The organism is Streptomyces sp. NPDC017890, assembly GCF_044328675.1.
Classification (GTDB): domain Bacteria; phylum Actinomycetota; class Actinomycetes; order Streptomycetales; family Streptomycetaceae; genus Streptomyces.
In genome coordinates this window covers 604,921-654,972 of the sequence record NZ_JBIRHU010000001.1, presented here as the reverse complement: position 1 = coordinate 654,972, position 50,052 = coordinate 604,921, and the positions used below count along the sequence as shown (strand labels likewise).

Sequence of the window (50,052 nt, the reverse complement as noted above, 5' to 3'; positions counted from 1 at the left end):
ACGCTCTGCCTATCTGGGTCGTCTCGTGCGGGGGGGACGCGCCGGAGGCGGCGGGGGTGCGGGACCTGCGGCGCGACTGCGGCGTGGGACTGCCGGGACATACGCGCGGCCCGCGCGGTGGCCCCGGCGCGGGCCTCTCGTCTTCTCGTTTGAGCGGCACCGACCCGCCATGCTCGCCTCGCGGCAAGTGGTCGCTCGTAGCGACGAAGGTTGGGCCCGGGGGCTTGGATCGAGCCGGTGCCACGTCCAAGGTAACAAACGATCCCCGCAAGACAATTCCCGTCCCCCCGGCTTCCTTCCCGGGCGGGTTCCCCTCTTCCCTCGACCCGCGACTTCTCGTATGGTGGAAGTCGTTTTCCGAAAGTGCCCTCACTGATGGTGGACGGCGCGCGAACACAAAGTTCGCAATCCGGGGTGGCTACCACGTACCCAGTGGTAGGTGCGACGATCGGACGGCACAACGCAGTTACACGGTGAAAGCAGAGGAAGTCGGCCATGGCAACGGCGCCCAGCGTCTCCTACTCGATGACGGTCCGACTGGAGGTGCCCGCGGGCGGGACAGCGGTCTCGCAGCTCACCACCGCGGTGGAGTCCGCCGGCGGCTCGGTCACCGGCCTCGACGTCACGGCCTCCGGCCACGACAAGCTCCGTATCGACGTCACCATCGCGGCCGGCTCGACCTCCCACGCGGACGAGATCGTGGAGCAGCTGCGCGGCATCGAGGGCGTCAGCCTGGGCAAGGTCTCCGACCGTACCTTCCTCATGCACCTCGGCGGCAAGATCGAGATGGCGTCTAAGCACCCCATCCGCAACCGCGACGACCTCTCCATGATCTACACGCCGGGTGTGGCCCGCGTCTGCATGGCGATCGCCGAGAACCCCGAGGACGCCCGCCGCCTCACCATCAAGCGCAACTCCGTTGCGGTCGTGACGGACGGCTCGGCGGTGCTGGGCCTCGGCAACATCGGCCCGAAGGCCGCGCTGCCGGTCATGGAGGGCAAGGCGGCCCTGTTCAAGCGATTCGCCGGCATCGACGCGTGGCCGCTCTGCCTCGACACCCAGGACACCGACGCGATCGTCGAGATCGTGAAGGCCATCGCCCCGGGCTTCGCCGGCATCAACCTGGAGGACATCTCCGCGCCCCGCTGCTTCGAGATCGAGGCCCGGCTGCGCGAGGCCCTCGACATCCCCGTCTTCCACGACGACCAGCACGGCACCGCGATCGTCGTGCTCGCCGCCCTCACCAACGCCCTGCGCGTGGTCGACAAGCCCATCGAGAACGTACGGGTCGTCATGTCCGGCGCCGGCGCCGCCGGTACGGCCATCCTGAAGCTGCTGCTCGCCGCCGGTGTGAAGAACGCCGTCGTCGCCGACATCCACGGCGTGGTGCACTCCGGCCGCGCCGACCTCGTCGACGCCGCACCCGAGTCGGCGCTGCGCTGGATCGCCGACAACACCAACCCCGAGGGCCTCACCGGCACCCTGAAGGAGGCCGTGCACGGCGCGGACGTCTTCATCGGCGTCTCGGCCCCCAACGTCCTGGACGGCGACGACGTGGCCGCCATGGCGGACGGCGCGATCGTGTTCGCGCTCGCGAACCCCGACCCCGAGGTCGACCCGGCGATCGCCCGTCAGACCGCGGCGGTCGTCGCCACCGGCCGCTCCGACTTCCCGAACCAGATCAACAACGTGCTGGTCTTCCCGGGCGTCTTCCGCGGCCTGCTGGACGCCCAGTCCCGCACCGTCAACACCGAGATGATGCTGGCCGCCGCGCACGCCCTCGCGGACGTGGTGACGGAGGACGAGATCAACCCGAACTACATCATCCCCAGCGTCTTCAACGACAAGGTCGCCGGTGCCGTCGCGGGCGCCGTGCGGGACGCGGCGAAGGCCGCCGGAGTGGTGGCGTAGCACCCGGACGGAGTGTGTGCGGCCTGTGGTGTGGTGGTGAGGATCACCACGGCGGGCCGCCCCTCCGGCGCGTCGTGGGATGTCGGGCCTCGGATCGCCCTCTAGGGTTGCGCAAGGCTCAGGCCCTCTCCTCGTGGTGACTCCCAAGGGTGTTCCCACGACTCCTGGGGGTGCCGGATTGGCTTTACCGCCGCAGGTGGAGGCAGGATGCCTCCCTGGGCGCGAGGGTCTGACGACCGACCCGGGTCCGGGGATTGTCCGAGGGCCCTGGCAGCATCGGCATCGCTGTGCCCAGCATGCGGCTCCGCCGCGTGGCACGCCTCAACGGCAAGAAGAACACGGGAGTAACAACATGAACCGCAGTGAGCTGGTGGCCGCGCTGGCCGACCGCGCCGAGGTGACCCGCAAGGACGCCGACGCCGTGCTGGCCGCGTTCGCCGAGGTTGTCGGCGACATCGTCTCCAAGGGCGACGAGAAGGTCACCATCCCCGGCTTCCTGACCTTCGAGCGCACCCACCGTGCCGCTCGCACCGCCCGCAACCCGCAGACCGGCGAGCCGATCCAGATCCCGGCCGGCTACAGCGTCAAGGTCTCCGCGGGCTCCAAGCTGAAGGAAGCCGCGAAGGGCAAGTGAGCCTGACCTGAAAGGGGCGGCCACCTCCGGGTGGCCGCCCCTTTCATGTCCGCGCGCCGTCGGCGCGCATCCGCACCGTCAGCCGAGTGCCTTGCCCGGCAGCTCGACCTTCGCGCCCAGCTCCACGAGCTTCTCCATGAAGTTCTCGTAGCCCCGGTTGATCAGGTCGATGCCGTGGACCCGGGAGGTGCCCTGGGCCGCGAGGGCGGCGATGAGGTAGGAGAAGCCGCCGCGCAGGTCGGGGATGACCAGGTCGGCACCCTCCAGCTTGGTCGGTCCGGACACGACGGCCGAGTGCAGGAAGTTGCGCTGGCCGAAGCGGCAGTGGGAGCCGCCGAGGCACTCGCGGTAGAGCTGGATGTGCGCGCCCATCTGGTTGAGCGCGGACGTGAAGCCGAGACGGGACTCGTAGACCGTCTCGTGGACGATGGACAGGCCCGTGGCCTGCGTCAGGGCGACCACCAGGGGCTGCTGCCAGTCCGTCTGGAAGCCGGGGTGCACGTCCGTCTCCAGGGCGATGGACTTCAGCTGACCGCCCGGGTGCCAGAAGCGGATGCCCTCGTCGTCGATCTCGAAGGCGCCGCCCACCTTCCGGAAGGTGTTCAGGAACGTCATCATCGAGCGCTGCTGGGCGCCCCGGACGTAGACGTTCCCCTCGGTCGCCAGCGCCGCCGAGGCCCAGGAGGCGGCCTCCAGGCGGTCCGAGAGGGCACGGTGGGTGTAGCCGCCGAGCTCGTCCACACCGGTGATGCGGATCGTGCGGTCGGTGTCCATCGCGATGATCGCGCCCATTTTCTGCAGGACGCAGATCAGGTCCTCGATCTCCGGCTCCACGGCCGCGTTGGACAGCTCCGTGACGCCCTCGGCCAGCACGGCCGTCAGCAGCACCTGCTCGGTCGCGCCGACGGACGGGTACGGCAGGTTGATCTTCGTACCGCGCAGCCGCTGCGGGGCCTCCAGGTACTGGCCGTCCGCCCGCTTCTCGATCTTCGCGCCGAACTGCCGCAGCACCTCGAAGTGGAAGTCGATGGGCCGGCCGCCGATGTCGCAGCCGCCCAGGCCCGGGATGAAGGCGTGGCCGAGGCGGTGCAGCAGGGGACCGCAGAACAGGATCGGAATGCGCGACGAGCCCGCGTGGGCGTCGATGTCCGCGACGTTCGCGCTCTCCACGTGCGAGGGGTCGAGCACCAGCTCGCCGGGCTCCTCCCCCGGACGGACGGTCACCCCGTGCAGTTGCAGCAGTCCGCGTACGACCCGCACGTCGCGGATGTCCGGCACATTGCGCAGCCGACTCGGCGCACTGCCCAGCAGGGCGGCCACCATGGCCTTCGGCACGAGGTTCTTCGCACCGCGGACCCGGAGCTCGCCCTCCAGCGGGTTTCCGCCGTGGACAAGCAGTACGTCATCAGCGCCGTTGACGGTCATGAATCTCGCGTTCCGTGGGGGTTGGGCAGGGGCCAGAAGGGAAAGGGTAATCGTCTTGTACCCCCCTCGAGTAAGTCCGTGCACGGTCGGGCAACGTCATGGGTTTGTCACAACACGCGGTGTCCACCGGCGCGCACGGGGGGTCACTGCCGCGGGGCGCGCGAGGTGCTCGCGTTCACCCCCGTGCCCCCGATTGCCTCCCCACGGGAGGGGAACATGCGGGATCATGTCAGGCATGACCGAGGTGTCCTCGCTCACAGGGCGGCTGCTCGTGGCAACACCCGCCCTGGCGGACCCGAACTTCGAGCGCGCGGTGGTGCTCCTCCTCGACCACGACGAGGAGGGCTCCCTCGGCGTCGTCCTCAACCGCCCCACGCCGGTCGGCGTGGGGGACATCCTGGAGGGCTGGGCCGACCTGGCCGGGGAACCCGGCGTCGTCTTCCAGGGCGGCCCGGTGTCGCTCGACTCGGCCCTGGGGGTCGCCGTCGTCCCCGGCGGGGCGGCCGGAGAGGCGGCGCCGCTGGGCTGGCGCCGGGTGCACGGCGCGATCGGCCTGGTCGACCTGGAGGCGCCGCCGGAGCTGCTGGCCCCCGCCCTCGGGGCGCTGCGGATCTTCGCCGGTTACGCCGGCTGGGGCCCCGGCCAGCTGGAGGACGAGCTGGCGGAGGGTGCCTGGTACGTGGTCGAGTCCGAGCCCGGCGACGTGTCCTGCCCGGCCCCCGACAGACTCTGGCGCGAGGTGCTGCGCCGCCAGCGGGGCGAACTGGCGATGGTGGCGACGTACCCGGACGACCCCTCCCTCAACTGATCTCCGGCCGGGCGGGCGGACACCGTCGGTGCGTGTGAGCTTCGATACCCGGGCTTTCAGTACCCTGGCAGGCATGAGCACTCTCGAGCCCGAGCGCGGGACTGGTACGGGGACCCTCGTAGAGCCGACGCCGCAGACCTCCCACGGTGACGGTGACCACGAGCGCTTCGCCCATTACGTCCAGAAGGACAAGATCATGGCGAGCGCCCTCGACGGCACCCCCGTCGTGGCGCTGTGCGGCAAGGTGTGGGTACCGGGCCGCGACCCGAAGAAGTACCCGGTCTGCCCCATGTGCAAGGAGATCTACGAGTCCATGAGCGGCGGCGGCGACGAGGGCAAGGGCGGCGACAAGAAGAAGTAGCAGCTCTCCCGGCCGAGGTCCCCGAGGCCCCCGGAGTGTGCCCGCGCGCACTCCCGGGGCCTTCGTGTTGTCACGAAGTGGTCGAGACCTCTTGTGGACATGTTCATGTACTCCATAACCTCCTGGGTGTTGTGCAGAGCGAAACCGTCATTGCATATGTTGCAACGCACGCCCGGAGGAACACTCCATGAAGCTCGCCCCCCGCCTGGCCGTACTGCTGGCCGCCGCCGTCGTCACCGCGACCGCCTGCGCCCCCCAGACGTCCGACAACTCCTCCTCCGGCGAGGACGAGAAGAGCGGCACGCTACGTGTCTGGCTCTTCCAGGAGGTCAACACCAAACCGAAGGAAAAGGTCGTCGACGCCGTCCTGGCCGACTTCGAGAAGGCGCACGAGGGCACGAAGGTCGACGTCGAGTACATCCCCGTCGAGACCCGCGCCCAGCGCATCAAGGCCGCCTTCAACGACCCCGGCAGCGCTCCCGACGTCATCGAGTACGGCAACACCGACACCGCCGGGTACGTCAAGGACGGCGGACTCCTCGACATCACAGAGGAGTTCGGAGCGTGGGACGAGGCCAAGGACGCCGACCCCACCGCCCGGCAGTCCGTCACCGTGGACGGCAGGATCTACGGCGCCCCCTACTTCGTCGGCGTCCGCGCCCTGTACTACCGGACCGACGTCTTCGACGAACTCGGCCTGAAGGCCCCCAAGTCGCTGGACGAACTGGCGTCCACCGCGAAGAAGATCCGCGACGCGAAACCCGACCTCTACGGCATGGCCGTCGGCGGCGCCTACACCTACGGCGCGATGCCCTTCATCTGGGCGAACGGCGGCGAACTCGCCACCGGCAAGGGCGGTTCGTACGCTTCGGCGATCGACAGCGCCGCCGCCCGGAAGGGCATCGAGGCGTACACGTCCCTCTTCGGTGACGACAACTGCCCCGCCGCCAAGTGCGCCGGCATGGGCGGCAACGACACCGTCACCGCGTTCGCCTCCGGCAAGGCGGCCATGGCGATCGGCGGGGACTTCAGCCGCCAGGCCGTGGAGGCCGGGAAGGCGAAGGGCAAGTACGCGGTCGTGCCGCTGCCCGGAGCCGAGCCCGGCTCGATCGCCCCGGCCTTCGCCGGTGGCAACAACATCGGCGTCCTGAAGAGCACCTCGCACCGCACCCTCGCCGTCGACCTGATGAAGCGGCTCGCGTCGAAGGAGGCGCAGGGCGAGATGTTCGGCGCGATGGGCTTCCTGCCGACCTTCACCGACGTACGGCAGCGGGTCGCGGCCGAGGAGCCGTTCGTGAAGCCGTTCGTCGACACCCTGGCCGCGGGGACCGAGTTCGTGCCGGCCTCGGCCGCATGGGCGGCGATCGACTCGTCGCAGGTGCTGCCGACCATGTTCCAGGAGGTGGTCAGCGGCAAGAAGGACGTCGGGGCCGCCGCTGGGGACGCGGCTCGGAAGATGGACGACGCGTTCGGCTCCGCCGGGTGACGGGGGTGCCCAAGAGCTCGGGGGGTGCGGTTCGCGAACGGGTGCCGGCGAGTCGTGGCCTGTCGCGCCCCCGCGGCGGCAGCCGCAGACCCAGCACAGCCCCGCGCCCCTTTCGGGGCGCTGCCGGCACCCCCTGGATCTACCTCGCCCCCGCTCTCGTGGTCCTTGGTGGGCTGCTCGTCTACCCCGTCTACCAGCTCGGGCTGATCTCCTTCCTGGAGTACACGCAGGCCCAGGTGTCCGGTGGGGAGCCGACCACCTTCAAGGGGTTCGGGAACTACGCCGAGTTGTTCGGGGACGGTGAGTTCTGGCGGGTGCTGCTCGCCACCGTTGTGTTCGCGGCGGCCTGTGTGGTGTCGACGCTGGCCGTCGGGTGTGCGCTCGCCGTACTGCTCACCCGGGTGCGGGCCGTGCCGCGGCTCGCGCTGATGCTCGCCGCCCTCGGCGCGTGGGCGACGCCGGCGGTCACCGGGTCGACGGTGTGGCTGCTGCTGTTCGACCCGGACTTCGGACCCGTCAACCGGATGCTGGGGATCGGCGACCACTCCTGGACGTACGGACGCTACAGCGCCTTCGCCCTCGTCCTGCTCGAAGTGGTCTGGTGCTCCTTCCCGTTCGTCATGGTCACCGTCTACGCCGGTATCCGCGCCGTCCCGGCAGAGGTGCTGGAGGCCGCCGCGCTCGACGGCGCCTCCCAGTGGCGCATCTGGCGGTCGGTGCTCGCCCCGATGCTCCGGCCGATCCTGGTGGTCGTCACCATCCAGTCGGTCATCTGGGACTTCAAGGTCTTCACCCAGATCTACGTCATGACGAACGGCGGCGGCATCGCCGGCCAGAACCTCGTCCTCAACGTCTACGCCTACCAGAAGGCGTTCGCGTCCTCGCAGTACAGCCTCGGCTCCGCGATCGGCGTCGTGATGCTCTTGATCCTGCTCGCCGTGACGCTGGTCTACCTGCGGCTGCTGCGCCGCCAGGGGGAGGAGCTGTGAATCTTCCGCGCGTGCGTGTGCGCCGTCCGTGGCGGCTGGCCGCCGAGGCGTCGGCGCTGCTGATCTCGGTCGTGGTGGCCTTCCCGCTGTACTGGATGGTGCTGAGCGCCTTCAAACCGGCCGGGGAGATCGAGTCGAGCGAGCCGCGGCCGTGGACCCTGGCGCCCTCGCTGGACTCCTTCCGGCGGGTCTTCGGGCAGCAGGAATTCGGCCGGTACTTCCTCAACAGCCTGCTGGTGGCGGGCACCGTCGTGATCGCCTCGGCGCTCATCGCGTTCCTCGCGGCGACCGCGGTGACGCGTTTCCGGTTCCGTTTCCGGACCACCCTGCTGATCATGTTCCTGGTGGCCCAGATGGTGCCCGTGGAGGCCCTCACGATTCCGCTGTTCTTCCTCATGCGGGACTTCGGCCAGCTGAACACGCTGGGTTCGCTGATCCTGCCCCACATCGCCTTCTCGCTGCCGTTCGCGATCTGGATGCTGCGGGGCTTCGTGAAAGCCGTCCCCGAGGCGCTGGAGGAGGCCGCCTACATCGACGGGGCGAGCCGGGCGCGTTTTCTGTGGCAGATCCTATTCCCGCTGGTCTTCCCGGGGCTGGTGGCCACCAGCGTCTTCTCCTTCATCTCGACCTGGAACGACTTCCTGTTCGCCAAGTCGTTCATCATCAGCGACACCTCCCAGTCGACGCTGCCGATGGCGCTGCTGGTCTTCTACAAGCCGGACGATCCGGACTGGGGCGGGGTGATGGCCGCGTCCACGGTGATGACGATTCCGGTGCTGGTCTTCTTCGTACTCGTGCAACGACGACTCGTCTCCGGCCTCGGCGGAGCGGTGAAGGACTGACGTGACCGACATGAGTGGAAAGACGGACGTGACGACCGAAGTGACCGGACCGACCGACGAGACGGACGCGATTCCCCGGCCCCGGCGAGCCGCGTTCCACGGCGACGGCTTCTTCGAACTGGGGCCGGACACCAAGGTGGTGGCGGGCGACGGCACGCAGGGCACCGAACGCTGGCTGCGCGCCACCCTGGGCGCGGCCACCGGCCTGCCGCTCGCACCGGGGGAGGGTGACGAGAACACCGTCCGCCTGTCCCTCGAGGGTGGGCTGGGTGCCGAGGGCTACCGCATCGGCGTCACACCGGGCGGCGTCCGCCTCGCGGGCGGGGGCCCGGCCGGCCTCTTCTGGGGCGCCCAGACGCTGCGGCAACTGCTCGGCCCGGACGCCTTCCGGCGCGCGCCGCTCCCCGGTCGGCGGTGGAGGCTGCCGCTGGTCCGCATCGAGGACGCGCCCCGCTTCCCCTGGCGAGGCCTGATGCTGGACGTCGCCCGGCATTTCATGCCGAAGGAGGGCGTCCTGCGCTACCTGGACCTGATGGCGGCACACAAACTCAACGTCCTGCACTTCCACCTGACGGACGACCAGGGCTGGCGCGTCGAGATCGAACGCCACCCGAAGCTCACCGAGACCGGCTCCTGGCGGGCGCGCACCAAATACGGCCACCGGGCCTCACCGCTCTGGGAGGACAAACCCCACGGCGGTTACTACACCCAGGACGACATCCGGGAGATCGTCGCCTACGCGGCCGAACGGCACATCACCGTCGTACCCGAGATCGACGTACCCGGACACTCGCAGGCCGCCATCGCCGCGTATCCGGAACTCGGCAACACGGATGTCGTCGACACCACCGCCCTCTCCGTCTGGGACAACTGGGGGATCTCCCCGAACGTACTCGCCCCCACCGACAACACCCTGCGGTTCTACGAGGGCGTGTTCGAGGAACTGCTCGGGCTCTTCCCCTCGGAGTTCATCCACATCGGCGGCGACGAATGCCCCAAGGAGCAGTGGCGGCGCTCGGCCACCGCGCAGGCACGCATCGAGGAACTCGCCCTCGCCGACGAGGACGAGCTCCAGGCCTGGTTCATCCAGCACTTCGACACCTGGCTCGCCGAACGCGGACGGCGGCTCATCGGCTGGGACGAGATCCTGGAGGGCGGACTGGCCAAGGGTGCCGCCGTCTCCTCCTGGCGCGGGTACGCGGGCGGGGTCGCCGCCGCGCGCGCGGGGCACGACGTCGTCATGTGCCCCGAGCAGCAGGTGTACCTGGACCACCGGCAGCACGCGGGCGAGGACGAACCCGTGCCGATCGGCTTCGTGCGCACCCTGGAGGACGTCTACCGGTTCGAGCCGGTTCCGGCGGAGCTGACGCCGGACGAGTCCGGACACGTGATCGGAACCCAGGCGAACGTGTGGACCGAGGTGATGGAGAACCAGGGGCGCGTGGACTACCAGACGTTCCCGCGGCTCGCCGCGTTCGCCGAGGTGGCCTGGAGCACCCTGCCCGCCCCGGCCGACCGGGACTACGCCGGCTTCGAGCGGCGGATGGCCGCCCACTACCGGCGACTTGACGCGCTGGGCGTCACCTACCGGCCGCCGGGCGGCCCGCTGCCCTGGCAGCGGCGGCCCGGAGTGCTCGGCCGACCGATCGACGGACCGCCGCCGAACAAGTAAGGCGAACGCCGAACAAGTACGGCGAACAGGTAAGCAACGCCCCGAAACGTCACTGAAGAGTGGCAACTCTCGCTCATCCCGCGCGCCTCCGGGTGTCGGCCGATTGATGGAGATCCCGTACGAAAACGGACCATCTCGCCGACGAGGTGGGCGAATGCCTCCTAGCGGACCCCCGCGTTCGGGCCCTGCGAAGATGTGCCAGAGTTGCCACGTCCGCCCTGTCAGGTCGTACCGTACGGCCACATGGGCGGGACCAGGTGGGACAGCGGGAAGGGGCAGTCGGGTTGACCACGCACGCACCGCAGGCGGGGCAGGCCGTCACGCTGCCCACGACACTGGACGAGGCCGTGGCGGCGCTGGCCGCCATGCCCGCCGCCGTGCCGGTCGCGGGCGGCACCGACCTGATGGCCGCCGTCAACTCCGGCCAGCTCAGGCCCGCCGCGCTGGTCGGGCTGGGCCGGATCAGCGAGATCCGCGGCTGGCAGTACCTGGACGGTCACGCGCTGCTCGGCGCGGGACTCACCCACGCCCGCATGGGCCGCCCCGACTTCGCCGCGCTCATCCCGGCGCTCGCCGCCGCCGCGCGCGCCGCGGGCCCCCCGCAGATCCGCAACGCGGGCACCCTGGGCGGCAACATCGCCTCGGCCGCCCCCACCGGCGACGCGCTGCCGGTGCTGGCCGCGCTGGAGGCGACGCTGATCATCGCGGGCCCGGACGGGGCCCGCCGGGAGATGCCGGTCTCACACCTGCTGGCCGGCATGGAGCTGCTCCGCGCGGGCGAACTCATCGGCTACGTGCGCGTGCCGCTGCTGCACGCGCCGCAGGTCTTCCTGAAGGCGACCGGCCGGACCGGTCCGGGTCGCGCGATGGCCTCCGTGGCGCTGGTCCTCGACCCCGCCCGGCGCGGGGTGCGGTGCGCCGTCGGCGCCATCGCGCCGATGCCGCTGCGGCCCCTGGAGGCCGAGCAGTGGGTGGCCTCGCTCATCGACTGGGACAACGGCCGCGCGATCGTCCCGGAGGCCCTGAGCGCCTTCGGCGAGTACGTCGCCGCCGCCTGCATCCCCGACGCGGCCCCGGCCGAGGACGGTTCCGTACCGCAGCTCCCGCCGGCCGTACTGCACATGCGGCGCACCGTCGCCGCGCTGGCCCGACGAGCACTGGGGAGGGCGCTGTCGTGACCGACGACCAGCACGGAGAGGGCAGGCCTCCGAGCGGGGGGCGCTGGGACCCGCTGCCCCAGGGCGACTACGACGACGGCGCCACCGCCTTCGTCCAGTTCCCCGAGGGCGGTGTGGACGCGCTCCTGGCCTCCGCCGACAGCCCGCTCGCCGCGCCCGGGCACGGCTATGTGCCGCCGCAGATCACGGTCGCGCCCGCCACGACCGCCGGTACCGACCCGGCGTCCACCGGTTCCTGGGTGATGCCGTCCGCACCCGTGGACGGCACGCAGTGGCAGGTCCCGGACGCGGGGCAGGACTCCGCGGCCCACCAGGGGTTCGCCGAGTACCCGCAGCAGGACCCGTACGGCGGGAGCGCGCCGTACGGCACGGACGCGCCGTACGGCACGGACGCCGGACAGGGCGACCGGTTCGCGTACCGGCCCGGGGCCACCGCCCAGTGGGACTTCTCCGAGGCGGCGGCAGCGGCCGCGGAGGGCGCCGCGCCCGGGCCCGATGCCGCGTCCGGGCAGGACGTCACCGGGCAGTGGTCCATCCCCGTCGCCGACGGCGACCTTCCGGACGAGTCGGGCGAGTTCACCCAGTCGTCCCTGGCCGAGCAGTGGGGCGGCACCGCGCCGGCCACCCTGCCCGGCGGCGCCCCCGCGCCCTGGGCGACGCAGCAGGCCGGGCAGTCGTGGGGCGACCGTACGGCGGAGGCCGCGCCGCCCGGCGGGGAGCGGCCGGCCGAGCGCCCGTCCGCGCCCGAGGAGCCCGCTCCGGCCGCCGGTCCGTACGCGGAGGCGCCCACCGAGCCCGTCGCGGAGAGCGGCCCCCCGGCCCCGGTGGCCGACGCGGCGGTGACCGATGAGCCTGAGGCGGCCGAGGAGGTCACTGAAGGCCTCTCCGGGCCGCCCGAGGGCACCACCGAGAACGTGGAGGCGGAATCCGCCCCGGAGGCCGCGGAGGAGCCCGTGGCGGGCCCGGCGCCCGTCGCCGAGCAGGAGCAGGAGCGAGAGCAGGAGCAGAGGCAGGAAGACGGGCAGGAGGACGGCCGGGAGCGTGAGCGGGAGCCGGAGGCCGAGCCTCGCACCGACCCCGACCCCGACCCCGACCCCGACCCCGACCCCGGCCCCGACGCCGGTCCGCCCCTCGGCCCGGCTGCTTCCGGGGCCGCCCCGGCCGCCCCTCAGGAGCAGGCCCCCGCCGGACTGAACGAGGAACACCCCCTCGCCTCGTACGTGCTGCGCGTCAACGGCGCCGACCGGCCCGTCACCGACGCCTGGATCGGCGAGTCGCTGCTGTACGTGCTGCGGGAGCGGCTCGGCCTCGCGGGCGCCAAGGACGGCTGCTCGCAGGGCGAGTGCGGCGCCTGCAACGTGCAGGTCGACGGACGGCTGGTCGCCTCCTGCCTGGTCCCGGCCGTGACCAGTGCCGGCAGCGAGGTGCGTACGGTCGAGGGCCTCGCCACCGACGGGCAGCCGTCGGACGTGCAGCGGGCGCTCGCCCGGCGCGGCGCGGTGCAGTGCGGCTTCTGCGTGCCCGGCATGGCGATGACCGTGCACAACCTCCTGGAGGGCAACCCGGCGCCGAGCGAACTGGAGGCCCGGCAGGCCCTGTGCGGCAACCTGTGCCGCTGCTCCGGCTACCGGGGTGTCCTGGAGGCGGTCAAGGAGGTCGTCGCCGAGCGCGAGGCGCACGCCGGTGCCGACGCGAACGGCACGGACTCCGACGAGCCCCGCATCCCGCACCAGGCGGGCCCGGGCGCGGGCGGCGTCAACCCGTCGGCGTTCGAGTCCCAGGGGCCGCCCGGCACACCGTCCGGGAATCCGGACGCGGGACCGCACTCCCGGGGGCCGCACGGCCGGCCCTACGGTGACGAGCCCCACGGCCATGACCCCCACCACGACCCACACGGCCCCCACGGGCAGGGCGGCCCCCACGGCCAGGACGGAGGCCACGCGTGAGCAACGACGCCGCGACTGCGGAGGCCGCGGGAACCACCGGGACGGCCCCCGTCCCCGAGCCGATCCCGCACGGCCTCGGCGCGTCCCTGCCGCCCGCCGACGCCCGCGCGAAGACGGAGGGCACCTTCCCGTACGCCGCCGACCTGTGGGCGGAGGGCCTGCTGTGGGCGGCCGTCCTGCGCTCACCGCACCCGCACGCGCGCATCGTGTCCGTCGACACCACCCACGCGCGCGAGATGCCCGGCGTACGGGCGGTCGTCACCCACGAGGACGTGCCCGGCGCCCCGCTGCACGGACGCGGCGGCCGGGCCGACCGCCCGGTGTTCGCCTCCGAGGTCGTACGCCACCACGGCGAGCCCATCGCGGCCGTCGCCGCCGACCACCCGGACACCGCGCGGATGGCCGCCGCCGCCGTCATCGTCGAGTACGAGGTGCTCGCCCCGGTGACCGACCCGGAGCAGGCCTTCGAGGCCGAGCCGCTGCACCCCGACGGCAACCTGATCCGGCACATCCCGCTGCGGCACGGCGACCCGGACGCGGCCGGCGAGGTGGTCGTCGAGGGCCTGTACCGCATCGGCCGCCAGGACCCGGCGCCCATAGGGGCCGAGGCGGGCCTCGCGGTGCCGCGCCCGGACGGCGGCGTGGAACTGTACCTGGCCTCCACCGACCCGCACGCCGACCGCGACACGGCCGCCGAGTGCTACGGCCTGGCACCCGAACAGGTGAAAATCGTCGTCACCGGGGTGCCCGGCGCCACCGCCGACCGCGAGGACCAGGGCTTCCAGCTGCCGCTCGGCCTGCTGGCGCTGAAGACCGGCTGCCCGGTGAAACTGACCGCCACGCGCGAGGAGTCCTTCCTCGGCCACGTGCACCGGCACCCCACCCTCCTGCGCTACCGCCACCACGCGGACGCCGAGGGCCGGGTGGTGAAGGTCGAGGCGCAGATCCTGCTCGACGCGGGCGCCTACGCCGACACATCCTCGGACGCCCTGGCCGCCGCGGTGGCGTTCGCCTGCGGCCCGTACGTCGTCCCCAACGCCTTCATCGAGGGCTGGGCCGTGCGCACCAACAACCCGCCCTCCGGCCACGTGCGCGGCGAGGGCGCCATGCAGGTGTGCGCCGCGTACGAGGCGCAGATGGACAAGGTCGCCAAGAAGCTCGGCCTCGACCCCGCCGAGGTGCGGCTGCGCAACGTACTGGCCACCGGGGACGTGCTTCCCACGGGCCAGACGGTCACCTGTCCGGCCCCGGTCGCCGAACTCCTCCAGGCCGTACGGGACTTCCCGCTGCCCGCCCTGCCCAAGGACACGCCCGAGGACGAGTGGCTGCTGCCCGGCGGCCCCGAGGGCGCGGGTGAACCGGGCGCGGTGCGCCGGGGCGTGGGCTACGGCATCGGCATGGTGCACATGCTCGGCGCGGAGGGCGCGGACGAGGTCTCCACGGCCACCGTGAAGGTCCAAGGCGGTGTGGCGACGGTGCTGTGCGCGGCCGTCGAGACCGGCCAGGGCTTCACCACGCTGGCCCGGCAGATCGTCCAGGACACCCTCGGCATCGACGAGGTGCAGGTGGCGCCCGTCGACACCGACCAGCCCCCGGCCGGCGCGGGCTGCCGGGGCCGCCACACGTGGGTGTCGGGCGGCGCGGTGGAACGGGCGGCCAAGATGGTCCGCACCCAGCTCCTCCAGCCTTTGGCACACCAGTTCGGGATGTCGACCGAGCTGCTCCAGATCGCCGACGGCAAGATCACCTCGTACGACGGCGTGCTGTCGACCACGGTCACCGAGGCGCTGGACGGCAAGGAACTGTGGGCCACCGCCCAGTGCCGCCCGCACCCGACCGAACCGCTGGACGAGGCCGGCCAGGGCGACGCCTTCGTCGGCATGGCCTTCTGCGCGATCCGCGCGGTGGTGGACGTCGACGTCGAGATCGGCTCGGTACGGGTCGTGGAGCTGGCCGTCGCGCAGGACGTGGGCCGGGTGCTCAACCCGGCCCAGCTGACCGCCCGGATCGAGGCGGGCGTGACCCAGGGCGTCGGCATCGCGCTCACCGAGAACCTGCGCACCCCGCGCGGCCTGATCCGCCACCCCGACCTGACCGGCTACGCCCTCCCGACCGCGCTCGACGCCCCGGACATCCGGATCGTGAAGCTGGTCGAGGAACGCGACGTGGTCGCCCCCTTCGGCGCGAAGGCGGTCAGCGCGGCACCGGTGGTGGCCTCCCCGGCGGCCGTCGCCTCCGCCGTGCGCGCGGCCACGGGGCGCCCCGTGAACCGGCTCCCGATCCGGCCGCAGGCCGCGGTGGTGACCGGCGGCTGAGCCTCCCGCGCGCGGTCCCGCGCGCGGGACGACGGGCCGGGACCGGTCCGGAACGTGCGGGAGGGGTGAGCTTCCCGCGCGCGTGAGGCAACGGGCGGAGGTCTCGGCGCGTCCTACCGGTCGAACGGGTTCCGCACGCGCGGGCGTTGTCAGTGGCGGCGCGTAGTCTCCGAAGGAGTGCGAACGGCAGGCGCCCGCGCACGGGCGGACACACACTCTCGGGGGAGACGATGCACGTGGCCACGAGCGGGACGACGACCATGGCGTGCTCGGCGGCGTCCGCCGCCCGGGCGGTGCCGTCGCTGGTGACCCGGGTCCGTCTCGCGACGTCGGTGGAGGACCCGTCGTGGACGCGCGGCGCCTCCTGGTGGTCGCAGGGGGCGGACGCGAGGCCGTCACTGTGGAGGACGTCCGCGCTGATGGGCTGCCTGCTCCTGACGGTCGGCCGCCGCACGGCGCCGGCCCCCTCCCCGGGGCTGCCGGCCCGGTTCCTGGACCGGGAGTTCGGCCGGGGCGGGGTGACGCGCTTCGAGGACATCGACTTCCCGGCCACCCTGGAGCACGAGCCGACCCGTCACTTCCTGCGCGAGACGGGCCTGCCCGAGGATGCCCACCCCTTCCGGCTGGACACGGCCGACCTGCCGCTGGCGCTGCCGACGCTCGCCGAGTGGTGTGACGAGTTCCCCGAGCACCGGACCCCCGACCGCGCGGACCACCTCGTACGCCTGGGTCTGCTGGCGGGCGGCGGTCACGTCGTCGTCGACGGCACGACGGGCGCCGTCCTGACCTGGAGACCCTCCGACGGCACCCTCCACGCCCTGACGCCGGACGTGTCCGCCCTCGCCCTCGCCCTGTGGGCGCTGCGCCGCGCGACGCTGCCGGAGTCCTCGGCGGGGAGCGGACCCGCGTAACCGCCCGCGAGCCGAGCCCGCCGGTGAGACCGCCCCCGCCGAGACCGTGCTGAGCCGCGCCTGCCGGGCGCTGAGCATCGGCTTCGTCTCCGTCGTCGTCCGATCGTCTTCGAGGCGACGGCCGTCGGTACCGCGATGCCGGTCGCGGCGCGGGAGCTGGACGGGGTGCCGCTGTACGCGTTCGCGTTCTCCGAATGCTTCACGACAAGCCTGTTCGGGATGGGCCCGGGGCGGTGAGCGCCGCGGCAGCGAGGTCGCGAAGACCGTGGGGCCGCCGCGGCGGCTGTGACGTCCGTCCCACCCGGGGGTGACCCGCCCCGGTGCGCGCGTCGATCGCGTCGGGGCGCCGGTAGGGTGGCCCGGTTGTCATACGTGGCCGACCGCTCTACCCCCTTCGGAGACCGTGACTACCACCGCCAGCTCCAGCACCTCGCACCACCTGTCCCCGGCCTTCCCCGGCCGTGCCCCGTGGGGCACCGCCAGCAAGCTGCGGGCCTGGCAGGAGGGGGCGATGGAGAAGTACCTCCAGGAGCAGCCCCGGGACTTCCTGGCGGTCGCCACGCCCGGCGCCGGCAAGACCACCTTCGCCCTGACGCTCGCGTCCTGGCTGCTGCACCACCATGTCGTGCAGCAGGTGACCGTCGTCGCGCCGACCGAGCACCTGAAGAAGCAGTGGGCGGAGGCCGCGGCCCGGATAGGGATCAAGCTCGACCCCGAGTACAGCGCGGGCCCGCTCAGCCGCGAGTACCACGGCATCGCCATCACCTACGCCGGTGTCGGCGTCCGGCCCATGCTGCACCGCAACCGCGTCGAGCAGCGCAAGACCCTCGTCATCCTCGACGAGATCCACCACGCCGGTGACTCCAAGTCCTGGGGCGAGGCCTGCCTGGAGGCGTTCGAGCCGGCCACCCGGCGGCTCGCCCTGACCGGTACGCCGTTCCGCTCCGACACCAACCCGATCCCCTTCGTCACGTACGAGGAGGGCAACGACGGCATCCGGCGCTCCGCCGCCGACTACACCTACGGGTACGGCTCCGCGCTCGCCGACGGCGTCGTGCGTCCCGTCATCTTCATGAGCTACAGCGGCAACATGCGCTGGCGCACCAAGGCGGGCGACGAGATCGCCGCCCGGCTCGGCGAGCCCATGACCAAGGACGCCGTCAGCCAGGCCTGGCGCACCGCGCTGGACCCGCGCGGCGAGTGGATGCCCGCCGTGCTGCGCGCCGCCGACCAGCGGCTCACCGAGGTCAGGAAGGCCATCCCGGACGCCGGCGCCCTCGTCATCGCCGCCGACCAGGACTCCGCCCGCGCCTACGCCAAGCTGATCCGCGAGATCACCGGCAGCAAGGCCACCGTCGTGCTCTCCGACGACACCGGCGCCTCCAAGAACATCGACGACTTCAGCGCGAACACCGACCGGTGGATGGTCGCCGTCCGCATGGTGTCCGAGGGCGTCGACGTGCCCCGCCTCGCGGTCGGCGTGTACGCCACCACCATCTCCACGCCGTTGTTCTTCGCCCAGGCCGTCGGCCGTTTCGTACGGTCCAGGCGGCGCGGCGAGACCGCCTCCGTGTTCCTGCCGACCGTGCCCGACCTGCTCACCTTCGCCAACGAGATGGAGCGCGAACGCGACCACGTCCTCGACAAGCCCAAGAAGGAGGGCGAGGAGGACCCGTACGCCGAGTCCGAGAAGGAGATGGACGAGGCGAACCGGGAGCAGGACGAGGACACCGGCGAGGACATGCTGCCCTTCGAGGCACTGGAGTCCGACGCCGTCTTCGACCGGGTCATGTACAACGGCGCCGAGTTCGGCATGCAGGCCCACCCGGGCAGTGAGGAGGAGCAGGACTACCTCGGCATCCCCGGGCTCCTCGAACCCGACCAGGTGCAGCTGCTGCTGCAGAAGCGGCAGGCCCGGCAGATCGCGCACAGCCGCAAGAAGCCCGACGAAGAGGCCGACCTGATCGAACTGCCCGCCGAGCGGCGCCCGGTCGTCTCGCACAAGGAGCTGATGGAGCTGCGCAAGCAGCTCAACACCATGGTCGGCGCCTACGTCCACCAGAGCGGCAAGCCGCACGGCGTGATCCACACCGAACTGCGCCGGGTGTGCGGGGGCCCGCCCAGCGCCGAGGCCACCGCCGGGCAGCTGCGCCAGCGCATCACCAAGGTGCAGGAGTGGGCCACCCGCATGAAGTGACCTGCGGGGCGTGGGCGCCGCCCGCGTGCGCTGTACGTATCGGGACAAACACAAGTAGTCCCCACCGGTAGCCGCCCGGATTCTGGACGGAGCCTTCCGCTGAGCGAACCAGGTCGCTACTGTCCCGCTACGCACACGCCCCGTGGCAGCGCCGCCGCGGAGCGCAGCCGTGAAGCGACTGGGCCCGGGCAACACCGGGACGTCAGCCGATCGGCGGCCTCTGAAGCGCGTCACTGACGGGACTCGGTGACGCATCGCCGCGAGGAGGGCCGCCGACCTCACCACTAAGGAGTGGGCGTCGTGACCGCGGAGACCTCTCAGACGCTCGACCGGGGACTGCGTGTCCTCAAACTGCTCGCCGACACGGACCACGGGCTGACCGTCACCGAGCTGTCCCACAAACTGGGCGTGAACCGGACCGTCGTGTACCGGTTGCTCGCCACGCTGGAGCAGCACGCACTCGTACGCCGTGACCTGGGCGGACGAGCCCGGGTCGGACTCGGTGTGCTGGGGCTCGGCCGCCAGGTGCACCCGCTGGTGCGCGAGGCGGCGATGCCCGCGCTGCGTTCGCTGGCCGAGGACATCGGGGCGACGGCCCACCTGACGCTGGTCGACGGGGCGGAGGCGCTGGCCGTGGCCGTCGTCGAGCCGACCTGGACGGACTATCACGTGGCCTACCGGGCGGGCTTCCGGCATCCGCTGGAGCGGGGGGCCGCGGGCAAGGCGATCCTCTCCGCGCGGCAGCAGGCACCGGCCGGCGCCGGCACCGGTGAGGCGGGGGGCGGGCCCGGGTACACCCTGACCCACGGGGAGCTGGAGGCGGGCGCCTGCGGCGCCGCCGCACCGCTCCTCGGGGTGACGGGAGTGGAGGGCAGCGTCGGCGTGGTGATGCTGTCCGACGTGGTGCCGGAGCGGGTGGGGGCGCGGGTGATGGACGCGGCGCGTGAGGTGGCGGAGGCGTTGCGCTAGCCGCGCCGACCTCCGCGACGGCACCCCGGCACGCTGGGCCGCGCCGTCGTTTCGGGCCGCGCTGCTGTGTCGGACCGCCGGGTCGCCGGATCGCCGGGTCGTGCCGTCGTGCCGTGCCGTCGTGCCGGGCCGCACGGCGGCGCCCGGACCCCGTACCGACGTGGAGTGCCCGCAACCGGGCCGGCGGGCGCCTCGCGTTAGATTGACTCCGTGCTCTCTCGTCTCACGCGTCCCCAGACCCTCGCCGTCTGCGCTCTGCCCGTCGTGGCGCTGCTCGCCACCGCCGGGTTCGCGCCGTTGCCGTTCTCCGTGGCGCGGCCGGGACTGACGGCCGACGTGCTGGGGAAGAACCAGGGCGCCCCCGTGATCACGATCAAGGGCGCGCCGACGCACGACACGAGCGGCCAGCTGCGGATGACGACGATCGAGGCGACCGGCCCCGACGCCGACGTCCGCCTCGGTGACGTGCTCGACAGCTGGTTCAGCACCGAGCGCGCGGTCATGCCGCGCGACGCCGTCTACCCGAGCGGCGACGGCGTCGAGGAGATCGAGGAGTACAACGAGGAGCAGATGAAGGAGTCCCAGGACGCGGCGACCACGGCCGCGCTGGACCACCTGAAGCTCGACGAGGCGGACGTCGACGTCGAACTGCGCCTGGAGGACGTCGGCGGCCCCAGCGCCGGACTGCTGTTCTCCCTCGGCATCATCGACAAGCTGGGCGCCGGCGACCTCACCGGCGGCGAGGTCATCGCCGGGACCGGCACGATCACCACCGGCGGCAAGGTCGGAGCCGTGGGCGGCGTGCCGCTGAAGACGCAGGCCGCCCGACGGGACGGGGCCACCGTCTTCCTGGTGCCGAAGGCGGAGTGCTCCGACGCGCGGGCCGAGCTGCCGAAGGGGCTGCGGCTGATCCCGGTCACCACCCTGAAGGGCGCGGTGGACTCGCTCGAGGCCCTGGAGACGGGAAAGGGCGAGGTCCCGGCCTGCTGAGGCGGGCGCCGGCTCAGCCCTCCTTCACGAAGCCCTTCTCGATCATCCAGTCCAGTGCCACATGGTGCGGGTCCTCGCCGTCCACGTCGACCTTCGCGTTCAGGTCCCGTGCGACGTCGTTGGTCAGCGCCTCGGTGACCGGCGCGAGGACGGAGGCGATCGCCGGCCATTTCTCCAGGGTGGCGGTCCTGACCATGGGCGCCGCGTTGTAGTTCGGGAAGAACTTCCTGTCGTCCTCCACCACCACCAGGTTCATGGACTTGATCCGCCCGTCGGTGGTGAACACCTCGCCGTAGGTGCAGGCGCCCTTCGCGGTCTGGGTGTAGATGATGCCGGTGTCCATCTGCGTGATGTTCCCGGCCGGGATGTCCATCCCGTACGCCTTCTCCAGCCCCGGCAGCCCGTCCGCGCGGTTGGCGAACTCGCCCTCCACGCACAGCGTCACCGCGCCGGGGTCGGACTTCGACAGCCCGGCGACCTCCGACAGCGTGTTCGTGCCGTACTTCCTGTGGCCGGCCTGGTTCATCGCCAGCGCGTAGGTGTTGTTCATCGGCGCCGGCGGCAGCCAGGTGATGTCGTTCTTCGCATCGGCGTCGCGTACCGCCTCCCACTGCTGCCGCGGGTCGGGAATCGGCCTGCTGTTGCCCAGGTACGTGATCCAGGCGGTGCCCGTGTACTCGTACGTGGCGTCGGCGTCGCCGTTCTGGACCGCCGCGCGGGTGCCGACGGAGCCCTGGATGCCGGTGCGGTCGAGGACCTCCGCGCCGGCCGCCTCGAAGGCGATGCCCATGATCGCGCCGAGGATCAGCTGCTCGGTGAACTCCTTGGAGGTGACGGTCAGGTCGGCGCCCTCCAGCGGCCGGCCCTTCCCGATGGTGCCGGGTCCGACGTCGTCGACCATGGGGGAGCCGCTGGTCAGGCCGCAGCCCGCGGCGGCCGCGGTCAGGACCGAAGCGGCCAGCAGGATGCGCGTACGCCGTCTCATGTCCCCGCCTCCAGTCCGCGCGGGCGCAGCAGCAGTTCGGCGAGCGAGGCCAGCCAGTCCACCAGCAGCGCCAGGGCGACGGTGAGGACCGAGCCGAGCACCAGCACCGGCATGCGCTGGCTGGTGATACCGGTGGTGATCAGCACACCGAGGCCGCCGCCCCCGCCGAAGGTCGCCAGGGTCGCCGTACCGACGTTCAGCACGAGGGCCGTGCGCACGCCGGCCAGGATCAGCGGGACGGCGAGCGGCAGCTCCACCCGGGTGAGCACGCCCAGCGGGGACATGCCGATGCCGCGGGCCGCCTCCAGGAGCGTGGGGTCGTTCGCCTTCAGGCCCGCGATGGTGTTGGAGAGCACCGGCAGGACGGCGTAGATGATGATGCCGATCAGGGCGGCCCGGCGGCCGATGCCCAGCCAGATCACCAGCAGCGCCAGCAGGCCGATCGCCGGGGTGGCCTGGCCCATGTTGGCGAACGCCATCGCCACCGGCGTGGCCTTGCGAAACGCTCGTCGGGTGAGCAGCACGCCCAGCGGGATCGCGATGATCAGCACGAAGAAGGTGGAGATCACCGTCAGCTGGACGTGCTGCCACAGGGCCTTGGTGACCTGGCCGTCCGACAGGGCGTTCTCGCTCAGCGCGTCCAGGTCGGCCTGCCGGAACCACAGCCAGGTGGCCAGCAGTACGGCGACCAGGACCGCGGGCAGGAAGGTCAGCTTCCGCCAGCCGACCCGCCGCTCCGCGCCCGCCGGGGACGGCGGGCGCGGCTCCTGCTCCACCTCGTCCTCGTCGTCCTGGGCGCTCCTCCCGGTCCCGGGCTCGTCCTCGGTCCGCCGGCCGGCAGGGGAGCCGGACGACGAGCCGCGGGACGAGCCGCGGGTGGGGCCGGAAGAAGAGGTGCTCACTCCTTGGTCCCGTCCCCCGTGAAGCCCTCCTGCTCGGCATGGGTCTGCTCGGCCCGGGTCTCCTCCAGGTCGTGCTGGTGCTCCAGCGCGTCCAGCCGGTCGGCCTCCAGCAGCTCGTGCACGGAGTTCATCAGCGTCTCCATGTCGACGACGCCCTCGTACTCGCCGCGCCGCCCGGTGACCGCGACGCGCCCCGCGTTGTCGGTGAGCACCGCCTCCAGCGCGTCCCGCAGCGTCGCGTCCCGGGTCACCCAGTCGTGCACCAGCGTCCCGGCCCGCGCCAGTGAACCCTTGGCCCGCATCAGGTCGCCGCGCCGGAGCCACTTGTACGGCCGCCCGCGCCGGTCGAGGAGGAGGATCTCGTTGGTGCCGGCCGCCCGCAGCTGATCGAAGATGTGCTGGAGCGGGTCCTCCACGGTCACCGTCGGGTAGTCGGTGATCGCCACGTCCCGTACGCGGGTCAGGTTCAGCCGCTTCAGCGCCGCCCCGGCGCCCACGAAGCCGGAGACGAAGTCGTCCGCAGGGTTGGTGAGGATGGCCTCCGGGGTGTCGAACTGCGCGATGTGGGAGCGTTCGCGCAGCACGGCGATCCGGTCGCCCAGCTTGATCGCCTCGTCGAAGTCGTGGGTGACGAAGACGATCGTCTTGTGCAGCTCGCGCTGGAGCCGGATCAGCTCGTCCTGGAGGTGGTCCCGGGTGATCGGGTCCACCGCGCCGAACGGCTCGTCCATCAGGAGCACCGGCGGATCGGCGGCCAGCGCCCGCGCCACGCCCACCCGCTGCTGCTGGCCGCCGGACAGCTGGCGCGGGTAGCGGCCCTGGAACTCGCCGGCGTCCAGTCCCACCAGGTCGAGCATCTCCTCCACCCGCGACCGGATCCGCGCCTTCGACCAGCCGATCATCTTCGGTACCAGCGCGATGTTCTGGGCGACGGTCATGTGCGGGAAGAGGCCGGAGGACTGGATCGCGTAGCCGACCTTGCGGCGCAGCTTCACCGGGTCGATGTCGGTGACGTCCTCGCCGTTGATGCGGATGCGTCCGCCGCTGGGCTCGATCAGCCGGTTGATCATCTTCAGGGTGGTGGACTTCCCGCAGCCCGAGGGGCCGACGAAGATCACCGTCTCGCCCGCGCCGATCTCCATCGACACGTTCTCGACGGCCGGCCGCGGGTTGCCGGGGTAGCGCTTGGTGAGGCAGTCCAGCTCGATGGTCGCCCCGGTGGCGGCGCTGTGGCTGTTCTCGGACACGGATCCCCTTGTCTCGGACACGGATGCCTCTGTCCCGGACACGGATCCCCCTGTCTCAGACACGGATCCCCCTCGGAATGGTCAGCCGTCCGAGCAGCACGTACGCGGCGTCGAACAGCAGTGCCAGGATGATGATCCCGAGGGTGCCCGCGAGGACCTGGTTGAGCGCGTTCTTGCTGCCCAGCGAGGCGATCCCGCGGAAGATCTCGTTTCCGAGCCCCGGGCCGGAGGCGTAGGCGGCGATCGCGGCGATGCCCATCAGCATCTGCGTCGAGACCCGGATCCCGGTGAGGATGGGCGGCCAGGCCAGCGGCAGCTCCACCTTCAGCAGCCGGGCCGGACGCGACATCCCGATGCCCGTGGCCGCGTCCACCAGTGCCGGGTCGACCCCGCGCAGGCCGACGATCGCGTTGCGCACGATGGGCAGCAGCCCGTACAGGGTCAGCGCGGTCACCGTCGGCGGCACACCGAGGCCCACGACCGGGATGAGCAGGCCGATCATGGCCAGCGACGGGATGGTCAGAATGGTCGACGTGGTCAGGGTCGCCAGGTTCCCCGCCCACTCGCTGCGGTAGGTGACGACGCCGATCAGCACCCCGAGCAGCGTCGCGACGACCATGCACTGGAAGACCGCGCTGGCGTGCTGGTAGGCGTCGGTGAGCAGCTGCTGGTGGCGGCTGCCCAGGAACTCCCAGAAGTTCACGTGCGCTCACCTCCGGGTCGGCCGGTCTCAGTCGCTGCTGTCCCTGTCGCGGGCCGCCTGCTCCACCAGCGGGATGATCCGCAGCGGAACGGGGTTCTCCATGACGATCGCCGTGGCGGCCCGGACGATGCCATCAAAACCGACGACCCGGTCGATCACCCGCTGGAGATCGGCGTTCGAGCGGGCCACCAGCCGGCACAGCATGTCCCCGGTGCCGGTGGTGGTGTGCAGCTCCAGCACCTCCGGAACGGTCGCCAAGTGGGCCCGTACGTCGGCCCCTTGGCCCTGCCGGATCTCCAGCGTCGCGAACGCGGTCACCGGGTAGCCGAGCGCCGCCGGATCCACCTCGGGACCGAATCCGCGGATGACTCCGTTCGACTGAAGCCGGTCGAGGCGCGCCTGCGCGGTGCCGCGCGCCACCCCCAGCCGCCGGGACATCTCCAGCACCCCGATCCGCGGCTCCCGCGCCAGCAGTCCGATGATCAGACCGTCCAGTCGATCGATCGCCATTCCCGTCCCCCTCGGCTGGTCATCCTGTACAGATCGCCTGCAACCATCGCCGTATCACTGGTCAGGTTGCCCAGTGAATGAGCGAACTATTGCGCACCTTGCAGACGCGGGAGAACCTGCGGCTATGACGCAGACCACACACCACACTCCCGACACCGCCCGGCAGGCCGACCCCTTCCCGGTCAAGGGAATGGACGCGGTCGTCTTCGCCGTGGGCAACGCCAAACAGGCCGCGCACTACTACTCCACCGCCTTCGGCATGAAGCTGGTCGCCTACTCCGGACCGGAGAACGGCAGCCGCGAGACCGCTGCGTACGTCCTGGAGAACGGCTCCGCCCGCTTCGTGTTCACCTCGGTGATCAAGCCCGCCACCGAGTGGGGCGACTTCCTCACCCGGCACGTGGCCGAGCACGGCGACGGCGTCGTCGACCTCGCCATCGAGGTCCCGGACGCGCGCGCCGCCCACGCCTACGCCGTCGAGCACGGCGCCCGCTCGGTCGCCGAGCCGTACGAGGTCAAGGACGAGCACGGCACCGTCGTCCTCGCCGCCATCGCCACGTACGGCCAGACCCGCCACACCCTCGTCGAGCGCAGCGGCTACGACGGCCCCTACCTGCCCGGCTACGCCGCCGCCGAGCCGATGGTCGAGCCGCCCGCGCAGCGCACCTTCCAGGCCGTCGACCACTGCGTCGGCAACGTGGAACTCGGCCGCATGAACGAGTGGGTCGGCTTCTACAACAAGGTCATGGGCTTCACGAACATGAAGGAGTTCGTGGGCGACGACATCGCCACCGAGTACAGCGCGCTGATGTCCAAGGTCGTCGCCGACGGCACCCTCAAGGTCAAGTTCCCGATCAACGAGCCCGCCGTCGCCAAGAAGAAGTCCCAGATCGACGAGTACCTGGAGTTCTACGGCGGCGCCGGCGTCCAGCACATCGCGCTGAACACCAACGACATCGTGCAGACCGTGCGCACGATGAAGGCGGCCGGCGTCCAGTTCCTGAGCACGCCCGACTCGTACTACGACACGCTCGGCGAGTGGGCCGGCGAGACGCGCGTCCCCGTGGAGACGCTGCGCGAGCTGAAGATCCTCGTCGACCGCGACGAGGACGGCTACCTGCTGCAGATCTTCACCAAGCCGGTCCAGGACCGCCCGACCGTCTTCTTCGAGCTCATCGAACGGCACGGCTCGATGGGCTTCGGCAAGGGCAACTTCAAGGCCCTGTTCGAGGCGATCGAGCGCGAGCAGGAGAAGCGCGGCAACCTCTGACGGCCGGGCCGCCCTAGGCGCCGGGCGGGTCCTCCACCGAGGGCTCGCCCAGCTCCGCCAGCGCCCGCTCCGCCTCGGGCGCCCGCAGCGGCGAGAAGTACGGGTTGATCATCAGCGCCTCCCGCAGATGCCGCCGCGCGGGCCCGTACCGCTCCAGCTTCTTCTCGATCACACCCCGGTGGAACACGTACAGCGCGCTGCGCACCCCGCCGCCCTTGTCGCCGTCCGTCGCGATCGTCGCGAACTCGAGCGCCTCCTCGTGCTCACCGGCCCGGTGCAGCGCCCAGCCCAGCGCGTCGGCCACCGCGGTCCCCGGCTGCCGCCCCCACTCGGCCCGCAGCCGCCGCACCGCCGACGCCGGGTCCCCGTGGTCCGCCTCGAACCGCCCCAGCACCAGCTCCTCGTCGCCCCCGGCCGCCCCGGAGGCCCGCACCCGCTCGCGCAGCAGGTCGTACTGCACCCGCGCGGCCTGCCCGAGGCCCAGCGACTCGTACAGCTCGCCCAGCTCCAGGGCGTACTCCGGAGCCGGCCGCTTGGCGAGCGCCGCCTGGTACGCGGACAGCGCGTCCGTCGTCCGGCCCAGCGCCGCCAGCGTCCGCCCCTGCCCGGCCTGCGCGGCCCGCTGGTCGGGGTCGGTGCGCAGCGCCTCCTGGAAGAAGCGCAGCGCCTCCTCGCGGTCCCCGCGCTCGAACGCCAGCCGCCCGGCCTGCTCCAGGTACGCCGCCCGCTCGGCCGGCGCTTCGGCGGCCGCCGCCGCGTCGGAGATCCGGGCCGCCGCGTCCTCCCGCCAGCCCCGGTCCCGGTAGACGGCCGCCGCCCGCGCCCCCACGGCCGGGGCGTCCGGACGCAGCTCCATCACCTTGTCCAGCGCCCGCCCCACACCCTCCTGGTCGCCGAGCCCGGTGTACGCGTCGATCAGCACCGCGTGCGCCGTCCACCGCTTCGGCGCCGCCTTCACCGCGCTCTCGCCCCACTTCTTCGCCGAGGGGAAGTCCCGCCGCGCCACCGCCAGTGCCGCCAGCCCCTCCAGCGCCCGCGGATTGCGCTCCGCGCCGACCTTCAGCGAGGTGCGCAGCGCCTTCTCGGCCTCCGGCCAGTTCGTGGTGTCCGCCGTACGCCGGCCCCGTTCGACGTACGCCGCCCCCAGCACCGCCCACGATGCCCCGTCCAGCGGATGCGCCCGCAGGTGGGTCTCCCGGTCGCCGATCAGCACCGCCAGGTCTCCGAGCGCGGCCGGCGCCCCCGTGGTGACCGCGCTCCGCGCCAGCGCCGCCGGCCCCGGCGCGGGCGGTGGGGCGTCGCCCCCGTCCCAGGGCAGCAGCACCAGGACCCCGCCGAGTACGGCCGCCCCGGCGCCGGAGGCGATCAGCGTCCGGCGCCGGCGGACTCGCCGCCCGTGTTCGATCTGCATGACGCCTACTGTGCGCCTGTATGACAAGCACACTCGGGCTTGCGCTGGATGCCGTCGACGGGGTTCACACCGATGGCCCCGAGTGCCAACCTGTGATCATGAGCCGTATCGAAGCGCCTCGCGACGAAGACGACGCAGCCGCCGCAGCCACGGCGACCCCGGCCACGGCGACCCCGGCCACGCCGGCCCCGGCCACCGCGGTCCTGGGCCCCCTCGTCGACCGGCTGCTCGCCGGCCTCCCCGCCGAGGCCGTCCTCACCGACCCCGACGTCACCGCCTCCTACGCCAACGACATGGCGAGCTTCTGCCCGGCCGGCGCCCCCGCCGTGGTCGTCCTGCCGCGCACCGTGGAGGACGTCCAGCACGTCATGCGCACCGCCACCGAGCTGCGCGTCCCCGTCGTCCCGCAGGGCGCCCGCACCGGCCTGTCCGGCGGCGCCAACGCCACCGACGGCTGCGTGATCCTCTCCCTGACCAGGATGGACCGCATCCTGGAGATCAACCCGGTCGACCGGATCGCCGTCGTCGAACCGGGCGTCGTCAACGCCACGCTCTCCCGCGCGGTGAACGAACACGGCCTGTACTACCCGCCCGACCCCTCCAGCTGGGAGACGTGCACCATCGGCGGCAACATCGGCACCGCCTCCGGCGGCCTGTGCTGCGTCAAGTACGGGGTGACCGCCGAGTACGTCCTCGGCCTCGACGTCGTCCTCGCCGACGGCCGCCTGATGTCCACCGGCCGCCGCACCGCGAAGGGTGTCGCCGGGTACGACCTCACCCGCCTGTTCGTCGGCTCCGAGGGCTCCCTCGGCATCGTCGTACGGGCCGTCCTCGCCCTGCGCCCCAAGCCGCCCGGGCAACTGGTGCTGGCCGCCGAGTTCGCCTCCGCGTCCGCCGCCTGCGACGCCGTCTGCCGGATCATGGAGGGGGGCCACGTGCCGTCCCTCCTCGAACTGATGGACCGGACGACCGTCAAGGCGGTGAACGACCTCGCCCACATGGGTCTGCCGGAGACCACCGAGGCACTCCTGCTCGCCGCCTTCGACACCGCCGACCCGGCCGCCGACCTCGCCGCCGTCGGCGCGCTGTGCGAGGCCGCCGGTGCCACCCAGGTGGTCCCCGCCGACGACGCGGCCGAGTCCGAACTCCTCCTCCAGGCCCGCCGCCTGTCCCTCACCGCCCTCGAAGCCGTCAAGGGCACGACGATGATCGACGACGTGTGCGTGCCCCGGTCCCGGCTCGGCGACATGCTGGAGGGCATCGAACGCGTCGCGGCGAAGTACGGCCTCACCATCGGGGTCTGCGCCCACGCGGGCGACGGCAACACCCACCCCACGGTCTGCTTCGACGCGGCCGACCCCGACGAGTCCCGGCGGGCCCGCGAGTCCTTCGACGAGATCATGGCCCTCGGCCTGGAACTCGGCGGCACCATCACCGGCGAGCACGGCGTGGGCGTACTGAAGAAGGAGTGGCTGGCACGGGAGATCGGCCCGGTGGGTCTGGAGATGCAGCGGGCGATCAAGCAGGCCTTCGACCCGCTGGACATCCTCAACCCCGGCAAGCTCTTCTGACGCACGCTCCCGCGATGCGTGCCGCCCCTCACCGGGCGAGCAGTTCGGCCAGCCCGTCGTCGAGGCCCCTCTGCCCGTCCTCGGTGCCCGGCGGCACCGCCCGCAGGGTCCGCTCCAGCCAGGCCGACACCTGTGCCGCGGGCGCCTCCAGGAGGGCGTCCCCGCCGGGGCCGCTCAGCGCCATCAGCACGACGCCGCGGCCCGCCGCCTTGGTCGGCCACACCCGCACGTCCCCGTGACCGCACGGCCGGAACACCCCCTCCACCAGCAGGTCGCGGGCGAACGTCCAGTGCACCGGGCGCCCGGAGCCGATGTGGAAGGTGATGTGGACGGCGTACGGGTCGTCGGTGCGGTAGCGGAGCAGCGCCGGTACCGGGATGCCGCGCTCGGGCGACAGGACGAGCCTCAGCTCCATTTCGCGTTCCACGACGGTGGGGTTCGGGCGCACGGCCGGGTGGTCCTCTCTCGTACGGGCCCGCACGGGCTGCCTGGAGCGGGCCCCGCACGAGTGAGCGGCGGGGCCGCGAGTGTTGCGCGGGGTTCGCGGAACTTGCTCCAACATCTGTCCCGGGAGTGAAGGTCCATGCACGAGGTTGCCCGGAAAGGGGCGGGTCGGGCGGGACCGGCGGTGCGGATTGCGCCCGTCTGATAGATGTTGAGCCCCCATAACAACCCCCGAGCAGATACGGGACGACGGACATGAGCGCCCCAACCCCGGCCCCCGGCGATGACAGGCCCCGCGAAGGGTATTACCCGGACCCGTCCATTCCTGGATATGTCCGGTACTGGAACGGCGCCTCCTGGGTGCCGGGCACGAGCCGGCCCGCCCCCAAGGACGGCGAACCGCTCGCGCCTCCGCCCGGCGCGCGGCACTCCGTCGAGGAGACCGGCCCGCACTTCTTCGACGAGGACCCGGTCGGGGAGCCGCCCGCCGCGTCCCAGCACGGCAGCCGCCCGGAACCCGCGACGGCCTGGGGCGCCGACCGCTCCCACCAGTCCGGCTTTCCCGGTGACCCGAACCAGCGCGTCGACTGGCCGGGCCCTGCCCAGGGCGAGGACCCGAGGGTCCCGCACGCCCGGGGCGCGGGGCCGGCCGGGGGAGCGGCGGCCGAGCCCGGTCCCGCCGCCGCGGGCGGGATCCCCGGTGCGAGGACCGCGGGCGGCGTCCAGGACGGGCATGCCCCCGGCGGACCCGCCGGTGCCGGTACGAGTACGGGTACGGGTGCGGAGGCACCGGGCGGTGCCCGCGCCGGGGGCGGCTCCGTGGCCGAGGGTTCCGCGGGCGGTGGCCGAACCGCTGACGCCGGATCCGCCGGGGGCGGGCCCGCGCAGGGCGGGGACGCCCGTTCCGCGCGGGCGGACGCCTCGCCGGGGGCCGCGTCCGCGGGCGAGGCGGAGGCCGGGTCGGGCAGTACCTTCGTCTTCCGGCGACCGACGGCAGGGGCCCAGGGTGGCCCGGACGGCGCCGCTGCCGACGAGGGCACCATGACCTTCCGCGCGGTCCCCCCGCGCACCGCGGCGGCGGGCGGCCCCGGCTTCGGCGCGGGGAAGGCCGCCGCCGCCCGAGCCGCCGCCGCGCAGGCCCCCTCGGCCGCCGCGCCCACGGCCCTCTCCGGCCCGCAGCAGAAGGGCGGCCCCACCGGCCAGGCAGGCCCCACCGGCCCCACCGTCCCCACCGGCCCCACCGGCCCCACCGGCTCGGCCGTCCCGCACCAGGCCGCCGTGCCGCAGCCGGCCGCCTCGCCCCAGCAGCCCGCCGCCTCCGCCCCGATCGCGCCCGGACCCGGTGGCGGCCAGTCCTCCTGGGCGCAGCAGGTGCACCGGCTCGCGGGCGCCGGCGGTGACGAGCAGCCCGTCGCGCCCTGGAAACCGCCGGTCGAGGACGTGTTCCAGGCCGCCGCCCGGCGCCAGGCGGCGGCCCGCCCCGCCGGGCTCGGCAAGCGCCTGGCCGCCCGGCTGATCGACACCGTCGTCCTCGGATGCGTCACCGCGGCGGCCGCCGTACCCCTCGGTGTCAAGGGGTTCGACCACGTCAAGGACAAGATCGACGAGGCGAAGCTCTCCGGCGAGACCGTCACGGTGTGGCTGCTCGACGGCACGACGTCCACGTACCTGGGCATCGTGCTCGCCGTACTGCTGCTCTCCGGCGTCGCCTACGAGGCGCTGCCCACCGCCAAGTGGGGCCGCACCCTGGGCAAGAAGCTGCTCGGCCTGGAGGTACGGGACATCGAGGCCCACGAGCCCCCGGCCTTCGGCGCGGCCCTGCGCCGCTGGCTCGTATACAGCGTCCCCGGCCTCCTGGTCGTCGGTGTGATCGGCGTCGTGTGGTGTCTGTTCGACCGCCCGTGGCGCCAGTGCTGGCACGACAAGGCGGCCCGCACCTTCGTAGCCGGCTGACCCGAGGCGAGGCCGACGCGTTCGCCCCCGGCCTCGGGCGGAAGCCGCCGCCGATCACGCGGCGACCCCGCCGTGATCCCGCGCGCTGCGGCACCCCGCGGCCCGGCCACGGTCGCCCCCGGCCGCCCGCACCCGACATCAGGGCCGCGGGCGCGCGCCGTCCGCGCTCGGCCTGCGCACTCCAGCCCGCGTCCCGCGCGGCCCGCGTCGCGCGGGGCGTATCCCGGTGCCACCGCCGGATGCACCCCGTACTCCGGACGGCGGCTCGCCGGGTGCGCGGCCCGGGGGTTCGCGGTCGACTCGGGCCATGAGCAGCGAACCGCCCCCCGGCTCCGGCGGGCAGCCGCCGGAAGACGACCCGTTCAGGAAGCGTCCCCCGTCCCCAGGGCCGGAGCCGGGCCCCGGCCCCGGTCCCGGCCCCGGCCCCGGTCCCGGCCCCGGCCCCGGTCCCGGCCCCGGCGCGGGCGGGTCGGGCTCGCCGTACGACAACCCGCCCCCGCACGGCGGTGCCGGCCACCCCCCGCCGTACGGCGGCAGCACGCCCCCGCCTCCTGGCAGTGGTGGTGGCGGTCCCTACGGCGCCCCGCCTCCCGGTGGTGGCGGCCCTTACGGCGCTCCGCCTCCCGGTGGCGGTGGTCCCTACGGCGGTGATCCGTACGGTGGCGGTTCCTACCCCACCGATCCGCTGGCCGGCATGGCCCCGCTCGCCGACAGCGGAAAGCGCACGCTCGCCAGGATCATCGACATGATCCTCGTGGGCATCGTGGTCTGGCTGCTCAGCTGGGCCTTCGACGTCCAGGAGTACCAGGTGGACGGCGAGGACGTCTCGGTCGGCGCGTCCTTCTGGCAGTCCCTGATCGCCGCCGTGCTGTACATCGCCTACGACACCTACATGACCGCCAGGTCGGGCCAGACCCTCGGCAAGAAGTGGCTCGGACTGCGGGTGGCCAACCTGGACGACGGCGCCACGCCCTCGGTGCAGACCTCGCTGATCCGCGCCCTGGTGCTGTGGATTCCGTTCGCCTTCTGCTGCGCCTGTGTCTGGACGATCATCGCCGGCGGCTGGAGCTTCTTCGACCGGCCCTACAAGCAGGGCCTGCACGACAAGGCCGCCAAGACGGTGGTGGTAAGCGCTCGTTGAGGTGCCGGGAGTCGGCGTCAGGCGGCGCGGCCCCGGGCCGGTTCGCCCGCCCCCGCGGAGACCCGGGCCGCCGGCACCGGTTCCTGGGCCGCGGCCGGCCCGCGCGACGGCACGGCGGTCACGGTGCGCGTCCTGGGCAGGGGCGCCGTCATGGCGACCAGCAGCCCGAGGGCGAGCGCCGCGACGGCGATGACGGCGATTCCGGGACCCGAACTCGTCTGTGACAGCAGCAGCATGGCGAGCGTCGAGAAGATCACCGTGCACGAACCGTAGGCGAACTGTGTGGCAGTCGGACGGGGCATGGCCATCGTGTCCTCGGAAGAGAATCTGGGGGTGGGACGGGTTGTCGGCCTGGCATTCCGCCGGCTCCCGGGCGTTCCGCCAAGCGACTCTAACCCGCTGTGTGCCCGAGCGGAACCGGCAGTAAGCATGACCTAACCGACACGGCGGATGCACGGGGGGCGCACGGATTCATGGCGTCCGGGAAGTGGACGGTCCCGCGCGCCCGTCGGAGGCGTCCCGGGGGTCCCGGCGGCCACGGCGGTCACCATTCGGTGTCCGTAAAGCGAACGCCCACTCCGCATAGTGCACTTGTTCTGCTCCAGTCAAGGTCTGTCTTTTCTGATGAACCTCTAGTCAAATGTCGTCACTTGACTACACGCGTTGATCACGTGTGCGCGGACCTGCCCTGCCCTTGTCCCCCCATCCGCGCGCGTGCACGCGGGGGAGGAACTCAAGTGACCAGCAGATCCTGGACGTTCAGAACGGCGGCGACCACCGTCGCACTCGCCGCCGCCACCGCCACGCTCTCCGCGGCCGGCGTGGCGCAGGCGGACTCGCCCGCCCGGCCCGAAGCCGTGGACCGCCACGACCCGCACCCTGCGAAGGGCATGGACTCCCATGACCTCAAGGGCCCCATGAGCGACACTCAGCAGGCCCAGCGCGAAGAGGCCCTGAACCAGGTCATATCCGGCAAGGCCTCGGTGAAGAAGAAGGACGGCTCCAACGTCGTCCAGCTCAAGAGCAAGAAGGGCGACGCCAAGTACGTCGAGCTGGGCCGGGAGAAGACCGACAAGATCTTCACCATCCTCGTCGAGTTCGGCGACAAGATCGACAGCCGTTACGGCGGCGACGCCGGCCCGCTGCACAACCGGATAGCCAAGCCCGACCGGAGGACCGACAACTCCACGGCCTGGAAGGCCGACTACGACCAGCAGCACTTCCAGGACCTGTACTTCGGTTCCGGCAAGGGCGTCAACTCGGTCAAGACGTACTACGAGAAGCAGTCCTCCGGCCGCTACTCCGTCGAGGGCGAGGTCTCCGACTGGGTCAAGGTCCCCTACAACGAGGCCCGCTACGGCAACAACGACTGCGGCGACACCAACTGCCCCAGCGTGTGGAACGTCGTCAGCGACGGCCTGACCGCCTGGGTCGAGCAGCAGAAGGCGGCCGGCCGCACCGACGCCCAGATCAAGGCGGACGTCGCCCGGTTCGACGAGTGGGACCGCTACGACTTCGACGGCGACGGCGACTTCAACGAGCCCGACGGCTACATCGACCACTTCCAGATCGTGCACGCCGGCGAGGACGAGTCCGCGGGCGGCGGCGTCCAGGGCACCGACGCGATCTGGGCCCACCGCTGGTACGCCTTCGGCACCGACGCCGGCGCCACCGGCCCCGACCGGAACCGTCTCGGCGGCGCCCAGATCGGATCCACCGGCGTCTGGGTCGGCGACTACACCGTCCAGCCGGAGAACGGCGGACTCGGCGTCTACGCCCACGAGTACGGCCACGACCTCGGTCTGCCGGACCACTACGACACCGCCGGCGGCGAGAACTCCACCGGCTTCTGGACGCTGATGTCGTCCGGTTCCTGGCTCGGCACCGGCCGCAACGAGATCGGCGACCTGCCCGGCGACATGACCGCCTGGGACAAGCTCCAACTGGGCTGGCTCAGCTACGACACCGCCAAGGCGGGCGTGAACTCCTGGCACAAGCTGGGCGTCGCCGAGTACAACACCAAGCACAAGCAGGGCCTGGTCGTCGAGCTGCCGAAGAAGGCGGTCACCACCGAGATCGTCACTCCCGCCGAGGGCACCACCCAGTGGTGGAGCGGCAGCGGTGACAACCTCAAGAACACCCTGGCCCGCGGCGTCGACCTGACCGGTAGGAAGTCGGCCGCCCTCACCCTCGACGGCTGGTACGACATCGAGGCCAACTACGACTACCTCTACGCCGAGGTGTCCACCGACGGCGGCGCCAACTGGACCGCCCTGGACGGCACCTTCGACGGCCGGCCGATCGAGCGCGACGGCAGCGACAAGCCGGCCCTGAGCGCCACGGTCGAGGCCTACGGCAAGCTGGCCTACCCGCTGGACGCCTACGCCGGCAAGAAGATCGACCTGCGCTTCCGCTACCAGACCGACGGCGGCGTGGCCCAGAAGGGCTTCGCGGCCGACCGGATCACGGTGACGGCCGACGGCGGGACGCTCTTCTCCGACAACGCCGAGAGCGCGGACGCCGCCTGGACGGCCGACGGCTTCACCCGCGTCGGCGCGTCCTTCACCAAGGACTACGCGCAGTACTACATCGCCGAGAACCGGCAGTACGTGTCGTACGACGAGACGCTGAAGACCGGCCCGTACAACTTCGGCTTCACGTCGCGCCCGAACTGGGTGGAGCACTACGCGTACCAGAACGGCCTGCTGATCTGGAAGTGGGACACCTCCCAGGCGGACAACAACACCAGCCAGCACCCGGGCACCGGCCTGCTCCTGCCGGTCGACTCGCACCCGGCCGCGCTGAAGTACTCCGACGGCACGCTGATGCGCAACCGCGTCCAGGCGTACGACTCGCCGTTCAGCCGCTACCGCACGGACGGCATGACGCTGCACAAGGCGGACGTGGCGACCTGGATCCCGGGCTCGAAGGGCGTGTCGGTCTTCAACGACCGCGCCGACGACTACTACGACGAGTCGAACCCGACCGCCGGCGTCAAGATCACTGACACCAACACGAAGATCGAGATCCTCAAGGAGGCCAAGAACGGCTCGACGATCGAGCTCGAGGTCGCTCCCGCGGGCAGGTAAATAGCATCTGCCCAGGTCAGAGCATGATCGGCGGTGACGCCCTGGCGGGTCGCCGCCGATCCGTGTTTAGGTGCGTCCTGTGCTTGTCTTATTGACACCCGGACCGACACCGGCTGATACGGGGGTATGACCGCATGGCCGCAGGAGGCTTCTGCAAGCTGCCGAACGGCACGGTGGTGGTGGCACTGAACCTGCCCAGCCCCGCCGCCCCCGAGGGCAGCGTGCGCGTGCTCGTCCACGCGCCCAACCGGGCGCGCGCCCTGACCAGGCTGCGCAACCTGGGCCTGCGCGCGGTCTACCTGCGAGGCAACGCCGCACCGCCGACCCCGGACGAGATCACGGCGGTCCTGCACCATCCGGACGGCCTCATATGGCGCACGGCGCCGGTGGCGGGCGCCGTGGGCGGCCCGGAGCTCGTCCAGGAACTGTGGCACCCCATCCGGGCCCTGATCAGACGCCCGACGGCCCAGACGTGAGGTGACCTGCCTCGGACCTCAGGCCTCGGACCTCAGGCCTCGGGCCACGGGCGGTTGCCGGGGTCCCGCGCCCGGGGGCGGCGGACGCCCGGCGGCTGCCGTTACCGGACGACGGGTTACCCGGAGGGCTACTGGACGACGGGCTTCCCGGACAGCTCCACTCCCGCCTCCCGCAGCTCCTCCAGCGCCCGCTCGGTGGTCTCCGCGGCCACCCCGGCGGTCAGGTCGAGCAGCACCTGCGTACGGAAACCCTCGCGCGCGGCGTCCAGGGCGGTGGCCCGTACGCAGTGGTCGGTGGCGATGCCCACGACGTCGACCTCGTCGACCTCCCGGGTCCGCAGCCAGTCGGCGAGGGACGTGCCGTTCTCGTCGGCGCCCTCGAAGCCGCTGTAGGCCGCCGAGTACGCCCCCTTGTCGAAGACGGCGTCTATCGCGCCGGAGGCGACGGCGGGGGCGAAGTTCGGGTGGAAGCCGACCCCTTCCGTGCCGGCGACGCAGTGCGCCGGCCAGGAGTGGACGTAGTCGGGGTTGTCGGCGAAGTGGCCGCCCGGTGCGACGTGGTGGTCGCGGGTGGCCACGACGTGGCGGTAGCCGGCGGGCGCCTGCCCGATCAGCTCGGTGATGGCGGCGGCCACGTCGGCACCGCCGGACACCGCGAGGCTGCCTCCCTCGCAGAAGTCGTTCTGCACGTCTACGACGATCAAGGCGCGGCGCATGGTCGGTGTCCTTCGACTGGGTCGACTTGTGGGGTCGGGAGGGGACGGGTGCGGGAGTGGACGGGTGCGGGGACTTGGACGGGTGGTGCGGGCCGGCGCGGGGCCTGTCGCGCCGCACCAGCTTTAGCTACCCGAGCCCCCGTGCACGTACTCCGTCGGAATGACGGGTTCCCCTCGGGAGAGCTGGGTGGCGGACAGCGGGAGGTTGGCGCGGGCGGCCGCGTGCCGGTCCCGGGCGGCGTCCAGCGGCTCACGGGCCACGACCTCACCGCCCTTGACCAGCTCGACGAGCAGCTGCCGGTCGGCGAGGGCGGCGGGCACCGGCCCGGTGCCGACCACCTCGGCCTCGGCGTAGCCGTGGGCGTCCAGCCGCCGGGCGGCCCATTTGCGTCCGCCGATCGAGGTCTTGCCGCCGCTGGACTTCTTGGCCACCGGCACCAGCGGCGCTCCCTCGTCCGTGGAGCCGCTGGACTCGGCGCGGGCGACGAGCTTGTAGACCATCGAGGCCGTCGGGTGCCCGGACCCGGTCACCAGCTGGGTCCCGACGCCGTACGCGTCCACGGGCGCCGCCGCCAGCGAGGCGATGGCGTACTCGTCCAGGTCCGAGGTCACGACGATCTTCGTCTGCGTGGCGCCGAGCTCGTCGAGCTGCTGGCGCACCCGGTGGGCGACCAGCAGCAGGTCGCCGGAGTCGATGCGTACGGCGCCCAGCTCGGGCCCGGCGGTCTCCACGGCCGTACGGACGGCCTCGGCGACGTCGTAGGTGTCCACGAGGAGCGTGGTGTCCCGGCCGAGCGCGTCCACCTGGGCCCGGAAGGCGTCGCGCTCGTTGTCGTGCAGCAGGGTGAAGGCGTGCGCGGAGGTGCCGACGGTGGGGATGTTGTAGCGGAACCCGGCGGCCAGGTCGGAGGTGGTCGCGAAGCCGCCGACGTAGGCGGAGCGGGCGGCGGCCACCGCGGCCAGCTCGTGGGTGCGGCGGGCGCCCATCTCGATCAGCGGACGGTCCCCGGCGGCCGAGGCCATCCGGGAGGCGGCGGCGGCGATCGCCGAGTCGTGGTTGAGGATGGAGAGGATCACCGTCTCCAGCAGCACGCACTCGCCGAAGGTCCCCTCGACCCGCATGATCGGCGAGCCCGGGAAGTACACCTCGCCCTCGGGGTAGCCCCAGATGTCGCCGCTGAAGCGGTACCGGGCGAGCCAGTCCAGGGTCTCCTCGTCGACGATGCCCCGCTCGCGCAGGAAGCGCAGGACGTCCGCGTCGAAGCGGAAGTTCTCCACCGCGTCCAGCACCCGGCCGGTGCCCGCCACGACGCCGTAGCGGCGCCCGTCGGGCAGCCGTCGGGTGAAGACCTCGAACACGCTCCGCCGCCCGGCCGTGCCCGCCTTCAGGGCGGCCCGCAGCATGGTCAGCTCGTACTGGTCCGTGAAGAGCGCCGTCGACGGGACGTCCACCGGCAGCCCAAGGTCCGCTATGCCCACGAAACTCTCCTAGCCGTTCACTCGCCGGGCGCCCCCGGGGCGGCCGGGGGTCCGGGGGTCGTCCCCCGGTGCATGCAGCATGGCGAGGATCGTACCCCCATTTCGTCAGTCTGACGATTTGTGGGGGCGTGGCGCCCGCCACAGGCCCGTTTGTGCGAGTGCCCCCCTGTGGTGGCAGCATGGGCCATGTGACGGCAGCCGCACCCATGGAGATCGAGAAGACCGAGTCCGCCGAGGAGGTCTTCGCCGTACCCGAGCCCGACGTGCCCTGGGTGACGATCGTCCACAACGATCCCGTCAACCTCATGAGCTACGTGACGTACGTCTTCCAGTCGTACTTCGGGTACTCCAAGGACAAGGCCACCAAGCTCATGATGGACGTCCACCACAAGGGCCGGGCGGTCGTCTCCAGCGGCTCGCGCGAGGAGATGGAGCGGGATGTCCAGGCCATGCACGGCTACGGCCTGTGGGCCACCCTCCAGCAGGACCGGAAATGACCCTCGCCCGCCCGCAGGACGGAAGTAGCTGAATCACCTCCATGCCCGGACAATTCGAACCGATCCCCGGTGGCGGCGCGGCCGTCGTCCTCGACGACGTCGAGATCTCCATCATCCGGTCCCTGGCCGTCCAGCTCCTGGAGCTGATCGGCCCCGGCCCCGCCGAGGACGCCTCCGACGACCCGCTCGCCGAGCTCTTCGCCGAGGGCCCGAGCGAACCGCCCTCCGATCCGGTGCTGCGGCGCCTGTTCCCGGACGCCTACGGCGATCCCGAGGGCACCCCGCAGGCCAGGGAGGCCGAGGAGCAGCGGGCGCACTCCGCCGAGTTCCGCCGCTACACCGAGAACGACCTGCGCGCCGGCAAGCGCGAGAACGCGCTCGCGGTGATCCGCGCCCTGGACGCCCTCTCCTCGGCGACGGCGGGCGAGGACGGGGCGGTGCTCAAGCTGTCGGCCGAGGAGTCCCGGCAGTGGCTGAGCGCCCTGAACGACCTGCGGCTCGCGATCGGCTCCCGGCTGGAGATCGCCGACGAGGACGACACCGACCTGCTCTACCGGCTCCCGGACGAGGACCCTCGCAAGCCGATGGTGATGGCCTACCTGTGGCTCGGCGGGCTCCAGGAGACGCTCGTGGCGACCCTGATGCCCTGAACGAGGCGGTTCGTCCGAGTTCCACGCACGCTCGGTGTCCGCTCAGCGGAGTCTCAAATCCGGATAACGATCCCGTCAAACCGACGCCCTTTTTTGCGCCACAGGGGCGCCTTTTGTCTGCTTATGTCTGTGTGGCACGTCACAGACCGACCCTGTGATCAGCGCCGCCGTCGTGGTAAATCTTCACGACCGCCCGGCGAACACCACCCGAATGTTCGACCGGGTGCGCCACCGAGCCGGCTGACCGCCGGCCAGGCACCGAGCGGGATGTGAGGCCCGCTCAGCTCCATCATCCGGGGGGATCGAGACCCGATCCGAGGCCGACGCAAGGCCCGGATCGGCATGGAGAAAGGCGCACCACACATGACCTCTGCGCAGGTCGACACGGACAAAACCCCCGAAGAGGGCTACGAGCGCGGGCTCAACAGCCGCCAGGTCCAAATGATCGCGATCGGCGGCGCCATCGGCGTCGGCCTCTTCCTGGGCGCCGGGGCCAACATCGCCAAGGCCGGCCCCAGCATCATCCTCATGTACGCCCTCGCGGGCGTGATCATCTTCTTCATCATGCGGGCGCTCGGCGAGCTGCTCCTCTACCGCCCCGTCTCCGGCTCCTTCGCCGAGTACTCACGGGAATTCCTCGGTCCCTTCTTCGGCTACTTCACCGGCTGGACGTACTGGCTGATGTGGGTGGTCACCGGCATGGCGGAACTCACCGCCGCCGCCATCTACATCCACTACTGGTTCCCGGACATCCCGCAGTGGGTGTCGGCCCTCGTCTTCCTGGTCCTGCTGTTCGTCGCCAACCTGATCTCGGTGAAGCTCTTCGGCGAGATCGAGTTCTGGTTCTCGATGGTCAAGGTCACCGCCATCATCGGCATGATCGTGATCGGCATCGGCGTGCTCACCCTCGGCTTCAGCCAGGCCGGCGACACCGCCGCCGTCTCCAACCTCTGGGAATTCGACGGCTTCTTCCCCAAGGGCATCGGGTCGTCCCTGATGACCCTCCAGGGCGTCATGTTCGCCTACCTCGCCGTCGAGCTGGTCGGCGTCACCGCCGGCGAGTCCGAGAACCCGGAGAAGACCCTCCCCAAGGCGATCAACACCCTGCCCTGGCGCATCGCCCTCTTCTACGTCGGCGCCCTCACCGTCATCCTGGCCGTGGTCAAGTGGACGGAGTTCGCCGAGGGCGTCAGCCCCTTCGTGAAGGCCTTCACCGTCATCGGCATCCCGGCCGGCGCCGGCATCGTCAACTTCGTCGTACTCACCGCCGCCCTGTCGTCCTGCAACTCCGGCATGTACTCCACGGGCCGCATGCTGCGCTCCCTCGCGGACAACGGCGAGGCACCCAAGGTCTTCAACCGGCTGTCGTCCACCAAGACCCCTGCCATCGGCATCGGCGTCTCGGTCGTCTTCATGGGCATCGGCGTCGTCCTGAACTACGTCGTCCCGGAGAAGGCCTTCGGCTACGTCACCTCCGTCGCCACCGCCGCCGGCATCTGGACCTGGCTGATGATCCTGATCAGCCACGTCCTGTACCGCCGCAAGGTCGTCGCGGGCCGCCTGCCCGCCTCATCCTTCCCGGCGCCGGGCGGCTCGCTGTGCTCCTACGTCGCCATCGCCTTCCTGCTCTTCGTCACCTGCCTGATCGCCTACGACGCCGACGCCCGCGTCTGCCTGTACGTGATGGCCGGCTGGGCCGCCGCCCTCGGCATCGGCTGGGCGGTGCTCAAGGCCCGCAACCCGGAGATCACCGACCGGCCCGGCGAGCCGGAGTTCGAGAAGATCGGCTGACCAGCGCGTTTGCGCGCACCCAGGACGTCCGGTCACCGGGGACGCTCGTGGCGTCCCCCACGGCCACCGCTCAGGACGTCCGGCATGTGGACCGGTCCGTACCACCCATCGGTACGGACCGGTCCCTCTGCTTATGCTGGCCGCATGCTGACCATCACACAGGCCCTGTACGACCAGATCGTCGCCCACGCGCGCGAGGACCACCCCGACGAGGCGTGCGGCGTGGTGGCCGGCCCCGTGGGCGAGGGCCGCCCCGAGCGGTTCATCCCGATGCTGAACGCCGCCCGCTCGCCGACGTTCTACGAGTTCGACTCGCAGGACCTGCTCAAGCTCTACCGGGAGATGGACGACCGCGACGAGGAGCCGGTGGTCATCTACCACTCCCACACGGCCACCGAGGCCCACCCCTCCCGCACCGACATCACCTACGCCAACGAACCCGGCGCCCACTACGTCCTGGTCTCCACGGCGGACACCGACGGCGCCGGCGAATTCCAGTTCCGGTCGTTCCGGATCGTGGAGGGAGAGGTGACGGAGGAGGAGGTCAAGGTCGTTCAGGCGTACTGACCGGCCTCGTCCCGAAGGGATCTCGTATCACGGATGGAACGTGTCCAGAGAGTGAGATCACACTCCGGAAGCCGGACCGGGAATCGATACGATGTGCCCATGGTTCTTCTCGACGTGAGCGAAAAGGCGCCGGGCACGCTGCTCGTGGCGCGCCTGCACGTCGACCTGTGCAGGCTGAACAGCGCCATCTGTTGATCTTCCGCTGCCGCCGTACGGCCGTGAGCCGCGGCGCGCTGCCGCGTGCCGCCGCGCGCCCCATCGAACCGACGACACCTCCCGACAGGAGCCCTCAGCCATGGCCATCGAGGTCCGCATCCCGACCATCCTCCGCCAGTACACCGACGGCCAGAAGGCGGTGGAGGGCACCGGGGACACCCTCGCCCAGCTCTTCGCCGACCTCGAGACCCGGCACACGGGCATCCAGGCCCGCATCGTGGACGGCGAGCAGCTGCGCCGCTTCGTCAACGTCTACCTGAACGACGAGGACGTCCGCTTCCTCGACGGCATCGACACCAAGCTCACCGACGGCGACAGCATCACGATCCTGCCGGCCGTCGCCGGCGGTATGGCCTGATCGGCGATGCGCTACGACTCCCCGCTGGCCGCGGTGGGCAACACCCCCCTGGTACGCCTGCCGCGGCTGTCGCCGTCCGACGACGTCCGTATCTGGGCCAAGCTGGAGGACCGCAACCCGACCGGCTCGATCAAGGACCGCCCCGCGCTCCACATGATCGAGCAGGCGGAGAAGGACGGCCGCCTCACCAAGGGCTGCACGATCCTCGAACCGACCAGCGGCAACACCGGCATCTCGCTCGCCATGGCCGCCAGGCTCAAGGGCTACCGCATCGTCTGCGTCATGCCCGAGAACACCTCCCAGGAGCGCCGCGACCTGCTCGCCATGTGGGGCGCGGAGATCGTCTCCTCCCCGGCCGCGGGCGGCTCCAACACCGCCGTACGGGTCGCCAAGGAACTCTCCGCCGAGCACCCCGACTGGGTCATGCTCTACCAGTACGGCAACCCGGACAACGCGGGCGCCCACTACGCCGGCACCGGCCCCGAGATCCTCGCCGACCTGCCCTCCATCACCCACTTCGTGGCCGGCCTCGGCACCACCGGCACCCTCATGGGCGTCGGCCGCTACCTGCGCGAGAACAAGCCGGACGTGAAGATCGTCGCCGCCGAACCGCGCTACGACGACCTGGTCTACGGCCTGCGCAACCTCGACGAGGGCTTCGTACCCGAGCTGTACGACGCCTCCGTCCTCACCACCCGCTTCTCGGTCGGCTCCGCCGACGCGGTCACCCGCACCCGGGAGCTCCTCCAGCAGGAGGGCATCTTCGCGGGCGTCTCCACCGGCGCCGCCCTGCACGCCGCGATCGGCGTCGGGAAGAAGGCGGTGAAGGCCGGCGAGAGCGCGGACATCGTCTTCGTCGTCGCCGACGGCGGCTGGAAGTACCTCTCCACCGGCGTCTACACGGCGGCCACCACCGAGGAAGCCATCGACACCCTCCAGGGCCAGCTCTGGGCCTGACGAGAACCGCCGGGGCCCGCTACGACGCGAGGTGACGGACCTGGTCCCACAGGACCGGGTCCACCACACCCACCCGGCGCCGGAAGTCCCCCACGGGCACCTCCCGCAGCTCGTCGGTCTCCAGGAAACTCGTCCGCCCCCGCGCGTCCCCGACCGAACCCGGCGGCAACGCGATCACCCCGGCCCGCTCGTCCCGGTACCGGCTGGTGATCTTCGCGACCAGCACCCGCCGCCCGCGCACCGAGATCACCAGGCACGGCCGGTCCTTCGCACCGTCACGGTCCTCGTACGGCACGTTCGCCCACCAGATCTCCGCGGGCCGCGGCCGCGCCGCGGCACGCCCCCTCGGACCCGTGGGCCGTCCCGGCGGACGCCGGCGGCCATCCGGCCGGCGCGGCCGCCGCCCCCGTCCCCGGCCGTCGACGACCGCGGCGACGAGCGCGAGCAGCACCACCGCCGCGAGAGCGAGCCACCAGGACGTGTCCATACCGACGACCGTACCCGCGCGCACCGCACCCCGCGCGCCCCCTCGGCGGTCCCGTGCGCCCCACGTCCAGCCGAACCGGTGACACCACAGGTGAGTTCGCCCACAACGGCCCCTGGCGGAGGAGCGACCGCAGGTTTTGCGCCTTACGCTCGACAAACCGCACGACCCCCGTCTCTCCACACCCGCCAGCGGAGGTTTCTGCTTCATGAAGCTCACCGTCGTCGGCTGCTCGGGGTCGTTCCCGTCCGCGGAATCGGCCTGCTCGAGCTACCTCGTCGAGGCCGACGGCTTCCGGCTGCTCCTCGACATGGGCAACGGCGCCCTCGGCGAGCTGCAGCGCCACTGCGGTCTCTACGACCTCGACGCGATCTTCCTCAGCCACCTGCACGCCGACCACTGCATCGACATGTGCGCCTACTTCGTGGCGCGCTACTACCGGCACGACGGCGGCCGCTGCGACCCCCTCCCGGTCTACGGACCCGAGGGCACCGAGCACCGGCTCACCACCGCCTACGCCGACACCCCTTCGGCCTCGTCCATGAGCGAGGTCTTCGACTTCCACACGGTCAAGCCGTCCACCTTCGAGGTCGGACCCTTCACCGTGCACACCGAACGCGTCGCCCACCCCGTGGAGGCCTACGCCGTCCGCGTCGAGCACGGCGGCCGGTCGCTGACCTACTCCGGCGACACGGGCGTCACCCCCGTGCTGGACGAACTCGCCCGCGACACCGACCTGTTCCTGTGCGAGGCCGCCTTCACGCACGGCAAGGAGAACATCCCCGACCTGCACCTCAACGGCCGCGAGGCCGGCGAGAGCGCCGCCCGCGCCGGCGCCCGCCGCCTGGTCCTCACCCACATCCCCCCGTGGACCGACCCCCAGGTCAACCTCGCCGACGCGCGCGAGGTCTACGACGGGGCGGTGGAGGTCGCCGCACCGGGCGCGGTGTACCGGGTCTAGCCCGTATACCGCGGTACGCACGCACCGCAGGCACGAACGAGGCCCCGGAACCTTCCCGGTTCCGGGGCCTCGCTCATGCCTGACGGCGGGGACTCACGCCTTCGTGAGGTCCTCGATCTCCTCCTCGGGCTCGCGGCCCGGGGTCTTCAGGTTGAACTTGACGATCGCGAAACGGAACGTCACGTAGTAGATCGCCGCGAACACCAGACCGATCGGGATGATCAGCCATGGCTTGGTGGCCAGGTGCCAGTTCAGGGCGTAGTCGATGGCGCCGGCCGAGAAGTTGAAGCCGGCGTGCACACCCAGGCCCCAGGTGATCGCCATCGAGATGGCGGTGAGCACCGCGTGCAGCACGTACAGGACCGGCGCGATGAACATGAACGAGAACTCGATCGGCTCGGTCACACCGGTGACGAACGAGGTCGCGGCCAGCGAGACCATCATGCCCATCACGGCCTTGCGGCGCTCCGGGCGGGCGCAGTGCGCGATGGCGATCGCGGCGGCCGGCAGACCGAACATCATGATCGGGAAGAAGCCCGACTGGAAGATACCGGCGGACGGGTCACCGGCCAGGAAGCGGGTGATGTCGCCGTTCACGACCTCACCGGCCGAGTTCGTGAAGTCGCCGAGCTGGAACCAGGCCACGGTGTTGACGAACTGGTGCATGCCGACCGGGATCAGCGCCCGGTTCACGCCGCCGAACAGGGCCGCGCCACCCGCGCCGAGGCCGGTCATCCACTCACCGAAGTTGGAGATGCCGGTACCGATGGGCTCCCAGACCAGACCGAAGAAGACACCGACCACGATGCCGACGAAGGCCATGATGATCGGCACCAGCCGCCGGCCGTTGAAGAAGCCGAGCCAGTCCACCAGCTTGGTGCGGTGGAACCGCTGCCACAGGACGGCGGCGAGCAGACCCATGATGATGCCGCCGAGGACACCCGGGTCGTTGTACGTCGCCGCGGCGTCCTCGCCCTGCTTGACCACCGCCTCGGTGACCGGGAAGGCCTCCAGCACCTTGCTGTAGACGAGGAAGCCGACCACCGCGGCCAGCGCGGTCGAGCCGTCCGCCTTCTTGGCGAAGCCGATGGCCACGCCTATGCAGAACAGGATCGGCAGCGAGCCGGTCAGAGCACCGCCCGCGTTGTTGAAGACGGCGGCGACCCGGTCCCAGCCCAGGCCGTCCTTGCCGAAGATGTCGTCCTGGCCGAGCCGGACCATGATGCCCGCCGCCGGCAGCACGGCGATGGGGAGCTGCAGGCTGCGGCCGATCTTCTGCAAACCCTGGAAAAGACCAGATCCCCGCTTCTTTGCGGGGGCCGCCTTGTCGGTGGCGGTGCTCATACTTCCTCCATCGGGTGGTGGTCTACACCACTCAGTGGTGTAGACCTGTTGTAGCACGATGAAGGCCGCGTAAGGAACCCGCGATTCCGCGACCGAGGCACTACGCCCCGTGCACGATCAACACCCCGCACACGCCCACGCCCGCCCCCCCGCGCGCACGCGCACGCACGTCCCCGCACGCGCCCGCGCGAGAGCGTGCCGAAGGCCCCCGGACCGACGGTCCGAGGGCCTTCGCAAGACCACGCGCAAAGCGTACGCGAGGGTACGTGAGGTCTACACCTTCGTGACGTCCTCCACCTCGTCCTCCGGCTCCCGCCCCGGAGTCTTCAGATCGAACCTCGTGATCGCGAACCGGAAGACCAGGTAGTACACCACCGCGAAACACAGGCCGATCGGAATGATCAGCCACGGCCGGGTCGCCAGGTTCCAGTTGATGACGTAGTCGATCAGCCCCGCCGAGAAACTGAACCCGTCCTTCACCCCCAGCGCCCACGTCACCGCCATCGACACACCCGTCAGCACCGCGTGCACCGCGTACAGCACCGGAGCGATGAACAGGAACGAGTACTCCAGCGGCTCCGTGATCCCCGTCACGAACGACGTCAGCGCCAACGACAGCATCAGGCCGCCGACCTCCTTGCGCCGGTGCGGCTTCGCGCAGTGCGTGATCGCCAACGCCGCCGCCGGCAGCGCGAACATCATGATCGGGAAGAAACCCGAGGTGAACTGACCCGCGTCCGGATCACCCGCCAGGAACATGTTGATGTCCCCGTGCACCACCGTGCCGTCCGGCTTGGTGTAGCTGCCGAACTGGAACCACATCGGCACGTTCAGGAACTGATGCAGACCGATCACCAGCAACGCCCGGTTCGCCAGCCCGAACACACCCGCGCCCCACGCACCGATCCCGGTCATCCAGTCACTGAAACTCTCCAGCGCGTCACCGACCGGCGGCCACACCCACAGGCACAGCGCGGCGAACAGGATCGCCACGAACGCCATGATGATCGGCACCAGCCGGCGCCCGTTGAAGAACCCGAGCCAGTCCACCAGCTTCGTCCGATGGAACCGCTGCCAGAAATAGGCCGTCAGCAACCCCATCACGATGCCGCCGAACACTCCCGGATTCTGGAACGTGAACGCCGTCACCGTCCCCGACCCGTCCGTCAGCCGGCACCCGATCTGCGGCACCGCCCGCGAACCCTCCGGACAGTCCTCCGGGAACTGCCGCAACACGTTGAAGTAGACGAGGAACCCCGCCACCGCCGCCAGCGCCGTCGAGCCGTCCGACTTCTTCGCCATCCCGATGGCCACACCCACACAGAACAGCAGCGGCAGCCCCAGCGAACTGTCGAGCAGCGCACCACCCGCGCCCGTCATCACCTTCGAGACGTTCGACCAGCCAAGACCGTCGTCCCCGAAGACATCCGGCTGCCCCAGCCGGTTGAGGATGCCCGCGGCGGGCAGGACCGCGATGGGCAACTGAAGACTGCGGCCCATCTTCTGCAACCCTTGGAACGCCGCGTTCCAACGGGCACGGGCGGGACTGACCGTGCTGTCGGCACTCATCCGGTCTCCATCCGGTCTCGGTCCGGTTCGACCCGGCCGCCGGTACACTGGTGTAGACCAGTTGACGGACGGCTCCGCCGTCGTGACGCCATCATTCGCGACAGACCGCACGATGGCTCGCGAAGATGGGCCAACTGTGGGTTACTGCGACAAAGCGGCTCGGATCAGGGAGAACGAACATGGCCAGCAAGGCTGAGAAGATCGTCGCCGGCCTCGGCGGCATCGACAACATCGACGAGATCGAAGGCTGCATCACCCGCCTCCGCACCGAGGTCAACGACCCCGACCTGGTCAACGAAGCCGCCCTCAAGGCCGCCGGCGCCCACGGCGTCGTCAAGATGGGCACCGCCATCCAGGTCGTCATCGGCACCGACGCCGACCCGATCGCCGCGGAAATCGAAGACATGATGTAAAGACGCCCAGCGCACCGAGAGGGGCCCTTCCCACCACGGGAAGAGCCCCTCTCGTGCGCCCGCTAGGCTCACCCGCATGTCACGCATCGACGGCCGCACCCCCCAGCAACTCCGCCCCGTCACCATCGAACGCGGCTGGAGCAAGCACGCCGAAGGCTCCGTCCTCGTCTCCTTCGGCGACACCAAAGTCCTCTGCAACGCCTCCGTCACCGAAGGCGTCCCCCGCTGGCGCAAGGGCAGCGGCGAAGGCTGGGTCACCGCCGAATACGCCATGCTCCCCCGCGCCACCAACACCCGCGGCGACCGCGAATCCGTCAAGGGCCGCATCGGCGGACGCACCCACGAGATCAGCCGCCTCATCGGCCGCTCCCTGCGCGCCGTCATCGACTACAAGGCCCTCGGCGAGAACACCATCGTCCTCGACTGCGACGTCCTCCAGGCCGACGGCGGCACCCGCACCGCCGCCATCACCGGCGCCTACGTCGCCCTCGCCGACGCCATCACCTGGGCCCAGACCACCAAGAAGCTCATCAAGCCCAGCCGCAAGCCCCTCACCGGCACCGTCTCCGCCGTCTCCGTCGGCATCATCGACGGCACCCCGATGCTCGACCTCCCCTACGAGGAAGACGTCCGCGCCGACACCGACATGAACGTCGTCTGCACCGGCGACGGCCGCTTCGTCGAGGTCCAGGGCACCGCCGAGGCCGCACCCTTCGACCGCGACGAACTCAACGCCCTCCTCGACCTCGCCGCCGCCGGCTGCACCGAACTCGCCGAACTCCAGCGCAAGGCCCTCGGCACGGTCCTCGAAAAGTAAAGAGCACCCCAAGGACGCATCAAGAAAGGCGGCCCGGACACGCAACTCCGCCGCCCACCACCGCGTCACTAGGAATACAGCAGTACAGCAGTTCTACGGGCGTACGGCCGGACACACCCGCCGTACGCCCGACGCCGCACCGACCGCACACGGGCCACCCGGCCCTGTCCCGAGGGGGGACCGAGACCCATGGCCGCGAGCCGCCACCGACGCCTTCGCCGCATCACCGTCACCGCCGCAGCCGTGGCGACCTTCGCCCTGACGACCGGCCTCACCACCGGATGCGACGCCGTCGACAAGGCCCTCGACTGCGTCAAGACCGCCGACGCCATCGCCGACAGCGTCACCGCACTCCAGCAGGCCGTGGAGGACGCGTCCAACGACCCGACACAGCTCGAGGAATCCCTCAACTCCATAGACAAGAACCTCGACAAGATCGGCGACCAGACCGACAACACCGACGTCGGCAAGGCCGTCGACGACCTCGGCAAGGCCGTCGGCAACGTCCGCACCTCGGTCGAGAACGGCGACAACACCCCCGACCTCAGCCCCGTCACCGACGCGGCCGGCGAACTGACGAAGGTCTGCACGCCCTGAGGGCGGTGCGCGCGGGCCGGCGAGGGCCGGGATACTGAACCCCATGACCCGCCTGATCCTCGCCACCCGCAACGCCGGAAAGATCACCGAACTGAGGGCCATCCTCGCCGACGCGGGCCTGCCCCACGACCTCGTCGGCGCGGACACCTACCCGGAGATCCCCGACGTCAGGGAAACCGGCGTCACCTTCGCCGGGAACGCCCTCCTCAAGGCCCACGCCCTCGCACAGGCCACCGGCCACCCCGCCGTCGCCGACGACTCCGGCCTCTGCGTCGACGTCCTGGGGGGCGCCCCCGGCAT

Annotated in this window: 47 protein-coding genes and 1 pseudogene (1 of these 48 only partly in view); 34 read left to right on the top strand and 14 right to left on the bottom strand. The window is 71.5% G+C overall.

What is annotated here, in order from left to right:
* The first annotated feature begins 495 nt into the window (after nucleotides 1-495).
* Both ACH4F2_RS02820 and ACH4F2_RS02815 read left to right on the top strand, forming a co-directional pair.
* The gene (locus tag ACH4F2_RS02820; protein ID WP_398130876.1) at nucleotides 496-1,911 is read left to right on the top strand and encodes an NAD-dependent malic enzyme; all 1,416 of its coding nucleotides are present in this window, start codon (nucleotides 496-498) and stop codon (nucleotides 1,909-1,911) included.
* Nucleotides 1,912-2,263: 352 nt separating this feature from the next.
* A complete protein-coding gene (locus ACH4F2_RS02815; RefSeq protein WP_003950507.1) occupies nucleotides 2,264-2,545 on the top strand; it encodes an HU family DNA-binding protein in 282 nt (93 codons plus the stop codon).
* Nucleotides 2,546-2,623: 78 nt separating this feature from the next.
* Here ACH4F2_RS02815 and murA read toward each other — a convergent pair whose 3' ends face one another.
* Nucleotides 2,624-3,970 (bottom strand): UDP-N-acetylglucosamine 1-carboxyvinyltransferase, encoded by a 1,347-nt coding sequence (gene murA, locus ACH4F2_RS02810; protein ID WP_398130875.1) that lies wholly within the window; start codon nucleotides 3,968-3,970, stop codon nucleotides 2,624-2,626.
* Between the two features lie 235 nt (nucleotides 3,971-4,205).
* On the opposite strand from murA, the gene ACH4F2_RS02805 reads away from it, so the two are divergent.
* From ACH4F2_RS02805 to ACH4F2_RS02740, 14 genes and pseudogenes are all read left to right on the top strand, one after another.
* The gene (locus ACH4F2_RS02805) at nucleotides 4,206-4,778 is read left to right on the top strand and encodes a YqgE/AlgH family protein (protein ID WP_398130874.1); all 573 of its coding nucleotides are present in this window, start codon (nucleotides 4,206-4,208) and stop codon (nucleotides 4,776-4,778) included.
* A gap of 73 nt (nucleotides 4,779-4,851) precedes the next feature.
* On the top strand, nucleotides 4,852-5,139 hold the full coding sequence (locus ACH4F2_RS02800; protein ID WP_398130873.1) for a DUF3039 domain-containing protein: 288 nt from the start codon (nucleotides 4,852-4,854) through the stop codon (nucleotides 5,137-5,139).
* Nucleotides 5,140-5,326: 187 nt separating this feature from the next.
* On the top strand, nucleotides 5,327-6,625 hold the full coding sequence (locus tag ACH4F2_RS02795; protein WP_398130872.1) for an extracellular solute-binding protein: 1,299 nt from the start codon (nucleotides 5,327-5,329) through the stop codon (nucleotides 6,623-6,625).
* Nucleotides 6,622-7,614, top strand: a complete 993-nt coding sequence (locus ACH4F2_RS02790; RefSeq protein ID WP_398130871.1) for a carbohydrate ABC transporter permease — start codon at nucleotides 6,622-6,624, stop codon at nucleotides 7,612-7,614. The genes ACH4F2_RS02795 and ACH4F2_RS02790 overlap by 4 nt, the downstream gene beginning before the upstream one ends.
* 11 nt (nucleotides 7,615-7,625) lie before the next feature.
* Nucleotides 7,626-8,456 carry a carbohydrate ABC transporter permease gene (locus ACH4F2_RS02785; RefSeq protein ID WP_398130870.1) on the top strand — a complete coding sequence of 277 codons (831 nt, stop codon included), beginning with the start codon at nucleotides 7,626-7,628 and terminating at the stop codon, nucleotides 8,454-8,456.
* A gap of 10 nt (nucleotides 8,457-8,466) precedes the next feature.
* On the top strand, nucleotides 8,467-10,128 hold the full coding sequence (locus ACH4F2_RS02780) for a beta-N-acetylhexosaminidase (protein ID WP_398130869.1): 1,662 nt from the start codon (nucleotides 8,467-8,469) through the stop codon (nucleotides 10,126-10,128).
* Nucleotides 10,129-10,412: 284 nt separating this feature from the next.
* On the top strand, nucleotides 10,413-11,306 hold the full coding sequence (locus ACH4F2_RS02775) for an FAD binding domain-containing protein (RefSeq protein ID WP_398130868.1): 894 nt from the start codon (nucleotides 10,413-10,415) through the stop codon (nucleotides 11,304-11,306).
* Nucleotides 11,303-13,252: a 2Fe-2S iron-sulfur cluster-binding protein gene (locus ACH4F2_RS02770; RefSeq protein ID WP_398130867.1), complete on the top strand. Its 1,950-nt coding sequence runs from the start codon at nucleotides 11,303-11,305 to the stop codon at nucleotides 13,250-13,252. The genes ACH4F2_RS02775 and ACH4F2_RS02770 overlap by 4 nt, the downstream gene beginning before the upstream one ends.
* On the top strand, nucleotides 13,249-15,567 hold the full coding sequence (locus ACH4F2_RS02765) for a xanthine dehydrogenase family protein molybdopterin-binding subunit (protein ID WP_398130866.1): 2,319 nt from the start codon (nucleotides 13,249-13,251) through the stop codon (nucleotides 15,565-15,567). The genes ACH4F2_RS02770 and ACH4F2_RS02765 overlap by 4 nt, the downstream gene beginning before the upstream one ends.
* A 230-nt stretch (nucleotides 15,568-15,797) precedes the next feature.
* Nucleotides 15,798-16,478 (top strand): SUKH-4 family immunity protein, encoded by a 681-nt coding sequence (locus tag ACH4F2_RS02760; protein ID WP_398130865.1) that lies wholly within the window; start codon nucleotides 15,798-15,800, stop codon nucleotides 16,476-16,478.
* Between the two features lie 46 nt (nucleotides 16,479-16,524).
* Nucleotides 16,525-16,700, top strand: a pseudogene (locus ACH4F2_RS02755) (MFS transporter); the annotation flags it as partial.
* Nucleotides 16,701-16,881: 181 nt separating this feature from the next.
* On the top strand, nucleotides 16,882-18,675 hold the full coding sequence (locus ACH4F2_RS02750) for a DEAD/DEAH box helicase (protein WP_398130864.1): 1,794 nt from the start codon (nucleotides 16,882-16,884) through the stop codon (nucleotides 18,673-18,675).
* Between the two features lie 300 nt (nucleotides 18,676-18,975).
* Nucleotides 18,976-19,644: an IclR family transcriptional regulator gene (locus ACH4F2_RS02745; RefSeq protein ID WP_398130863.1), complete on the top strand. Its 669-nt coding sequence runs from the start codon at nucleotides 18,976-18,978 to the stop codon at nucleotides 19,642-19,644.
* A gap of 210 nt (nucleotides 19,645-19,854) precedes the next feature.
* Nucleotides 19,855-20,634, top strand: a complete 780-nt coding sequence (locus ACH4F2_RS02740; protein WP_398130862.1) for a S16 family serine protease — start codon at nucleotides 19,855-19,857, stop codon at nucleotides 20,632-20,634.
* Nucleotides 20,635-20,647: 13 nt separating this feature from the next.
* Here the strand turns inward: ACH4F2_RS02740 and ACH4F2_RS02735 are convergent, their stop codons facing one another.
* The 5 genes from ACH4F2_RS02735 to ACH4F2_RS02715 all read right to left on the bottom strand — a co-directional run bounded on the left by ACH4F2_RS02735 (nucleotide 20,648) and on the right by ACH4F2_RS02715 (nucleotide 24,981).
* Entirely contained in the window at nucleotides 20,648-21,619 is a 972-nt protein-coding gene (locus ACH4F2_RS02735) for a glycine betaine ABC transporter substrate-binding protein (RefSeq protein WP_398130861.1), read from the bottom strand.
* On the bottom strand, nucleotides 21,616-22,395 hold the full coding sequence (locus tag ACH4F2_RS02730; protein ID WP_398130903.1) for an ABC transporter permease: 780 nt from the start codon (nucleotides 22,393-22,395) through the stop codon (nucleotides 21,616-21,618). The genes ACH4F2_RS02735 and ACH4F2_RS02730 overlap by 4 nt, the downstream gene beginning before the upstream one ends.
* 122 nt (nucleotides 22,396-22,517) lie before the next feature.
* Nucleotides 22,518-23,768, bottom strand: a complete 1,251-nt coding sequence (locus ACH4F2_RS02725; protein ID WP_398130860.1) for a betaine/proline/choline family ABC transporter ATP-binding protein — start codon at nucleotides 23,766-23,768, stop codon at nucleotides 22,518-22,520.
* A gap of 55 nt (nucleotides 23,769-23,823) precedes the next feature.
* Nucleotides 23,824-24,471: an ABC transporter permease gene (locus tag ACH4F2_RS02720; protein ID WP_398130859.1), complete on the bottom strand. Its 648-nt coding sequence runs from the start codon at nucleotides 24,469-24,471 to the stop codon at nucleotides 23,824-23,826.
* 27 nt (nucleotides 24,472-24,498) lie between these two features.
* Nucleotides 24,499-24,981, bottom strand: coding sequence for an Lrp/AsnC family transcriptional regulator (locus ACH4F2_RS02715; protein ID WP_398130858.1), 483 nt, complete (start codon nucleotides 24,979-24,981; stop codon nucleotides 24,499-24,501).
* Between the two features lie 124 nt (nucleotides 24,982-25,105).
* On the opposite strand from ACH4F2_RS02715, the gene hppD reads away from it, so the two are divergent.
* Nucleotides 25,106-26,251 carry a 4-hydroxyphenylpyruvate dioxygenase gene (gene hppD / locus ACH4F2_RS02710; protein WP_398130857.1) on the top strand — a complete coding sequence of 382 codons (1,146 nt, stop codon included), beginning with the start codon at nucleotides 25,106-25,108 and terminating at the stop codon, nucleotides 26,249-26,251.
* A gap of 13 nt (nucleotides 26,252-26,264) precedes the next feature.
* Here hppD and ACH4F2_RS02705 read toward each other — a convergent pair whose 3' ends face one another.
* Nucleotides 26,265-27,662, bottom strand: coding sequence for a tetratricopeptide repeat protein (locus tag ACH4F2_RS02705; protein WP_398130856.1), 1,398 nt, complete (start codon nucleotides 27,660-27,662; stop codon nucleotides 26,265-26,267).
* A 92-nt stretch (nucleotides 27,663-27,754) separates the two neighbouring features.
* On the opposite strand from ACH4F2_RS02705, the gene ACH4F2_RS02700 reads away from it, so the two are divergent.
* Nucleotides 27,755-29,233, top strand: a complete 1,479-nt coding sequence (locus tag ACH4F2_RS02700) for an FAD-binding oxidoreductase (RefSeq protein WP_398130902.1) — start codon at nucleotides 27,755-27,757, stop codon at nucleotides 29,231-29,233.
* 28 nt (nucleotides 29,234-29,261) lie between these two features.
* Here the strand turns inward: ACH4F2_RS02700 and ACH4F2_RS02695 are convergent, their stop codons facing one another.
* Nucleotides 29,262-29,648, bottom strand: a complete 387-nt coding sequence (locus tag ACH4F2_RS02695; RefSeq protein ID WP_398130901.1) for an SsgA family sporulation/cell division regulator — start codon at nucleotides 29,646-29,648, stop codon at nucleotides 29,262-29,264.
* A 284-nt stretch (nucleotides 29,649-29,932) separates the two neighbouring features.
* Between ACH4F2_RS02695 and ACH4F2_RS02690 the strand changes: the two genes are divergently transcribed.
* A complete protein-coding gene (locus tag ACH4F2_RS02690; RefSeq protein ID WP_398130855.1) occupies nucleotides 29,933-31,630 on the top strand; it encodes an RDD family protein in 1,698 nt (565 codons plus the stop codon).
* A 307-nt stretch (nucleotides 31,631-31,937) separates the two neighbouring features.
* Nucleotides 31,938-32,771 carry an RDD family protein gene (locus ACH4F2_RS02685; RefSeq protein ID WP_398130854.1) on the top strand — a complete coding sequence of 278 codons (834 nt, stop codon included), beginning with the start codon at nucleotides 31,938-31,940 and terminating at the stop codon, nucleotides 32,769-32,771.
* A gap of 17 nt (nucleotides 32,772-32,788) precedes the next feature.
* Here the strand turns inward: ACH4F2_RS02685 and ACH4F2_RS02680 are convergent, their stop codons facing one another.
* Entirely contained in the window at nucleotides 32,789-33,073 is a 285-nt protein-coding gene (locus tag ACH4F2_RS02680; protein WP_398130853.1) for a hypothetical protein, read from the bottom strand.
* Between the two features lie 435 nt (nucleotides 33,074-33,508).
* Between ACH4F2_RS02680 and ACH4F2_RS02675 the strand changes: the two genes are divergently transcribed.
* Nucleotides 33,509-35,860 carry an immune inhibitor A domain-containing protein gene (locus tag ACH4F2_RS02675; protein WP_398130852.1) on the top strand — a complete coding sequence of 784 codons (2,352 nt, stop codon included), beginning with the start codon at nucleotides 33,509-33,511 and terminating at the stop codon, nucleotides 35,858-35,860.
* Between the two features lie 134 nt (nucleotides 35,861-35,994).
* Nucleotides 35,995-36,336 carry a hypothetical protein gene (locus ACH4F2_RS02670; RefSeq protein WP_398130851.1) on the top strand — a complete coding sequence of 114 codons (342 nt, stop codon included), beginning with the start codon at nucleotides 35,995-35,997 and terminating at the stop codon, nucleotides 36,334-36,336.
* 128 nt (nucleotides 36,337-36,464) lie between these two features.
* Here the strand turns inward: ACH4F2_RS02670 and ACH4F2_RS02665 are convergent, their stop codons facing one another.
* Nucleotides 36,465-37,052 (bottom strand): nicotinamidase, encoded by a 588-nt coding sequence (locus ACH4F2_RS02665; RefSeq protein WP_398130850.1) that lies wholly within the window; start codon nucleotides 37,050-37,052, stop codon nucleotides 36,465-36,467.
* Between the two features lie 123 nt (nucleotides 37,053-37,175).
* The gene (locus ACH4F2_RS02660) at nucleotides 37,176-38,531 is read right to left on the bottom strand and encodes a nicotinate phosphoribosyltransferase (protein WP_398130849.1); all 1,356 of its coding nucleotides are present in this window, start codon (nucleotides 38,529-38,531) and stop codon (nucleotides 37,176-37,178) included.
* A 179-nt stretch (nucleotides 38,532-38,710) separates the two neighbouring features.
* Between ACH4F2_RS02660 and clpS the strand changes: the two genes are divergently transcribed.
* The 7 genes from clpS to ACH4F2_RS02625 all read left to right on the top strand — a co-directional run bounded on the left by clpS (nucleotide 38,711) and on the right by ACH4F2_RS02625 (nucleotide 43,567).
* Entirely contained in the window at nucleotides 38,711-39,028 is a 318-nt protein-coding gene (gene clpS, locus ACH4F2_RS02655; RefSeq protein ID WP_073723603.1) for an ATP-dependent Clp protease adapter ClpS, read from the top strand.
* A gap of 41 nt (nucleotides 39,029-39,069) precedes the next feature.
* The gene (locus ACH4F2_RS02650; protein ID WP_398130848.1) at nucleotides 39,070-39,678 is read left to right on the top strand and encodes a DUF2017 domain-containing protein; all 609 of its coding nucleotides are present in this window, start codon (nucleotides 39,070-39,072) and stop codon (nucleotides 39,676-39,678) included.
* A gap of 363 nt (nucleotides 39,679-40,041) precedes the next feature.
* A complete protein-coding gene (locus ACH4F2_RS02645; RefSeq protein WP_398130847.1) occupies nucleotides 40,042-41,469 on the top strand; it encodes an amino acid permease in 1,428 nt (475 codons plus the stop codon).
* A 144-nt stretch (nucleotides 41,470-41,613) separates the two neighbouring features.
* Nucleotides 41,614-42,036, top strand: a complete 423-nt coding sequence (locus tag ACH4F2_RS02640; RefSeq protein WP_398130846.1) for a Mov34/MPN/PAD-1 family protein — start codon at nucleotides 41,614-41,616, stop codon at nucleotides 42,034-42,036.
* Nucleotides 42,037-42,135: 99 nt separating this feature from the next.
* A complete protein-coding gene (locus ACH4F2_RS02635) occupies nucleotides 42,136-42,231 on the top strand; it encodes a putative leader peptide (RefSeq protein WP_310873142.1) in 96 nt (31 codons plus the stop codon).
* A gap of 100 nt (nucleotides 42,232-42,331) precedes the next feature.
* Nucleotides 42,332-42,610, top strand: coding sequence for a MoaD/ThiS family protein (locus ACH4F2_RS02630; RefSeq protein ID WP_398130845.1), 279 nt, complete (start codon nucleotides 42,332-42,334; stop codon nucleotides 42,608-42,610).
* A gap of 6 nt (nucleotides 42,611-42,616) precedes the next feature.
* Nucleotides 42,617-43,567, top strand: coding sequence for a PLP-dependent cysteine synthase family protein (locus tag ACH4F2_RS02625; RefSeq protein WP_398130844.1), 951 nt, complete (start codon nucleotides 42,617-42,619; stop codon nucleotides 43,565-43,567).
* A gap of 19 nt (nucleotides 43,568-43,586) precedes the next feature.
* Here the strand turns inward: ACH4F2_RS02625 and ACH4F2_RS02620 are convergent, their stop codons facing one another.
* A complete protein-coding gene (locus ACH4F2_RS02620; RefSeq protein WP_398130843.1) occupies nucleotides 43,587-44,054 on the bottom strand; it encodes a type II toxin-antitoxin system PemK/MazF family toxin in 468 nt (155 codons plus the stop codon).
* Between the two features lie 205 nt (nucleotides 44,055-44,259).
* Between ACH4F2_RS02620 and ACH4F2_RS02615 the strand changes: the two genes are divergently transcribed.
* Nucleotides 44,260-45,012, top strand: a complete 753-nt coding sequence (locus ACH4F2_RS02615; protein WP_398130842.1) for an MBL fold metallo-hydrolase — start codon at nucleotides 44,260-44,262, stop codon at nucleotides 45,010-45,012.
* 93 nt (nucleotides 45,013-45,105) lie between these two features.
* Here the strand turns inward: ACH4F2_RS02615 and ACH4F2_RS02610 are convergent, their stop codons facing one another.
* Together ACH4F2_RS02610 and ACH4F2_RS02605 are read right to left on the bottom strand one after the other, a co-directional pair.
* Nucleotides 45,106-46,356, bottom strand: coding sequence for a PTS transporter subunit EIIC (locus tag ACH4F2_RS02610; RefSeq protein WP_398130841.1), 1,251 nt, complete (start codon nucleotides 46,354-46,356; stop codon nucleotides 45,106-45,108).
* Between the two features lie 273 nt (nucleotides 46,357-46,629).
* Nucleotides 46,630-47,925 carry a PTS transporter subunit EIIC gene (locus tag ACH4F2_RS02605; protein ID WP_398130900.1) on the bottom strand — a complete coding sequence of 432 codons (1,296 nt, stop codon included), beginning with the start codon at nucleotides 47,923-47,925 and terminating at the stop codon, nucleotides 46,630-46,632.
* Between the two features lie 179 nt (nucleotides 47,926-48,104).
* On the opposite strand from ACH4F2_RS02605, the gene ACH4F2_RS02600 reads away from it, so the two are divergent.
* From ACH4F2_RS02600 to rdgB, 4 genes are all read left to right on the top strand, one after another.
* A complete protein-coding gene (locus ACH4F2_RS02600) occupies nucleotides 48,105-48,338 on the top strand; it encodes a glucose PTS transporter subunit EIIB (RefSeq protein WP_007388582.1) in 234 nt (77 codons plus the stop codon).
* 76 nt (nucleotides 48,339-48,414) lie between these two features.
* A complete protein-coding gene (gene rph / locus ACH4F2_RS02595; RefSeq protein ID WP_398130840.1) occupies nucleotides 48,415-49,155 on the top strand; it encodes a ribonuclease PH in 741 nt (246 codons plus the stop codon).
* A 189-nt stretch (nucleotides 49,156-49,344) separates the two neighbouring features.
* Nucleotides 49,345-49,752 carry a hypothetical protein gene (locus ACH4F2_RS02590; RefSeq protein WP_398130839.1) on the top strand — a complete coding sequence of 136 codons (408 nt, stop codon included), beginning with the start codon at nucleotides 49,345-49,347 and terminating at the stop codon, nucleotides 49,750-49,752.
* Nucleotides 49,753-49,795: 43 nt separating this feature from the next.
* Nucleotides 49,796-50,052 carry the beginning of an RdgB/HAM1 family non-canonical purine NTP pyrophosphatase gene (rdgB, locus tag ACH4F2_RS02585; protein ID WP_398130838.1) on the top strand. Its footprint extends 346 nt past the window's final position, so only the first 257 of its 603 coding nucleotides appear in the window; its start codon is at nucleotides 49,796-49,798; its stop codon lies beyond the right edge, outside the window.

Bases quoted from the DNA above. Each gene is read 5' to 3' on its own strand.
- ACH4F2_RS02820 (WP_398130876.1), top strand. From the start codon at position 496: ATGGCAACGGCGCCCAGCGTCTCCTACTCGATGACGGTCCGACTGGAG.
- ACH4F2_RS02815 (WP_003950507.1), top strand. From the start codon at position 2,264: ATGAACCGCAGTGAGCTGGTGGCCGCGCTGGCCGACCGCGCCGAGGTG.
- murA (WP_398130875.1), bottom strand. From the start codon at position 3,970: ATGACCGTCAACGGCGCTGATGACGTACTGCTTGTCCACGGCGGAAAC.
- ACH4F2_RS02805 (WP_398130874.1), top strand. From the start codon at position 4,206: ATGACCGAGGTGTCCTCGCTCACAGGGCGGCTGCTCGTGGCAACACCC.
- ACH4F2_RS02800 (WP_398130873.1), top strand. From the start codon at position 4,852: ATGAGCACTCTCGAGCCCGAGCGCGGGACTGGTACGGGGACCCTCGTA.
- ACH4F2_RS02795 (WP_398130872.1), top strand. From the start codon at position 5,327: ATGAAGCTCGCCCCCCGCCTGGCCGTACTGCTGGCCGCCGCCGTCGTC.
- ACH4F2_RS02780 (WP_398130869.1), top strand. From the start codon at position 8,467: ATGAGTGGAAAGACGGACGTGACGACCGAAGTGACCGGACCGACCGAC.
- ACH4F2_RS02760 (WP_398130865.1), top strand. From the start codon at position 15,798: ATGCACGTGGCCACGAGCGGGACGACGACCATGGCGTGCTCGGCGGCG.
- ACH4F2_RS02735 (WP_398130861.1), bottom strand. From the start codon at position 21,619: ATGAGACGGCGTACGCGCATCCTGCTGGCCGCTTCGGTCCTGACCGCG.
- ACH4F2_RS02715 (WP_398130858.1), bottom strand. From the start codon at position 24,981: ATGGCGATCGATCGACTGGACGGTCTGATCATCGGACTGCTGGCGCGG.
- hppD (WP_398130857.1), top strand. From the start codon at position 25,106: ATGACGCAGACCACACACCACACTCCCGACACCGCCCGGCAGGCCGAC.
- ACH4F2_RS02705 (WP_398130856.1), bottom strand. From the start codon at position 27,662: ATGCAGATCGAACACGGGCGGCGAGTCCGCCGGCGCCGGACGCTGATC.
- ACH4F2_RS02695 (WP_398130901.1), bottom strand. From the start codon at position 29,648: ATGGAGCTGAGGCTCGTCCTGTCGCCCGAGCGCGGCATCCCGGTACCG.
- ACH4F2_RS02690 (WP_398130855.1), top strand. From the start codon at position 29,933: ATGAGCGCCCCAACCCCGGCCCCCGGCGATGACAGGCCCCGCGAAGGG.
- ACH4F2_RS02685 (WP_398130854.1), top strand. From the start codon at position 31,938: ATGAGCAGCGAACCGCCCCCCGGCTCCGGCGGGCAGCCGCCGGAAGAC.
- ACH4F2_RS02680 (WP_398130853.1), bottom strand. From the start codon at position 33,073: ATGCCCCGTCCGACTGCCACACAGTTCGCCTACGGTTCGTGCACGGTG.
- ACH4F2_RS02670 (WP_398130851.1), top strand. From the start codon at position 35,995: ATGGCCGCAGGAGGCTTCTGCAAGCTGCCGAACGGCACGGTGGTGGTG.
- ACH4F2_RS02665 (WP_398130850.1), bottom strand. From the start codon at position 37,052: ATGCGCCGCGCCTTGATCGTCGTAGACGTGCAGAACGACTTCTGCGAG.
- clpS (WP_073723603.1), top strand. From the start codon at position 38,711: ATGGGCCATGTGACGGCAGCCGCACCCATGGAGATCGAGAAGACCGAG.
- ACH4F2_RS02650 (WP_398130848.1), top strand. From the start codon at position 39,070: ATGCCCGGACAATTCGAACCGATCCCCGGTGGCGGCGCGGCCGTCGTC.
- ACH4F2_RS02645 (WP_398130847.1), top strand. From the start codon at position 40,042: ATGACCTCTGCGCAGGTCGACACGGACAAAACCCCCGAAGAGGGCTAC.
- ACH4F2_RS02640 (WP_398130846.1), top strand. From the start codon at position 41,614: ATGCTGACCATCACACAGGCCCTGTACGACCAGATCGTCGCCCACGCG.
- ACH4F2_RS02635 (WP_310873142.1), top strand. From the start codon at position 42,136: ATGGTTCTTCTCGACGTGAGCGAAAAGGCGCCGGGCACGCTGCTCGTG.
- ACH4F2_RS02630 (WP_398130845.1), top strand. From the start codon at position 42,332: ATGGCCATCGAGGTCCGCATCCCGACCATCCTCCGCCAGTACACCGAC.
- ACH4F2_RS02625 (WP_398130844.1), top strand. From the start codon at position 42,617: ATGCGCTACGACTCCCCGCTGGCCGCGGTGGGCAACACCCCCCTGGTA.
- ACH4F2_RS02620 (WP_398130843.1), bottom strand. From the start codon at position 44,054: ATGGACACGTCCTGGTGGCTCGCTCTCGCGGCGGTGGTGCTGCTCGCG.
- ACH4F2_RS02615 (WP_398130842.1), top strand. From the start codon at position 44,260: ATGAAGCTCACCGTCGTCGGCTGCTCGGGGTCGTTCCCGTCCGCGGAA.
- ACH4F2_RS02610 (WP_398130841.1), bottom strand. From the start codon at position 46,356: ATGAGCACCGCCACCGACAAGGCGGCCCCCGCAAAGAAGCGGGGATCT.
- ACH4F2_RS02605 (WP_398130900.1), bottom strand. From the start codon at position 47,925: ATGAGTGCCGACAGCACGGTCAGTCCCGCCCGTGCCCGTTGGAACGCG.
- ACH4F2_RS02600 (WP_007388582.1), top strand. From the start codon at position 48,105: ATGGCCAGCAAGGCTGAGAAGATCGTCGCCGGCCTCGGCGGCATCGAC.
- rph (WP_398130840.1), top strand. From the start codon at position 48,415: ATGTCACGCATCGACGGCCGCACCCCCCAGCAACTCCGCCCCGTCACC.
- ACH4F2_RS02590 (WP_398130839.1), top strand. From the start codon at position 49,345: ATGGCCGCGAGCCGCCACCGACGCCTTCGCCGCATCACCGTCACCGCC.